Annotated in this window: 46 protein-coding genes, 2 tRNA genes, 1 pseudogene and 1 riboswitch (1 of these 50 running past the window's edge); of the genes and pseudogenes, 7 read left to right on the forward strand and 42 right to left on the reverse strand. The window is 42.3% G+C overall.

Annotated features, from left to right (window positions below; translation table 11 throughout):
• Nucleotides 1-133 precede the first annotated feature (133 nt).
• The 17 genes and pseudogenes from DW959_RS13115 to DW959_RS13195 form a co-directional block, all read right to left on the reverse strand.
• Nucleotides 134-222: transfer RNA gene (locus DW959_RS13115), tRNA-Ser, on the reverse strand.
• Nucleotides 223-269: 47 nt separating this feature from the next.
• Nucleotides 270-355, reverse strand: a tRNA-Ser gene (locus tag DW959_RS13120).
• 123 nt (nucleotides 356-478) lie between these two features.
• Nucleotides 479-1,180 (reverse strand): 2-C-methyl-D-erythritol 4-phosphate cytidylyltransferase, encoded by a 702-nt coding sequence (ispD, locus tag DW959_RS13125; RefSeq protein ID WP_021943131.1) that lies wholly within the window; start codon nucleotides 1,178-1,180, stop codon nucleotides 479-481.
• 127 nt (nucleotides 1,181-1,307) lie between these two features.
• Nucleotides 1,308-2,339 (reverse strand): tRNA (adenosine(37)-N6)-threonylcarbamoyltransferase complex transferase subunit TsaD, encoded by a 1,032-nt coding sequence (tsaD, locus tag DW959_RS13130; protein ID WP_117808589.1) that lies wholly within the window; start codon nucleotides 2,337-2,339, stop codon nucleotides 1,308-1,310.
• A 30-nt stretch (nucleotides 2,340-2,369) separates the two neighbouring features.
• A complete protein-coding gene (locus tag DW959_RS13135) occupies nucleotides 2,370-3,278 on the reverse strand; it encodes a ribonuclease Z (RefSeq protein WP_021943129.1) in 909 nt (302 codons plus the stop codon).
• Between the two features lie 94 nt (nucleotides 3,279-3,372).
• On the reverse strand, nucleotides 3,373-3,591 hold the full coding sequence (locus DW959_RS13140; protein WP_021943128.1) for a hypothetical protein: 219 nt from the start codon (nucleotides 3,589-3,591) through the stop codon (nucleotides 3,373-3,375).
• Between the two features lie 108 nt (nucleotides 3,592-3,699).
• Nucleotides 3,700-4,203: a ribosomal protein S18-alanine N-acetyltransferase gene (gene rimI, locus DW959_RS13145; RefSeq protein WP_118616373.1), complete on the reverse strand. Its 504-nt coding sequence runs from the start codon at nucleotides 4,201-4,203 to the stop codon at nucleotides 3,700-3,702.
• Nucleotides 4,196-4,906 carry a tRNA (adenosine(37)-N6)-threonylcarbamoyltransferase complex dimerization subunit type 1 TsaB gene (gene tsaB / locus DW959_RS13150; protein ID WP_021943126.1) on the reverse strand — a complete coding sequence of 237 codons (711 nt, stop codon included), beginning with the start codon at nucleotides 4,904-4,906 and terminating at the stop codon, nucleotides 4,196-4,198. Before tsaB ends, rimI begins: the two co-directional genes overlap by 8 nt.
• Nucleotides 4,907-4,910: 4 nt before the next feature.
• Nucleotides 4,911-5,342, reverse strand: a complete 432-nt coding sequence (tsaE, locus tag DW959_RS13155) for a tRNA (adenosine(37)-N6)-threonylcarbamoyltransferase complex ATPase subunit type 1 TsaE (protein WP_021943125.1) — start codon at nucleotides 5,340-5,342, stop codon at nucleotides 4,911-4,913.
• Nucleotides 5,339-5,818, reverse strand: coding sequence for a dCMP deaminase family protein (locus tag DW959_RS13160; RefSeq protein ID WP_021943124.1), 480 nt, complete (start codon nucleotides 5,816-5,818; stop codon nucleotides 5,339-5,341). Before DW959_RS13160 ends, tsaE begins: the two co-directional genes overlap by 4 nt.
• Before the next feature lie 99 nt (nucleotides 5,819-5,917).
• Nucleotides 5,918-7,132, reverse strand: coding sequence for a homoserine dehydrogenase (locus DW959_RS13165; RefSeq protein WP_021943123.1), 1,215 nt, complete (start codon nucleotides 7,130-7,132; stop codon nucleotides 5,918-5,920).
• Nucleotides 7,133-7,168: 36 nt separating this feature from the next.
• Nucleotides 7,169-8,282 (reverse strand): peptide chain release factor 2 gene (prfB, locus tag DW959_RS13170; protein ID WP_117822541.1). Its coding sequence is split into 2 segments (ribosomal slippage): nucleotides 7,169-8,206 and nucleotides 8,208-8,282, totalling 1,113 coding nucleotides; the frame shifts between segments, so codons are not numbered across the junction.
• Between the two features lie 45 nt (nucleotides 8,283-8,327).
• Nucleotides 8,328-10,900 (reverse strand): annotated as a pseudogene (secA, locus tag DW959_RS13175) (preprotein translocase subunit SecA).
• Between the two features lie 286 nt (nucleotides 10,901-11,186).
• A complete protein-coding gene (raiA, locus tag DW959_RS13180) occupies nucleotides 11,187-11,714 on the reverse strand; it encodes a ribosome-associated translation inhibitor RaiA (protein ID WP_021943120.1) in 528 nt (175 codons plus the stop codon).
• Between the two features lie 311 nt (nucleotides 11,715-12,025).
• Nucleotides 12,026-13,408 carry a C40 family peptidase gene (locus DW959_RS13185; RefSeq protein WP_021943119.1) on the reverse strand — a complete coding sequence of 461 codons (1,383 nt, stop codon included), beginning with the start codon at nucleotides 13,406-13,408 and terminating at the stop codon, nucleotides 12,026-12,028.
• Between the two features lie 174 nt (nucleotides 13,409-13,582).
• Entirely contained in the window at nucleotides 13,583-15,319 is a 1,737-nt protein-coding gene (gene pyk, locus DW959_RS13190; protein ID WP_021943118.1) for a pyruvate kinase, read from the reverse strand.
• Between the two features lie 41 nt (nucleotides 15,320-15,360).
• Nucleotides 15,361-16,269 carry a hypothetical protein gene (locus DW959_RS13195; RefSeq protein ID WP_021943117.1) on the reverse strand — a complete coding sequence of 303 codons (909 nt, stop codon included), beginning with the start codon at nucleotides 16,267-16,269 and terminating at the stop codon, nucleotides 15,361-15,363.
• 224 nt (nucleotides 16,270-16,493) lie between these two features.
• Here DW959_RS13195 and DW959_RS13200 point away from each other — a divergent pair, with 224 nt between their 5' ends.
• Nucleotides 16,494-19,091: a GH25 family lysozyme gene (locus DW959_RS13200; protein WP_118616375.1), complete on the forward strand. Its 2,598-nt coding sequence runs from the start codon at nucleotides 16,494-16,496 to the stop codon at nucleotides 19,089-19,091.
• A gap of 69 nt (nucleotides 19,092-19,160) precedes the next feature.
• Here the strand turns inward: DW959_RS13200 and DW959_RS13205 are convergent, their stop codons facing one another.
• The 4 genes from DW959_RS13205 to bioB form a co-directional block, all read right to left on the reverse strand.
• Nucleotides 19,161-19,877 carry a response regulator transcription factor gene (locus DW959_RS13205; RefSeq protein ID WP_021943115.1) on the reverse strand — a complete coding sequence of 239 codons (717 nt, stop codon included), beginning with the start codon at nucleotides 19,875-19,877 and terminating at the stop codon, nucleotides 19,161-19,163.
• A 21-nt stretch (nucleotides 19,878-19,898) separates the two neighbouring features.
• On the reverse strand, nucleotides 19,899-20,417 hold the full coding sequence (locus DW959_RS13210; RefSeq protein ID WP_021943114.1) for a hypothetical protein: 519 nt from the start codon (nucleotides 20,415-20,417) through the stop codon (nucleotides 19,899-19,901).
• A 19-nt stretch (nucleotides 20,418-20,436) separates the two neighbouring features.
• The gene (locus tag DW959_RS13215) at nucleotides 20,437-21,012 is read right to left on the reverse strand and encodes a hypothetical protein (protein WP_021943113.1); all 576 of its coding nucleotides are present in this window, start codon (nucleotides 21,010-21,012) and stop codon (nucleotides 20,437-20,439) included.
• A gap of 157 nt (nucleotides 21,013-21,169) precedes the next feature.
• Complete coding sequence (gene bioB, locus DW959_RS13220) at nucleotides 21,170-22,165, reverse strand: biotin synthase BioB (RefSeq protein ID WP_118484719.1); 996 nt, start codon at nucleotides 22,163-22,165, stop codon at nucleotides 21,170-21,172.
• A 539-nt stretch (nucleotides 22,166-22,704) separates the two neighbouring features.
• On the opposite strand from bioB, the gene DW959_RS13225 reads away from it, so the two are divergent.
• From DW959_RS13225 to DW959_RS13235, 3 genes are read left to right on the forward strand one after another with little or no spacing between them, the layout of a single operon-like run.
• Nucleotides 22,705-23,358: a response regulator transcription factor gene (locus tag DW959_RS13225; protein ID WP_117784708.1), complete on the forward strand. Its 654-nt coding sequence runs from the start codon at nucleotides 22,705-22,707 to the stop codon at nucleotides 23,356-23,358.
• Between the two features lie 12 nt (nucleotides 23,359-23,370).
• A complete protein-coding gene (locus DW959_RS13230) occupies nucleotides 23,371-24,792 on the forward strand; it encodes a HAMP domain-containing sensor histidine kinase (RefSeq protein ID WP_117808582.1) in 1,422 nt (473 codons plus the stop codon).
• Nucleotides 24,785-25,846 (forward strand): hypothetical protein, encoded by a 1,062-nt coding sequence (locus tag DW959_RS13235; RefSeq protein ID WP_021944213.1) that lies wholly within the window; start codon nucleotides 24,785-24,787, stop codon nucleotides 25,844-25,846. The genes DW959_RS13230 and DW959_RS13235 overlap by 8 nt, the downstream gene beginning before the upstream one ends.
• Nucleotides 25,847-26,183: 337 nt before the next feature.
• Here the strand turns inward: DW959_RS13235 and DW959_RS13240 are convergent, their stop codons facing one another.
• The 3 genes from DW959_RS13240 to DW959_RS13250 all read right to left on the reverse strand — a co-directional run bounded on the left by DW959_RS13240 (nucleotide 26,184) and on the right by DW959_RS13250 (nucleotide 33,506).
• A complete protein-coding gene (locus DW959_RS13240; RefSeq protein WP_117808581.1) occupies nucleotides 26,184-26,537 on the reverse strand; it encodes a hypothetical protein in 354 nt (117 codons plus the stop codon).
• Nucleotides 26,538-26,700: 163 nt separating this feature from the next.
• Nucleotides 26,701-28,038 carry an Ig-like domain-containing protein gene (locus tag DW959_RS13245; RefSeq protein ID WP_118484723.1) on the reverse strand — a complete coding sequence of 446 codons (1,338 nt, stop codon included), beginning with the start codon at nucleotides 28,036-28,038 and terminating at the stop codon, nucleotides 26,701-26,703.
• Between the two features lie 110 nt (nucleotides 28,039-28,148).
• Entirely contained in the window at nucleotides 28,149-33,506 is a 5,358-nt protein-coding gene (locus DW959_RS13250; protein ID WP_118484724.1) for a DUF4430 domain-containing protein, read from the reverse strand.
• Between the two features lie 76 nt (nucleotides 33,507-33,582).
• A riboswitch (cobalamin riboswitch) is annotated at nucleotides 33,583-33,730 on the reverse strand.
• Between the two features lie 110 nt (nucleotides 33,731-33,840).
• Here DW959_RS13250 and DW959_RS13255 point away from each other — a divergent pair.
• Nucleotides 33,841-34,647, forward strand: coding sequence for an N-acetylmuramoyl-L-alanine amidase (locus DW959_RS13255; RefSeq protein ID WP_021944216.1), 807 nt, complete (start codon nucleotides 33,841-33,843; stop codon nucleotides 34,645-34,647).
• 582 nt (nucleotides 34,648-35,229) lie between these two features.
• A complete protein-coding gene (locus DW959_RS13265) occupies nucleotides 35,230-36,087 on the forward strand; it encodes an adaptor protein MecA (RefSeq protein ID WP_117784703.1) in 858 nt (285 codons plus the stop codon).
• A 100-nt stretch (nucleotides 36,088-36,187) separates the two neighbouring features.
• Here the strand turns inward: DW959_RS13265 and DW959_RS13270 are convergent, their stop codons facing one another.
• Complete coding sequence (locus DW959_RS13270; protein ID WP_021944218.1) at nucleotides 36,188-36,409, reverse strand: DUF1858 domain-containing protein; 222 nt, start codon at nucleotides 36,407-36,409, stop codon at nucleotides 36,188-36,190.
• A gap of 249 nt (nucleotides 36,410-36,658) precedes the next feature.
• Here DW959_RS13270 and DW959_RS13275 point away from each other — a divergent pair, with 249 nt between their 5' ends.
• Nucleotides 36,659-36,829, forward strand: coding sequence for a 4Fe-4S binding protein (locus tag DW959_RS13275; RefSeq protein ID WP_004852414.1), 171 nt, complete (start codon nucleotides 36,659-36,661; stop codon nucleotides 36,827-36,829).
• A gap of 125 nt (nucleotides 36,830-36,954) precedes the next feature.
• Here DW959_RS13275 and DW959_RS13280 read toward each other — a convergent pair whose 3' ends face one another.
• The 17 genes from DW959_RS13280 to DW959_RS13355 all read right to left on the reverse strand — a co-directional run.
• Nucleotides 36,955-39,627 carry a hypothetical protein gene (locus tag DW959_RS13280; protein WP_118616377.1) on the reverse strand — a complete coding sequence of 891 codons (2,673 nt, stop codon included), beginning with the start codon at nucleotides 39,625-39,627 and terminating at the stop codon, nucleotides 36,955-36,957.
• Nucleotides 39,624-39,872 carry a hypothetical protein gene (locus tag DW959_RS14755; RefSeq protein ID WP_243023408.1) on the reverse strand — a complete coding sequence of 83 codons (249 nt, stop codon included), beginning with the start codon at nucleotides 39,870-39,872 and terminating at the stop codon, nucleotides 39,624-39,626. Before DW959_RS14755 ends, DW959_RS13280 begins: the two co-directional genes overlap by 4 nt.
• A complete protein-coding gene (locus tag DW959_RS14760) occupies nucleotides 39,842-40,123 on the reverse strand; it encodes a hypothetical protein (protein ID WP_243023409.1) in 282 nt (93 codons plus the stop codon). Before DW959_RS14760 ends, DW959_RS14755 begins: the two co-directional genes overlap by 31 nt.
• Nucleotides 40,124-40,212: 89 nt before the next feature.
• On the reverse strand, nucleotides 40,213-41,286 hold the full coding sequence (locus DW959_RS13290) for a 6-phosphofructokinase (protein ID WP_118616379.1): 1,074 nt from the start codon (nucleotides 41,284-41,286) through the stop codon (nucleotides 40,213-40,215).
• Between the two features lie 50 nt (nucleotides 41,287-41,336).
• On the reverse strand, nucleotides 41,337-41,933 hold the full coding sequence (gene recR, locus DW959_RS13295; protein WP_021944222.1) for a recombination mediator RecR: 597 nt from the start codon (nucleotides 41,931-41,933) through the stop codon (nucleotides 41,337-41,339).
• On the reverse strand, nucleotides 41,933-42,283 hold the full coding sequence (locus DW959_RS13300) for a YbaB/EbfC family nucleoid-associated protein (protein WP_008400312.1): 351 nt from the start codon (nucleotides 42,281-42,283) through the stop codon (nucleotides 41,933-41,935). The genes recR and DW959_RS13300 overlap by 1 nt, the downstream gene beginning before the upstream one ends.
• Before the next feature lie 40 nt (nucleotides 42,284-42,323).
• A complete protein-coding gene (gene dnaX / locus DW959_RS13305; RefSeq protein WP_118616381.1) occupies nucleotides 42,324-44,063 on the reverse strand; it encodes a DNA polymerase III subunit gamma/tau in 1,740 nt (579 codons plus the stop codon).
• 245 nt (nucleotides 44,064-44,308) lie between these two features.
• The gene (locus DW959_RS14245) at nucleotides 44,309-48,907 is read right to left on the reverse strand and encodes a prealbumin-like fold domain-containing protein (protein WP_182430086.1); all 4,599 of its coding nucleotides are present in this window, start codon (nucleotides 48,905-48,907) and stop codon (nucleotides 44,309-44,311) included.
• A 41-nt stretch (nucleotides 48,908-48,948) separates the two neighbouring features.
• Nucleotides 48,949-50,322 carry a DUF6382 domain-containing protein gene (locus tag DW959_RS13315; protein ID WP_117808575.1) on the reverse strand — a complete coding sequence of 458 codons (1,374 nt, stop codon included), beginning with the start codon at nucleotides 50,320-50,322 and terminating at the stop codon, nucleotides 48,949-48,951.
• On the reverse strand, nucleotides 50,306-50,779 hold the full coding sequence (locus tag DW959_RS13320) for a hypothetical protein (RefSeq protein WP_117808574.1): 474 nt from the start codon (nucleotides 50,777-50,779) through the stop codon (nucleotides 50,306-50,308). The genes DW959_RS13315 and DW959_RS13320 overlap by 17 nt, the downstream gene beginning before the upstream one ends.
• Nucleotides 50,780-50,818: 39 nt before the next feature.
• The gene (locus tag DW959_RS13325; protein WP_118484732.1) at nucleotides 50,819-51,571 is read right to left on the reverse strand and encodes a TadE family protein; all 753 of its coding nucleotides are present in this window, start codon (nucleotides 51,569-51,571) and stop codon (nucleotides 50,819-50,821) included.
• A gap of 253 nt (nucleotides 51,572-51,824) precedes the next feature.
• Complete coding sequence (locus DW959_RS13330) at nucleotides 51,825-53,213, reverse strand: DUF5702 domain-containing protein (RefSeq protein ID WP_021943397.1); 1,389 nt, start codon at nucleotides 53,211-53,213, stop codon at nucleotides 51,825-51,827.
• A gap of 18 nt (nucleotides 53,214-53,231) precedes the next feature.
• Complete coding sequence (locus DW959_RS13335; protein ID WP_117784748.1) at nucleotides 53,232-53,402, reverse strand: Flp1 family type IVb pilin; 171 nt, start codon at nucleotides 53,400-53,402, stop codon at nucleotides 53,232-53,234.
• Nucleotides 53,403-53,459: 57 nt separating this feature from the next.
• Complete coding sequence (locus DW959_RS13340; RefSeq protein ID WP_021943395.1) at nucleotides 53,460-54,776, reverse strand: type II secretion system F family protein; 1,317 nt, start codon at nucleotides 54,774-54,776, stop codon at nucleotides 53,460-53,462.
• A gap of 3 nt (nucleotides 54,777-54,779) precedes the next feature.
• Complete coding sequence (locus DW959_RS13345; RefSeq protein ID WP_118616383.1) at nucleotides 54,780-55,523, reverse strand: type II secretion system F family protein; 744 nt, start codon at nucleotides 55,521-55,523, stop codon at nucleotides 54,780-54,782.
• A gap of 18 nt (nucleotides 55,524-55,541) precedes the next feature.
• Nucleotides 55,542-56,702: a CpaF family protein gene (locus DW959_RS13350; protein ID WP_117808571.1), complete on the reverse strand. Its 1,161-nt coding sequence runs from the start codon at nucleotides 56,700-56,702 to the stop codon at nucleotides 55,542-55,544.
• Between the two features lie 50 nt (nucleotides 56,703-56,752).
• A protein-coding gene (locus DW959_RS13355) for a hypothetical protein (protein WP_117808570.1) crosses the window boundary here: on the reverse strand, nucleotides 56,753-57,671 show its 3' portion. It continues 41 nt past the right edge of the window; only the last 919 of its 960 coding nucleotides appear in the window; its start codon lies off the right edge, out of view; its stop codon occupies nucleotides 56,753-56,755.

Here is a 57,671-nt window from a genome sequence, read left to right on the forward strand (position 1 = left end):
CTTTACTGTTCTTGGTTTGTATCAGACTTGCGTCTGTTACGTTCTTTTTGAAATTCTTTATTTGGAATTTCAGGGTTGTCATGTTGTTAATTTTTCAAGGTTCTTTGTTTTCGCCTGTACCAGTAAAACTTAACGGAGAAGGAGGGATTTGAACCCTCGCGCCGCTATTAACGGCCTACTCCCTTTCCAGGGGAGCCCCTTCAACCGCTTGGGTACTTCTCCTAGTATCAAGCGCTTGAACTTTCCATCTTTGTTTATTGAAAAGTCAGCGGAGAGAGAGGGATTCGAACCCTCGCGCCCTTTCGGACAAACGGTTTTCAAGACCGCCTCGTTATGACCACTTCGATATCTCTCCATCCAGTTGTTTAAGTCTCCTTTTGACCGGCGACTTGTATATATTAGCACTTCTGTTTTTCTATGTCAACACATTTTTTCAAATTATTTCATTTTTTTGTGACTGGTATTTTCAAGTACTTCTTTACCCCTGTTTTTGCAGAAATTCCTGTCCAATACGCATATCTTCCGGTGTCGTAATCTTTATATTTGTATAGCTGCCCTCAATCACTTTCACCTGTATCTTACCGTATTCTTCGACCACCATCGTATCATCCGTCACTGCTATTGCTGCCCCATCTGCCCGTTTCTTCATCATCTTCTGATAACACTTCATCAGACATTTATAATCAAAGCTCTGTGGGGTCTGGATCTGCCACAGGTACTCTCTTGCAGGAGTCGCCATTCCAATCCGATTTTCATTTACGATCTTTATCGTATCCTTTACAGGCATCCCCACCGTACACGCTTTGTAATCTGCCAGTGTCTGGATCGATCTAACGACCATATCCTGTGTCACAAATGGTCTTGCGCCGTCATGGATCATGACATAATCGGTCTCCGGACATGCACACAAACCATTATATACAGAATCATACCGATTTTCACCGCCCTCTACTACAGATACAACCTTTGTAAAATGATATTTCTCTATGATCTCATGCCTGCAATATTCCACACTGTTTTTTCCTGTTACAAGAATGATGGAATCCACAGGACTTTCTTCAAAAGCTTTTAATGCATAATAAATTACAGGATAGCCTCCAAGCTCCATGAACTGTTTTTCAATTTTACTGTGCATTCGGCTGCCTTTTCCTGCCGCAAGTATGATCGCCGTTGTCTTCATGTTTTCTCTTCTATCCTTTTATCTTTTTTGCCTCTAATATTTGTTTCATATTGTATTCTTTCACCATATATTTACAAACACTCACAAAGCAGCAGAGCAATCTGCATTCACTTCTTACTGTATCCTTCTACCGCTCGCCTAATTTCAGATTTGGAACTGCATTCAGATCCAGCCCGTGTCTGGTACCTTTTATGAATTCATAATAACCAGCCGCTCCGATCATGGCTGCATTATCGGTGCAAAGGATCGGTGCCGGATAATATAACTGAATTCCTGCTTTTTCGCAGGCCGCTTTCATCGATGCACGAAGTGCTGAGTTGGATGCAACACCGCCTGCCAGCGCAACTTTATCCATGCCATATTTCCTGGCTGCATAGATGGTATGTTCTGTCAGTACATCCGTTACCGCTTTCTGGAAGGATGCCGCTACATCTGCGCGGTTGATCTCCTCATTCTTCATTTCCTTCTGATTGATATAATTTAAAACTGCAGACTTCAGACCACTGAAGCTAAAATCATATGCAGAATCGGAAATCTTTGCTCTAGGGAATTCAATTGCATCCGGATTTCCCTCTTTTGCAAGCTTATCTACCTTCGGTCCACCCGGGTATCCAAGTCCGATAGCTCTTGCTACTTTGTCAAATGCTTCACCTGCCGCATCATCTCTGGTCACACCAAGGATCTCAAACTGCCCGTAGTCTGTCACCTTTACCAGATGGGTATGCCCGCCGGATACAACCAGACACATAAATGGCGGTTCCAATGTCTTATCTTCTATAAAATTAGCAGCAATATGTCCCTCTATATGATGAACGCCTACCAATGGGATATTCTTTGCATAGCTGATCGCCTTTGCTGCTCCTACTCCAACCAGCAAAGCTCCTACTAAGCCCGGCCCATATGTAACTGCGATCGCATCTATATCATCCAGAGTACAGTCTGCTTCTTTCAGTGCAGCCCTTATTACCTGATTCACTTTCTCGATGTGTTTTCTTGACGCTATCTCAGGAACAACGCCGCCATACAGTGTGTGAATGTCAATCTGTGAATATATGATATTTGATAATACTTCCCTACCGTTTACGACGACAGCCGCTGAAGTCTCATCACAAGATGATTCAATTGCCAGAATCTTTATATCTTTTTTCTCCATTTTCATCTTCCTCTTTTTCCTGTTTTACCGTCTGTATCAGTCTGCAAATTTTAACGTTGTCTCCATCCGGTCTTTTCCTGCAACCGCAGCCGGGAATATTTTTCTTACTTCATCCATGTACTGCATCGGCTTGATCAGGGACGGACTATAATGTGTCAGCCACATCTGTTTTACTTCTGCCTCTTTCGCAATCTCCGCCGCCTCATACATTGTCATATGCTTATGGGAAACTGCCTTTTCGTATTTGTCCGGTTCACCATACATTCCTTCGCAGATAAACAAGTCTGAGCCTGCCGCATGTTTTGTAATAAGTGGTGTCGGACGAGTATCTGTACAATATGTGACCTTAAGCCCTTTCCGATCCGGTCCCATAACCATATCCGGTGTATAGAGCCTGCCGTCCAGTTCTATCGTCATGCCCTTCTGCAATGTATTCCAGATCTGCATCGGAACCTCCTGTGCACGTGCACGTTCCACATCGAATTTACCAGCACGGTCAAGCTCAAATGAATATCCATAACAGGTAACATTATGATTTACCCGGTACGCATTTGCACGTAAGCCACACACTTCAAATTCTTCTTCTTCCTCTGTCAGTTCTTTAAACTGTATCTCAAATGGAAGCTCCGGTGCGATCACGCGCAGAGAGTTCACTACCCGTTCCAACCGTTTTGGTCCAACCATCAGAACCGGATCCTTTCGTTCTGCATTTCCGATTGTCAGGAGTAGCCCAGGCAATCCGCTGATATGATCTGCATGAAAATGTGTGAACAGGATCACATCGATCGGTTTGAAGCTCCATCCCTGCTGTTTGACTGCTACCTGCGTTCCTTCACCACAATCAACTAATATAGAGCTGCCATTGTATCGTATCATCATGGATGTCAACGCTCTGTACGGAAGTGGCATCATTCCGCCTGTACCAAGCAAACATACATCTAACATATTCTATCCTCCAACTTCTGTTTCCACTCTGTCTGTAAACCATTTCTCCTGTAAGGAAAAAAGAGTCATTTTATATTCAAATGACTCTCTGGTTCTACATATATTCTGCCGTTTCGTCTCTCTGTACCGGTACTGCAAAGCTGTCTGCCAGCCGGTCATAACAATCTTCGCATATACAGATCCTGTGGGTTTCTCCATCTTTCTTTGAGAAGTATCCCCACTTTTTTGAAATTATAATTGCATCTTCCATCAAAATGTCATTTCTGACTGACAATTCTTTCCCACACATATTGCAACGTATTACATCCATCATAATTTCCTCCTGATCTTCCGGTTTCCCGGCGATCTCTGTATCTTTTCTATTGTCGATTATAATAGAAAAAATGCATCTTTTGTAGTGGGAATTCCTGTCATCTATGTATTATGAATGTGAACACTTCAGTTCCATGATAACAGCATCTTCTGTTGGTTTTTTATAATAATCTTTCCTTCTGGAAATCTCATCGAAGCCTAGTGATTCATACATTGATATTGCTGCGTCATTAGACTCACGAACCTCCAAGAAGATCTTTTCTCCATTGTCTTCTACACACATGTGGATCATTTCTTTCATCAGTCTGTGTCCGATTCCACATTTCCTGTAATCTTTATCAACAGCAATCCGAAGCAGTTCACAATCCTCACACGGTGCAGTAAAGATACAATAACCAACCACCTTGTCATCCTTCGTTGTGTCAACTGCTGTAAGCACGGTATCATACGTTCCATACATGGATGTCGCAACCATCTGCTCATTCCAGGAACTCATAAATACTTTTTCTCCCAGAGAAACAATATCAAGCAACTGTTCCTCATCGCCTTCTCTTATCTCAATGTTGTCTAAATAGGGCCCCGCCGCCCCGCCATCACTGACGCTATTACTCATTTCTTTCACCTTTCTCTTTTCTTTCTCTTTCTGCCTGAGACATTCTCAGATATTCAGGAGCAAAATCATCTCCATTTATATATTGTTCATGCGCATACCGGTAAGCGCCGGCATATGCGACTGATCCAGCCTTCTGTTTGTTCAGATGTGCCGGTGCCAGACGTGCATGCTTCATCTTTGACAGGATCTGAGATCCATACACCTGTATGCCATCACCTGTAAACTGCACTTCTTCATCTTTTTCAAGAAGCAGATCGATCAACTCATTTACATCCATCGGTATCTGATCCATCTCTGTAACCAGATTACCTGCTTCGTCAAATCTGTACAATCCAGTATAGACCTGATTTCTTCTGGCATCCATGATCGGACAGATCAGCCTGTCACTTCCCCAGAAATTGTATGCAAGTCCTTCCAGTGTCGGAACAGGCACAACCGGCTTATCAAGTGCAAGCGACAGTCCTTTTACCGTTGCTGCTCCGATACGCAGTCCGGTAAATGACCCCGGACCTGCTGCGATCGCGATCGCATCTACTGCATCAAGCTCAATACCTGCTGCGTTTACAACCTCGTCCAGCATCGGAAGCAAGGTCTGTGAATGTGTCTTTTTGTTATTTACTGTAAATTCTGCAACCAGATTGTCATTCTCTAATAAGGCAACGGATGCAACCAGCCCTGAGCTGTCCAGAGCGAGGATCTTCATATCTTTAAACCTCTTCTATCGTTATCTTTCTATAATCTGTCCCTTTTTCAAGGTCTTTTTCAATCGTTATCTTCTGATAATGATCCGGAAGGATCTCTTCGATCAGATTTGCCCATTCGATCAGGCATACTCCATCACCGTATACCATCTCATTGTAGCCGATTTCTTCCATCTCATCCACATCTCCGATCCGATAGACATCAAAATGATATAACGGAAGCCGTCCGTTATCATATTCTTTCACGATCGTAAATGTAGGGCTGTTCACAATATCATCGACTCCAAGACCTTTGGCAAATCCCTGTGAAAATATCGTCTTTCCTACGCCCAGATCTCCAAAGAAACAGAAAACCTGTCCCGGAACCGCCTGTTCGCCAAGCTCCCGTCCGATCCTGTATGTGTCTTCTCTGCTGTTGCTTTCTTTTACAATCATCATAAATCTATCGTTATCTTCTTTCCTTTTACTTCATATGGCCGATAAGTAACTCCTGCCATATCAAACATTCTCTTGGATGCCATCGTGCTGTCGGTACTGGCATATTTATCCGACAGATAGATCACCTCTTTTATCCCACACTGAATGATTGCTTTCGCACATTCATTGCAAGGGAATAAGGTCGAATAAAGTCTTGCGTCCTTTAAGCTACCGCCTCTGTAATTCAGGATGGCATTCAATTCTGCATGACACACAAAGAAATATTTATTGTTCAAAGGATCACCGATTTTTCCCCATGGCATGATATCGTCTTCACATCCGGCAGGCATACCATTATACCCTTCCGACAGAATACGATTATTATCGTCTACAATACATGCACCAACCTGAGTGGAAGGATCTTTGCTTCTCTCTGCTGACAACAGTGCAATACCCATAAAATACTGATCCCAGCTAATGTAGTCGGCTCTTTTCATCGGTGTCCTCCTTTTCTTTTCATCTGATCATCCGGTTATTTCCATATAGTGATAACCCGTTTTTACATCGGCCATCTTATGGTTATACAACTTTTTTCTCTAAAATGCTACTCTGATTATGCTGAAAATTTTATCAATTTTAGCTGTAATATCAGCAAAACTGCCCTCAGTCATGGACGAAGTGATAAATGCAAGCTCTCCGTCCACACCTTCTGCTGTTACATATGTCACATCACCAAACAGCTTCTGGATCTCATCTTTTGTGATCGCATCTGCACTTACCCGTATGAAGAAACGATTAACCGCATCTCTGAAATCACCGATCGGAAGTGCTTCTGCATCCCAACTTGCCATAATATTCTTACCCATATGTTTTACTTCGTCTACAACATCGGATACAACGGCGGATGCTGTTGGAAGCTTTCCGGCTCCTCTTCCATAGAACATGATATCATCTACAACATTTCCATGTACAAATATGCCATTGAATACATCATGGATACCGGATAATGGATGGTTCTCGTCCAGCATCATAGGTGCAACGAAGGAGTATAAGGTATCTCCTTCCTTTTTAGTCGTACCTACTAATTTGATCGATACACCAAGTGCATCTGCATATTTGAAATCTTCTGTTGAGATCTTTGTGATTCCTTCTGTATGGATCTTAGTGTAATCCAGATGCTTTCCATATACGATAGAAGTCAGGATAGCGATCTTTCTACACGCATCTCCACCTTCTACGTCTGCTTCCGGATTTCTTTCTGCATATCCCAGATCCTGTGCCTGCTTCAGCACTTCATCATAAGATGCACCTTCCTGATCCATCTTGGTCAGGATATAATTTGTTGTTCCGTTTAAGATACCTGTGATCTCTGTTACTTCATCTGCTGTGATAGAGGTATTTAATGGACGGATGATCGGAATACCACCGCCAACAGATGCCTCAAATAAGAAATTCACATTGTTCTCTTTTGCGATCGCAAGTAATTCCGGTCCGTGAGAAGCTACCAGTTCCTTATTGGATGTTGCTACACTCTTGCCTGCTGCAAGGCACTGTTTTACAAATGTATAGGCAGGATTGATTCCTCCCATTACTTCAACAACAACCTTTACTTCATCATCGTTTAAGATGTCATTGAAGTCATGTGTCAGTATCTGCTGTACAGGATCTCCCGGGAAATCTCTCAGATCAAGAACATACTTGATGTTAATCTCTTCTCCCGCTCTCTTATTAATGATCTCGTGATTTGTATTGATTACTTCAACCACGCCTGAACCAACTGTACCATAACCTAATACTGCTATATTTACCATGTGGGTGTCTCTCCTTTTTGCATTCTTTTTTGTATATTACGACTCACTCCGGCTGCACCATTTTAAATATGCATTCATAAATCCGTCGAGTTCTCCATCTAAAACTGCGGCAACATTTCCGCTTTCTTCACCTGTCCGGTGATCCTTCACCATCGTATACGGCTGCATAACATAAGACCGGATCTGGCTTCCAAATCCATTCTCCAGTATCTCACCCCGAATATCCGAAATCTTATCCAAATTCTCCTGTTTCTTGATCAGATACAGCTTAGACTTCAGCATCTGCATAGCCTTATCCTTATTCATATGCTGTGAACGCTCATTCTGGCATTGTACTACGATACCGGTCGGAATGTGCGTGATACGAACCGCCGATGATGTCTTATTGATGTGCTGTCCACCGGCTCCGCTCGATCTGTAAGTATCGATCCGGAGATCATCTTCATTGATATCCACTTCCAGGTCTTCCTCTATCTCCGGTATCACATCGCAGGAAGCAAATGAAGTCTGTCGCTTGCCTGCTGCATTGAACGGTGAAATACGAACCAGACGATGTACTCCTTTTTCTGATTTCAGATATCCATAAGCATTCTGTCCACTGATCTGTATCGTAACCGACTTAATGCCAGCCTCATCACCCTCCAGATAGTCAAGCACTTCCACCTTAAAACCGTGCTTTTCCGCCCATCTGGTATACATTCTGTATAACATCGATGTCCAGTCACAGGACTCTGTCCCGCCGGCTCCTGCATGAAGCGTCATAACGGCATCGTAACCATCAAACTCATCCGACAGTAGAAGACTGATCCTGTAATTTTCGAATTCCTTCTGAAATGCTGTCAGCATCTCACCGATTTCCTCTATCATAGAGGAATCGCCCTCTTCTTCCGCCATCTGAATCAGGGTTTCAATATCTGAAAAATCCTGTTCCAGCTTCTGATATTCCTCCAGCGAATCCTGCAGCTCCTTTAACTGTCTGGAAACGCTGGTTGACTTTGCTACATCATCCCAGAAGCCCGGCTGTTCCATCTCATATTGTAATTTTCCTATGCTGTCTTTTCTGCCAGCGATGTCAAAGTGAATCCCTTACTTCCATTAATGGTTGTCTGTACTGATTCAATGTGAACTTAAACTGGTCTGTCTCTATCATTAATTTCTCACCTACTTTATCGGTTGCAGCTGCAACACATTATTTCTATTCGTTCCGTCCGCAGCAGTTCTTATATTTCTTACCGCTGCCGCATGGACACAAATCATTTCTTCCGATTTTTTTTGCTTTCTTTACAGGTCCTCTGGATACAGTATCATCCTTGTTTGTTCCTGTAACCTTATTTACTTCCTCTCGTTCAACCTTCTGTTCAACCTTAACACGGAGAAGCAGTTTTACTGTATCCTCCTGAATTGCTCTTGTCATCTCATTGAACATGTCATAACCGGCAAACTTGTATTCTACAACAGGATCTCTCTGGCCCAGTGACTGAAGCCCGATACCCTGCTTTAACTGTTCCATATCATCGATATGGTCAGTCCATTTTCTATCAATTACCTTCAGAAGGATAATACGCTCGATCTCACGCATATCTTCCGGACTTGGGAATTCTTTTTCTTTCTCATGGTAGAGTTCCACAGCCTCATTATACAGTCTCTCTTTGAGTTCTTCTGTGTCACCCTTTTTGATCTCATGCTCAGTAAGTGCGATTGGTTCTGTAAATGGAATGATCTCACGGATCATATTGTCAAGCTCTACAATATTCCACTCTTCCGGTGCAACTTCTGATGAGCATACAGTATCTACACATGCATTGATATCATCCTTGAGCATCTTCAGGATAACTTCATGCATATCTTCACCGTCTAAGACTCTCCGGCGCTCCTTATACATGATCTCTCTCTGTTCATTATTTACACGGTCATACTCTAACAGATTCTTTCTGATCGCGAAGTTGTTGCTTTCGATCTTCTTCTGGGCCTTCTCTACGAAGTTCGAGATTGTCTTATGCTGGATCTCTTCGCCCTCCGGGATCTTCAATGTATCATAAAGGCTCATAACTCTCTCAGAACCAAACAATCTCATCAGATCATCTTCTAGAGACAGGTAGAACTTGGATTCACCCGGATCTCCCTGACGACCGGAACGTCCACGAAGCTGATTATCGATTCGTCTGGACTCATGACGTTCTGTACCAATGATACGAAGTCCGCCAAGTTCAGCAACGCCCTCGCCAAGCTTAATATCCGTACCACGACCAGCCATGTTCGTTGCGATCGTAACTGCATTCTTCTGACCTGCTTCTGCAACGATCTCTGCCTCAAGCTCATGGAACTTTGCATTTAATACCTTATGTGGAATTTTTTTCTTGCTGAGCATGTGGCTGAGTTCCTCAGATGCATCAATATTGATCGTACCAACCAGAACAGGCTGTCCTTTTCTGTAACTCTCATTGATCTGCTCAACAATAGCGTTTAATTTCTCTTTCTTTGTCTTGAAGATAGAATCCGGGTGGTCAATTCTCTGTACCGGAAGGTTGGTTGGGATCTCTACAACATCCATACCATAGATCTCTCTGAATTCTTCTTCCTCTGTACTTGCTGTACCTGTCATACCTGCTTTCTTCTCAAACATATTAAAGAAGTTCTGGAATGTGATCGTAGCAAGTGTCTTGGACTCTCTCTTAACCTTTACATTTTCCTTTGCTTCGATCGCCTGATGCAGTCCGTCTGAGAAACGACGGCCCGGCATGATACGTCCTGTAAATTCATCAACGATCAGAACCTCGTCATCCTTTACAACATAATCACGGTCACGGAACATCAGGTTATGTGCACGAAGTGCAAGAATTATGTTATGCTGGATCTCGATATTCTCAGGATCGGACAGGTTCTCGATATGGAAGAACTGCTCTACTTCCTTCACACCGTTTGCTGTCAGCATAACGTATTTGTCTTTTTCATTTACAAGAAAATCTCCGTCTTCCTCAATTGCTGTATTCATCAGCATATCCATCTTGGAGATCTCGCCATCACCTTCACCACGCTTCATACGTCTTGCAAGGTAATCGCACATCTTATAAAGCTCTGTCGATTTGCCGCTCTGTCCTGAAATGATCAGAGGTGTTCTCGCCTCATCGATCAATACAGAGTCGACCTCGTCGATTACACAATAATGAAGTCCTCTTAACACAAGCTTTTCTTTATAGATAACCATGTTATCTCTTAAGTAATCGAAACCGAGTTCGTTATTTGTTACATAAGTAATGTCACATGCATATGCGTCACGTCTTTCATCATTTGTAGATGAATTCAAAATAATACCAACTGTAAGTCCAAGGAACTCATGAACCTTACCCATCCATTCAGCATCACGCTTTGCCAGATAATCGTTGACTGTTACGACCTGAACACCTTTGCCTTCCAGTGCGTTTAAGTATACAGGAAGTGTAGACACAAGGGTCTTACCTTCACCGGTTCTCATCTCGGCGATACGTCCTGATGTAATACAACGCCACCGATCAACTGTACTCTATAATGCTTGATGCCAAGCACTCTGTATGCAGCCTCTCTTACAACTGCAAATGCTTCTACCAGCAGATCATCAAGCGTTTCCCCATTTGCAAGTCTCTCTTTGAATTCTGCTGTCTTTGCTCTTAATTCCTCATCGGACAATGCCTGCATGTCAGAATCAAGTGCTTCTATCTTGTCCACAATAGGAGCGATCTTCTTCAGTTCTTTCTCACTATGTGTGCCAAATACTTTTTCAAATAATCCCATTCTATTATTCTCCTAACTGTTTTCTTGGTTTCATATCCAAATCTTATTACTCAGGGTACATAATACCATCATATGAAATTTATATCAAGAATGAATCTGAAAAGCTTTGGTAAAGCATTTATGAAATAATGATGAATAATCAACATTCATTCTTTAAATCTGACCACAAAAAAGAGCCGCCAGCGTTAATTGTCTGGCGACCCTTCTTTTTATCCGAAAATCTCAGGCAGACATTCTTCAGACTATAGCTTCTGAAAATATCTGTCCCTGCTCAGCAGGTACGAGATTAAAATTCTGGTTCGATCAATCCGTATGTATTACCCTTTCTCTTGTAGACAACATTTACTTCTTCTGTCTCTGCATTTCTAAATACATAGAAGTTATGTCCAAGCAGATCCATCTGGATGCATGCATCGTCCGGATACATAGGCTTTACTGCAAATCTCTTGCTTCTAACGATCTTAATCTCGTCATCTTCATCTGTTTCTTCTTCTACAAATGAATTCTGGAGATATGCTGCATTCTGCTCCTTGTCGATCAATTTCTTCTTATGCTTGTTCACCTGTCTCTCGATTACTTCTAGCACAAGATCGATCGATACATACATATCATCACTTACCTGTTCTGCACGAATGATATGTCCTTTCATAGGGATCGTAACTTCTATCTTCTGTCTGTCTTTCTCTACACTAAATGTAACCTGTGCAACAGCATCTTCTGCGAAATATTTCTCAAGCTTGGACAGCTTGTCATATACTGCATTCTTTAAACCTTCAGTAACATCGATGTTTTTTCCACTAATTATGTAATTCATGTTGCCCAACTCCTTCTTTTTCGGGTGTCCCCGAATTGATAGTCTTATTATAACATAAACCACCATTTTTTCAAGTCATTTTAAACAAAAGGGAACCGTTTACTTTTCATTTTTTAGTCAAATTAACAATTAATTTATATAATTTATGAAAACTACACAAATGCATATGTATCTTTTTTCTATCTCCCATATTTCCTTAATTTACAGTCTTGTATTCATCGAATGCAAAAAAAGAAAGCCGATACATACCGGGAGAAACAAGAACCTGTTCACTCACCATGTACCGGCTTTTCTTCTATTCTGTTTATCCTTTATTGTCCAAGCAGTCTGACTGCCTTGATCGGAGTTCTGTAATTATATACAGATGTCTTGATTCCTGTTGCTTCTGTACTTGCATGTACGATCATGCCGCCACCTGTATAGATTCCAACATGTCCGATATCTCCGTCTGTTCCGTAGAATAACAGATCACCCGGTTCCAGCTCTGAAAGACTTACTTCTGTTCCGTAATAAGACTGAGCAGTTGCGGAATGTGGAAGTGAAATTCCAAAGTGTGCATATACGGATAATGTAAATCCTGAACAGTCAGCACCATTTGTAAGGCTTGTACCGCCATATACATAAGGATTGCCAACAAACTGTAATGCATAATTTGCAAGGTCTACACCAGTTGAACCGCTGGATGGCACCGGATCCTCAGAAGGTGCTTCTGTAGGAGCTTCCGTAGGAGCCTCAGTTGGTGCTTCCGTAGGGGCTTCTGTTGGTGTCTCAGTTGGTGCTTCTGTAGGAGTCTCAGTCGAAGCTTCCGTAGGGGCTTCTGTTGCCTGCTGCTCTTCCTCCTGCTGCTTCTGCTGTTCTTCCTGTTGTCTTCTCAATTCTTCCTCTTCTGCTGCTCTTGCAGCTTCAGCCTCTTCTACCGAGATAGCCTTTACTGTATTATATGAAATTTCAACATAATCCGAACTTACATAACCGGCAGTCTCATCATCAACCTTTACTTCTGTCCAGCCATCTGCCTGACCGATTACTGAATATGATTCTCCACCAGGGATCATTGTAAGACATTCACTGTCTGCATCTGCCTCGGCACGTACATTCAAGGTTTCTGTTGTAACAGTTGCCAACTTGCTGCAATGTTCTTCTGCATAAGCACCTGCATCGTCACCATATACAAGGAAATCGTTCTTTATGTATCCTTCACAGCTACCGGATGCAACCTTTGTCCACGTATCACCTTTTTCCTTTACAAGGGCAATACCATTTGCTCCAAGTGTTCCGACCAGTTCACCGTCTACACTTGCTGTAGCACGGATATTAACCTCATCCGTTACAGTTGTAAGACACTTTCCTTCAAACTGTGGATACTTACAGGTTTCCTCTGCCGCTCCCGTTTCCTCTGTCGCAGCTTCTGTTGTTTTTTCTTCTTTCTTGGTACTCTTTTTTGATGTCTTCTTTGTCTCAGTCTTTGCTGTTTCTGTCTTAACTGTTTCAGAAGAAGCATCCGTCGGTGTACTTCCATCTCCGGCTGAAGCCGTTTCAAGCTGAACAGATTCTACATATCTGTCAAGCGCTGATGAGAGTCCGATCGTTGAATCATCATATATGTTATTTGCTTTGATCACGCCAAATGCCGTTGTAGCTGCCAGACTGACTGTTACTACCGCAACGGATATCTTTCTGGTTCCTTTGGACATCTTATTACCTCCCTGACATGGAAATGCCATGTCATCAAACATTTGTTACGAAATTGTTACATTTCTGGTTCATTATAACAACAATTCAAATGCTTGTCAACATGGCATTCCCGTGTTTTTGCTTGTTTTTCAGCGTTTTTTTAAAAATTAAGATTTATTACATTTGTTACAAACTTAAGAAACAACTACTCCATCTTTGGCTTTTACTGTAACGATGGCACCTGTTTTTAATATCTGGGTCGCATTCTTTGCTCCGATGATAACCGGAACATCACGGCTGAGGCCTACGATCGCAGCATGTGAATTTTTCCCATCCTTTTCACACACGATCGCAGATGCAGTCTTTAACTGTTCCATGATATTATTGCTGGTCTCTTTCATTACAATAATATCTCCCGGATTGTAATTTTTCTGAAGATCTTCTTCTGTTTCTGCTACACATAAAGGAGCACATACCGACTTCTCGTTTACAGAAGTACCTTTTACAAGGATATGTCCAACAACATGTACCTTGATCAGGTTGGTTGTTCCGGCAACACCAAGTGGAACGCCGGCAGTGATAACAACGATCTCTCCATCCTTGATGTAATGATTTCTCTTCGCAGCTTCTACAGAATGCTCAAACAGATCATCCGTATTATTCTCCTCTGCAATCAGAAGCGGCTGAACGCCCCATGACAGATTTAACTGACGACATACCTTTTCAACCGGTGAACATCCGATGATCGGACATTTCGGTCTGTATTTAGAAATCATGCGGGCTGTTTTTCCTGATTTTGTTACGGTTACGATCGCTGCTGCGCCAAGATCGATTGCTGTTGTACAGGTTGCATGGGAGATTGCGCTGGTGATATCCGGATTCTGGATATTTCCTCTCTCATAAAAACGTTTTGTATAATCAATATCTTCTTCTGCACGTTCTGCGATCTTAATCATAGTATGGAGTGCTTCTACCGGATACTTGCCTGCGGCTGTCTCACCGGAAAGCATGATCGCGCTGGTTCCATCATAGATTGCATTTGCAACGTCTGTTGCCTCTGCTCTTGTCGGTCTTGGGTTCTTGATCATGGAATCAAGCATCTGGGTTGCTGTTACAACCTGCTTGTCTGCATTGTAAACCTTCTTGATGATCATTTTCTGGATTACAGGAACATCCTCTAACGGAATCTCTACACCCATATCGCCACGTGCTACCATGATACCATCTGATACACGGATGATCTCGTCGATATTTTCCACACCCTGCATATTCTCGATCTTGGAAATAATATTTATATTATCACAGCCATGCTCATCTAAAATCTTACGGATCTCCAATACATCATCTGCCGTTCTTACAAAGGACGCTGCAATAAAATCAAAGTCATTCTCAATACCAAATATGATATCTGCACGATCCTGCTCACTGATGTATGGCATGGACAGATTTACGCGTGGTACATTTACGCCCTTGCGATTGGATACCGGACCGCCATTTACTACACGACAGACGATCTTATTCTCGGATACCTGCTCTACCGTCATCTCGATCAGACCGTCATCGATCAGTATCGTATTCCCCGGTTTTACATCATTTACAAGATTCTTATATGTGATTGAAACCATCTTCTCATCACCTTCAACCTCATCGGTTGTAAATGTAAATGTCTGCCCCGGCTTCAGTTCAATCTTTCCATTTTTGAAATCTTTTACACGGATCTCCGGTCCCTTTGTATCCAGCAGTGTTGCAACCGGAAGGTTCAGCTCTGTTCTGAACTTCATGATACGTTCCATGTTGCGTTTATGCTGTGCATGATCTCCATGTGAAAAGTTGAATCGGGCAACATTCATTCCCTCGATCATAAGCTTTCTCAAAATATCATCATCATCTGTTGATGGCCCTAATGTACATATAATTTTAGTTTTACGCATAATACCTCCTAATTTGTTGTTTTTATACTAAGAAACTATTATCAGTCTCCATAATACTCTTCATCCGGCACATGATCTTCCTGTTCTCCCGCTTTTGTTTCCGGTTTCTCCGGTATCCGTAGGATCTCATCTGCATATAATTTGACTGCTGCGATCAGATAGACAAATGTTATGATCACACACAGAATATACATAAATACAAACTGTCCCTTTAATACAAATCCTGCGATCAGGATCGCCGCTATAAACCACGGAGTTCTGATAAGTGTGGACGCCTTTACGATATCCGAAAAACCGATCTCATCACTGATACCAAATACATGCTTGAGTGCATTTATGATAAATCCCCATATCAGGGTTCCGACATAGTAGACAAATATCAGCAATACCGCCAGCACAAGTGTAATCCCAATCAATAACGGAGTATCATATTTTCTTGTCAGATTTAATAATGTATCCTTATCATATACATCCCGCTTCTCGATCGAACGCAGGTGCGAATAAACACTGTTCCAACTGATCCTGGTCGGTGAATCATCGCTGTACAGCAGAATCTCCTGATTGCTGACCACTACCATTGTCTTATAATGTCCAACCTCAAGAAGTTCATCGATCTCATCTGATTCCGTATCGTAATCCGTAGAATCGATTCTGATATATGCTTCTCCCGGACGTTTTAATTCATACTGCTTCTTACAATAAAATCCGTCTTCACTTACACTGAAATATGCAATTCTGTCATCGATCGCATCTGCCAGGCGGTTATATCCGATTCTCTTGCTGACCGGCATATAAAATACTAACGTCGGAAGAATCACGCATACAAGGATCACCAACAAATGGATGGAAAACCATGTTGCACTTTTTCCTGTCTTAATATATTCTGCCGGGCGGACCAGTCCTTTTAACATACCGCCTAATGCCCCAAAAAATCTTGTTTTTTTCTCCATATGATGTTCCTTTCATTTTTTATTACCGTGTTGATTATAACACGTCATCGACTGACTTGGCACTACAAAAATGCTTTTTTTGTGCAAATTTCTGGTAAAGATTTTATCTGATCTTTTACCTGTTTTTTTCATAGTTCTTAAATTTCCCCAGATTATTGACATTTATATGTAAAAAAAATATTATAAATTAGTTAAGGATAAATAAAAATTGGAGGTTGCTTATCGTGAAAAAACTTATTACCACGGTATTGTGCAGTGCTGTCGCCGGTCTCACGATCTTCAGCGCACCTAAGATCGCCGGTCAGACCTATGCGCAGTCACAATATGCGTACACAACAGTTTCTACCCAGTCATCCAACATTTCATATGCTGACGAGATTGATGAAATGGTAGAAACAGGAACATTTGACAGTTCTTCATTAACAAAGGAACAGATTGCCCTTATCAATAAAAAATACGGAGAAGATCCACAGGCAATTCAGGAGCTTCAGAAAAAATCTGACAGCATCAAGAATCCTTCTCTGGCTTCCATTGATACCAGCATCTATGCCCATGATGCACAGTTCAAGGGCTATGACATTATAAATGGTATTGATATCTCCCGCTGGCAGGGCAATATCGACTGGAAGAAGGTCAAGGCAGACGGAATTAATTTTGCTCTGATCCGTGTCGCACTCCGTACCACAGAATCCGGTGTGCTGGAAGCAGACGCATTATATAAGAAAAACATCGAAGGTGCTCTCGCCGCAGGACTGGATGTCGGCGTATATGTCTATTCCCAGGCGATCACAACGGCCGAAGCAAGAGCAGAGGCCAACTACACCATGAAGCTGATCAAAGGCTATAACATAAAGCTTCCGGTTGTTATGGACTACGAATACTACATCAATCATTCCGGCAGACTTGCACGGGCAAACTTAAGTCCTGCTGCCGCAACTACGATCTGTACTGCTTTCTGTGAAGAGGTAGAGAAGAATAATTACACCGCTATGGTCTATGCAAATAAATCTTTACTCACAGATGATGTATATGCAGATGTACTGGCAAAACGGTTCCCGATCTGGCTCGCCCAATATCCGGGATGGGATTCTGCAACCAACAGTGTGCATGCATCTTACGAAGGTAAATATTCCTACTGGCAGTACACATCTTCCGGCTCTGTAGCCGGCATCAGCGGTAATGTTGATATGAATTTCCGGTACATCAAAAAACCGGAAGCCGTTAAGAATCTGCATATCACTTCAACTTCCATGCAGAAGGCATCCTTGAAATGGAATAAAGTACCGTATGTATATGGTTATAAGATCTATCGTCTTGACAAGAGCACAAATACATATAAGCATGTCGGAACGACAGTCGGTGCAAGCAATACTTCATTTACAGACAAGGGTCTGGAGGTAGAAACCTTATACAGTTACAAGGTACTTGCGTTCTACGGAACAAATTCCGGTGCTTACAACGGCGGAGAGTCCAATATCGTTCATGCCGCTACACAGGAAAAGAATATTGATAAGGTATCAATCGCCAAACGGGCAAAGGATTCTCTTACTTTAGAATGGACTCCGCAGACCGAAGTTTCCGGCTACCACATCGTACGTTTCAATCCGGCAACCGGTAAATACAAAACCGTTGCTTATGTAAAAGGAGCCAAAAACAATACTTACACAGATACCAAGCTGGCAAGCGGAACAACTTACACTTATAAAGTGCGTGCTTACTTTGAAGAAGGCAGCCGCCGCGCATTTTTCAAATACTCCTCTTCCATAAACGGAAACACCCGTCCCGGACAGGCCACAGGTGTAACTGCTTCCTCTACAAAGAATACCGTAACCGTTAAATGGAATGGTCAGATAAATGTTGCCGGCTATATCGTTTACCGTTTAAATGACAATGGTAAATGGGTACGCGTTAAAACGATCACAAATAAAAACACAACCTCATATACAGATAAAAAATTAAGTGGCAATACCATTTACAAATACTGTGTTGTTGCTTACTACAAGAAATCCGGCAACAATGTCCGTACAGATCGTTCCAAAACAGTATCTATTATGACAAAACCAGCAAATGCCAGAAGCGTGTCCGTTATCCCATCCAAGAATAACTCTGTAAGTATTTCCTGGAAATCTTCTAAGAATATTTCAGGTTATCTTGTTTATATGAAAAACGGAACCACAGGTTCTTCCTGGAAACGGATTGCAAAATTATCTTCCGATAAGACTTCCTGGACACAGAAGGGACTGTCCGCAAACGGAACCTATAAATTCAAGGTTAAAACCTATTACCGCGGAAACGGTGCTACTTCGATCAGTGATGCAGCTACGATAACCGTTAAGATCCCACCGAAAAAGGTAACAGGAGTAGCTGTAAACAGCTACGGTTCCAAGCAGTTAATGACATGGAAGGCTCAGACAGATGCAGATGGGTATTATATCTATCGTTATACAAATAAAACAAAGAAGTATACAAAGCTAAAAACGATCACCAACTCCGCCGCTTCTTCCTATATTATCAATGAAGCCGGATCATCCAAATACAGCTATTGCATCGTTGCCTACAACAAGTCAAATGGAAAGGCTTACAAGGGAACCAGATCTGCACTTACCGCTAGCAAGAAAGGCAGCCAGAAGATGCAGGTTATATGCAGTGTCTTAAATGTAAGAAAAGGTCCCGGAACCGGATATGATATTATTCAGACAGTTTCTTATGGAACAGAGCTTACACTCAAAGGCTTATATCAGGACTGGTATCAGATTTCCTTCACAAAGGACGGCAGAACCTACAACGGCTATGTTTCAGCCGCTTATGTAAAATTGAAATAAGCAATAACCATATATAAAACGGCAGGAATGCATTCCAAGCACTCCTGCCGTTTATTTCTATTACTGTTTTTACTTATTTGCTGAGTCCGGAACAAACATATAACCAATCCCCCGGACAGTACGGATATATACCGAATCCTCTTCCAGCTTATCTCTCAACCGTTTGATATATACCGACAAGGTATTATCATCCACAAATGACTCATCGACATCCCACAACCGTTCGATCAACTGTCTCCGTGTCATAACCTGATTCTCATGAAGCGTCAGTTCCCGAAGCAAACGAAATTCACTTGGTGTACTGTCGATATTCCGTTCATTCCGGTAGATCTTATACTGTTTATTATCTAGTCTGGTGTGTCCGAAAATGAAATCTTCTCCTGCTTCATTTTCCAAATCTGTTTTTTTGATATTGTTATACCGCTGTCTTCTCAGGATCACAGAGATCCGTGTCAGCAGTTCCTTTACCCGATATGGTTTTGCTATATAATCATCTGCACCAAGCTCCAGTCCCTGTACCAGATTCACTTCATCTGATACTGCTGTAAGAAATATGACCGGAACATAATTATCTGCCTCACGGATCTCTCTGCAGAAATCATAACCATTTCCATCCGGCAGCATAACATCAAGCAGCACCAGATCGATATCCGGCTGCAGACACTTTCTCGCAGTCTTAAGATCCGAAGCATGCACCACTTCATAATGCTCTGTCTTTAATGTATATTCCGTCCCCATTGCCAAAGCAAAATCATCCTCAACTAACAGGATCTTCTCATTTGCCATTTCTCACACCCCTGTTCTATTTTATTCACGATCCAGTGCAAAGAAACACACCGCACTGACCAGACTGATAATGATACCTGCCAGAAACAGATAGAAGCCCAGCCGGTATCCTGCAAAGCCTTTATAGCCATTTTCCTGCATACTGCGTGTTGTTTCTTCCATAATCCCATGAATCGCCCGAATCGTCTTACTGTGTGTCAGCAGGAATAATTCAATACCGGAAAGAACAGCCGGTATAAAAAACATCAGATTGAAGATGTCCCAGGTATCCCGGTCTCCACGCAGATAGATCACAACCAGTACAATTCCCGCTATCCCGGTAAGGATTGCCAGATAAGGCAATATCCGGACAAACAGATTGATATCTCCCATCGCCTGATAACGGTCTGCAAGCTTTTTCAGATTTAAAAGCGGAAACCATTCCTTTACATCCTGATAATCCTTCATGGTAAACTGGTATCCCAGGAATGGGAAACATCCGGATATCAGGATCATAACCATCCCAGCCAGATACGTCAGGCTGAATTTATTTACCTTCATACACCCTCCATGCCAGCAATTATTTGATACGGAACGTCGCTTTTACATAACCATCTGCGAACAGCACATGATCTCTTCCGTCAAATGCCCACTTTAACTCTTCTTCTGCATAAGATGGCTCTACAAATTTAACATCAATTCTGGATACGTCCTCTGATTTTACAGCCGCTGTACGAAGAAGCAACATACCCTGAACAACCGGATGATCGGTCAGATGAATCTTATTCTGATCACCTGTCTCCTTGCTGAAGCTGTAAACCTCTTCTTTTGAAAATGTGTGGAACTCCTCTGCATTATCATATGATGCAGCCTCTACGCGCTTCAATTCCTTCTCTTTATCGGATGGCTTTACAAGTGTCACGGTAAATTTCTCTACCGGTGTCTCTACGCCATCCACATAACCGAGGATCGGAAGGATGTACATAAATGCATTCTCCTTTACAGCCCCGAATTCATAGCGGATACTGTCTGCCTGTCCAGCCTGTTCCTTCTCTGCCATATATGAGATCTTGCCGATAAATGCTCCCTGATATGTCGATGCATCCATCTCCGTCATCTTTGTTCCTATCGCCATCATTCTGTCATAAATATTCATATTGTACCTCTTTCTTTCTATAATTATTAAAATCGCCTGATTTTCAATTAAATATATCTAAATAATTTTCCTGATCACATTTAAACCTGATTCTATGTTCCAATCATATTCATAATATATGTTTCTCTCAGAAAATTCAACAACCGGTAATTTCATTTTAAAAGTCCATGCGGGTGCCGGGCTCTGGTGCTCCAATCTCGTAGCCCTGTTCACGGATCATCTGCAGGTCAGTTTCAAATGTGATTCCGGTCGTTGTCAGAAAGTCACCGCTGATCACGGCATTTGCCCCGGCACGAAGAGCTGCCTTGCCATTATCCGGCAAATAGGCTCTGCCTGCCGCCAGACGGATAAAGGTATCCGGAAGGATAAAACGAAAAACAGCCACCGTCCGGAGGAACTCCTCCTGCTTCATCGGCTCCTGATGTTCAAAATACGTTCCCGGAATCGGATTCAGCATATTGATCGGAACCGAGTCCACATCCAGCTCTCTTAACGAAAATGCCAGGTCGATCCGATCCGAAAGCGTCTCTCCCAGTCCGATCAGTCCACCACTGCATACTTTCATCCCAGCAGCTTTAGCTGCACGGATACTCTTTCTCTTATCATCTGATGTATGCGTCGTGCACAAGGTCTTAAAGAACGCATCCGATGCTTCCATGTTATTATGAACCATTGTCATACCAGCTTCATGAAGCTTTATGAAATCCTCCTCATCCAGCATACCAAGAGATGCACAGACATGGATATCTGCTGTCTTCCTGATATCCTCCACATTCTGAACTGCCAGTGCTACCTCCCGTTTCGACAGCCGCCGTCCAACAGATACAAGCCCGTACCGGTAAGAACCACGGCTCTTATCCTGAACCGCTATATCGGTCAGGATCTGCTCACCCAGTACACATTCCGCCGGGACCTTCTCCTTTGCTCTGGTTGACTGTGCGCAGTACAGACAGTCCTCACCGCACTGTCCAACCTTAACAGCCGCCACAGAACAGACATCGCAGACATTTCCACAGAAATGCAGTCGGATCCGGTCTGCCGCTTCAGAAAGTTCTGACAGATCTACATCGATAAGCCGCTCTGCTTCCTCCCTGCTGATACGATATCCATCCATTATCTTATGTTCCAATCTCTGAAGTTCATCCTTTGTCATAATTCATCATTGTCCTTTATTAAGAAATATTGCCCTTTTCTATAAAACACATAGCGTATTCGTTTTTCATCCAATTCCTTATTAATATACCATCTAAACAACATCTTGTGAACTACCCAATGTTCCGCATTGCCACGCCCGGCTTGTCCTCGCACCTACCCACTACCGGCTATGTATTACCCAACTTCGCGCCTGCCTACTACCAGCTGGATTCTTTGCATATAAACATAAAGCAATATTTTCGTTATGAACTTGTACCTTGCCAGCGAATGCGGGTGCATGTTTGAGCCGAAGGCGAGTTTGCGCAGGAGCATGAGCAAATAAGGCAGGTACAATTCATAGAAAATATGCGAGTTTATATGCAAAGAATCCAGCCGGAAGGGGCAGACATGAAGCGGGGCAATACACAACCGGGAGGAGCCGGGCGAAACCTTAAATCTCTTTTTTTCGGCATTATTCTCTTTCAAGTTTTTGTAAAATATAGTAGAATTACAGGGTATGGGGTCATTGGAAGGCGAACCCCTTTGGAGGTTATATCTATGATTAATATACTAGTAGTTGAAGACGAAAAACCTATTGCAAACCTGATCAAAATGAGTCTGACAAAGGCAGGCTATTCCTGTACCTGTATTTATGACGGACTTGCTGCCGCAGACATACTGGAAGAAACCCCTTTTGATCTGGTTCTGCTCGACATCATGCTTCCGGGTGCATCCGGCTATGATGTTCTTGAATATATCAAACCATTAAAAATACCGGTTATCTTTATTACAGCAAAAAACTCCCTGAACGACCGTGTCATGGGTCTGAAGATGGGAGCCGAGGATTATATTGTAAAACCATTTGAGATCGTTGAGCTTCTTGCAAGGATTGAAGTTGTTCTCCGGAGATATAATAAGCTGAATACAACGATCACCGTCCGCGATCTTGTTATTGATACAGTTGCGATGAGCGTCACAAAAAATGGAAAAGAGATTCCACTGACGAACAAAGAATATGAGCTGTTATTGTTATTTGCACAAAATCCGGGAGTTGCGCTCTATCGTGAAACGATATATGAGCGTATCTGGGGTGGTGACTATCCTTGTGACAGCCGGACGGTTGCTCTTCATGTCCAGCGTATGCGAAAAAAACTCGGACTGGAAGACTGCTTAAAGACCATCAACAAGATCGGATACCGTCTGGAGATTTAAAAAGGAGTTTCTATGAAATTTAAGCATAAACTTGTATTATGTATGGTTGCACTTCTGGGACTGTCCTTCGGTCTCGGAGGAACCATGCTGATCCACCGATCATTCAAAACCTCGTTATCTTCCACCATCGACAGTGACCTGCAAAATTATGAGAGTATTCAGAGTACTCTGCTGATTGCTGTTGATACAAATTCTGTATCATCTTATATCGACATGTCTAATATCATTAACCAGCTTTCAGCTCAGGGAAACTCCAACCGTAAGAATATCATTCTTCGAAATTCGGATATGGAAGTCGTAAGCATCATGAATTCATCCTTTACATATAAAGAAATGAAACCATCGGATGAAAATACCTGTAATTCGATCATTTGGAGAGAAAATAATAACTACTATCTGCAATTATGCAGTTCCATGGATATCAATACAGAAAATCTGGACATCTCACAGATGGACATTGTCTATGACATCACTTCCGTGTATGCTGCTCGTGCGCAGGAACAGAATACATTCCGTCTGCTGTTGATCGCGATCTTCGTTGTCGGAAGTATCACATCCATGATCGCAGCCAGCCTGCTTACAAAGCCGTTGGAAAAATTATCATCACTTGCGCAGCATATCTCCCACGGTGATTACTCTGCCCGTCTGCACATCCACTCCGGCGATGAGATTGAGGCACTCGCAAATGATTTCAACAACATGGCAGATACTATCGAAGATAACATCTCAGAACTTCATTTCTCTATGGAAAAACAGGAACAGTTTATGGGAAGCTTCGCACATGAATTAAAGACCCCAATGACTTCGATCATCGGTTATGCCGATCTTCTGCGAAGCCAGAATATGAGTGAAGACGAAACAAATGAAGCAGCCAACTATATCTTCTCAGAAGGAAAACGTCTGGAGAGCTTATCTTTAAAATTACTGGATCTTCTGGTTGTAAAAAATCAGGAAACCATATTAACACCGACCGATCCTTCCCTCGCGATCCAGAATGTGATCAATGTTATGAAGCCGGAGCTGGCAAAGGAACATATAACATTAAAGTCAAGCTGCCGAAAGGGCTGCTGTATGATGGACATCGACCTCTTTCAGTCTCTGATCATCAATATCATTGATAACGCCAGAAAAGCGATCGACGACAATGGTCTTATCCATGTAGCCGGAACTGTAAGGGATGATAATTATGTAATCATTATCAAAGATAACGGACGGGGAATGCCACCGGAAGAAATCACACGAATCAGTGAAGCTTTCTACCGAATCGACAAATCCAGATCCCGTGCGCAGGGCGGAGCCGGACTCGGACTTGCTATTTGCAGCAAGATTGCAGAGATCCATCAGGCTAAGATCAAATACAAGAGTGCCGTCGGACGCGGTACGGTTGTCACTATTACATTACCAAATATAAAGGAGGCGGCACATCATGAGTAACGAAGAAAATAAAGAATCTGTCATTGCTTCCTATGAACTGACCGCTGCCCATAAGGAAGACGATGATATCTCTGAATCAGAAGTAAATGATATGATAAATGAGAGTGAAGAAGGTACTGTTCCCTCTGTCGAACATACCGGAAAAGCACGCGGTATTCTTCATTTCCTATACAAGAATCTTCTCTGGTTTATAATATGCATTGCAATTTTTGTGATCTGTATCATTGCCTCGAATCTGTATTTTCGTATTCAGGACAGGAAAACATTGAATTCCGTATCCAGCCACGAGATCAGTCCGAACAATCTCGATGTAACAAATAAACTGACACTGCTTGAGAAGATCAACATCATAAACGGAGAATGTTATTACACCGATCTGAACTTTGATTATACGGACAAACATTCCTACAGTGAGATCCATGATGTAACCGTAAATGAACTGACATCGTATTTCTCTGATTATTTCTCCTGTGATTTCACTGTAAATGGTATCTATGAGATGTATATATCCAAATATCTTGCAACGTCAGACGAAAATTCTTACCGCAGTTTTACGATATGGGTGGTTAATATCTACTATTTTGGATTTGAAATGAATTGTTTTCTGGATTATGACACGAACAAACTGATTACATTTACAATGAATCTGGACCCTAATTCTAACACTTTCTACAATAAAGAAAGTCTGGTAGAACTGGAATATTACAATGATTATATACTTCCACTGTATAACTTTTTAGGAAGCCATGTCGGTAATTCAACTACGTTCAGTGACACTTGTTTTGACACTCTATACGATATATTAGTCTCTTATTATGAGCTCAGCTTTGAGAAAGGATCCGGAAACGGTGCAGGTATGACTCCAACAGAGATACCGGATTCTGATCTGCAGTTATTTGAAAAGCTGACAGGAACACCTCTGACCGCTCATACCTATTATACTTACACTACTGAGATTAGTATGGAATTAGAAGCCGATACAACAGAAGAATACAACTTTTATATGAAAAACGGATTGTTCTTCTACCAGATGAATCGATATTTTTATAATTAACAGATGCTTAATACTTCTTTAGAAGAAATATGCAGAATAGATGCATTTTTTTGCAAATTATGATGCATCCATCCTTTATAGTAACATCATCAAGACAAGGGATGGTGCTTATGAAGTATTCAAGCAGAGAACAGAACAGGATTGAGCGCAGCACATTTTTTAAGACAGAGAGGTCTTTTACACGCTGCAATTATCTCAAAGTTAAGTTTGGTATCTTTGCCACATGTTGTTTTATTTTGTTTGTTGCCATTTTGCTCAAAGGTACCATCCTGTGATTTCTTGAGCCCCCTCATATTTCAGACTAGCTCCAGATGCGTTTCCCGGCATCTGGAGTTTTTCATTGTTTCTTATCATCTGTCTGCTCTTTTAATCTGCCCTGACGTTCCAGCTTATACTGTGTCTGCCGCCTTTTCGCAGCAATCCGTTTCTGCAGCTTTGCTGCCTCCCGTTCCGCCGAACGATCCGGCAGTATTCCACACGCTTCAAGTGCTCTTGGCCAGGGTCCAAAATAGGATTTTACCGCGGCTACCTCCTCCACCGTGAAGTCTGATTTTTTCGGATAGCGTTCCAGTTGTTTATATGTAGCACGCAGCATTTCCATACAGTTTTCTTTTGTCAGATCGTTTTCTGCCATAATCAGCTTTCCTCTTTCCTGTATTTTCCTACAGCTATATGCTGTATCTGTCTTCATAGATTATCTTCTATACCATACAATGTTTCCCGGTATATTGCAAATACCGGCTGCCATCCGTTCGTTTTACAACGCTTCCGGATAGTAGCCGGTATTCCTTTTACTGACAGATCAATGTTTATCCGTAATACATATCACCTTACGGCTTCATGTATCTTTTTTATTATTTTGTCTTTACAGACGTCTTACCACTGTAAACACTGTAGAACTTCTTTCCATTGATCTTCTTATATGCTCTTACCTTGACATAATATTTCTTACCCTTTTTCAGGTTCTTGATCACAGCACTTGACTTCTTGCTGCTTACATATGTACTCTTTGCATTCTTGAATGCTTTATTTGTTGCATATGTGATCTGGTAACCACTTGCACCTGATACCTTCTTGTAAGAAACCTTGATTGCCTTGGTCTTATATGCAGCAGCCTTCTTTACAGTCGGTGTTGCAGGTACAACAATCAAGGTGATCGTTCCTGTACTCTTCTTGTAATTTGCTGTTGCTGCGGCTGTTACTTTGATCTGTACCTTACCTGGCTTCTTTGCGGTAACAAAGCCGGTCTTCTTATTTACAGTTGCGATCTTCTTATTAGAAGATGTATAAGTAACCTTGCCCTTTGCAGAAGCCTTCATCTTCACATACTTACTGTATGCATATACTGTCTGCTTCTGGATCGTCTGTGATGCTTTCTTGATCACAAATGTGCTTTCTACTTTACCGGTATAGTTGCCCTTACCGGTAATAACTACCTTTGCGATTCCTGCATTCTTGTTATTTGAATATGCTACAGAATAATCATCGGTTGATAATGCCTTGCCGGATACTGTAACCTTTACAGCCGGTTTCTGTGCCTTACCTGTATATGTAACACTTGGAACTGTTACAACAGTGTTTTTGGCAGTCAGTGTAACCTTCTGATCCGGAGTCTCTGTAGTTGGCTCTTCTGTACTTGGTTTCTCTGTTGTCGGTTCTTCTGTAGTTGAATCAGAAGAATCTTCTGTTGTCTTATCAGGATCTTCTGTATCCGCCTTTTTCTTAACAGTCAGACGAACTACTGTTTCTGCAGCTTCGTAATTTGCTGTTCCGGCAGTCTTGATCGTAATATCTGTAAATCCTGCTGCCTTTACTGTTACAAGACCTGTATCATCGATCTCTGCAACTGCAGGTGCCGATGAAACGAATGTCAATGTACCATGACCATCGGCTGCAAGAACAAACGGATCTGTACCTTCTGTTACCTCTATGCTCTTAGATGCAACCTGGATTTCCTGTTTTGCCTTCACAATTTCAAATGTAACTGTCCGTGAACCTGCATATCTTCCATCGATTCCACGAATCGTTGCTGTAGCCTTTCCGACAGATACACGCTGTCCTGAAACCGTATAATCAACATCCTTTACAAGCTGATATGTGCCATCTGTGATTGTAAGTTCCGGTACGATCACCTTTCCGGTATATTCTACAGAAGCAACCGGAGCAATTGTTGCCTTGCTCAGATCTCCCATAACTGTAACCTTAAAGGAAGCTGTAGCTGCCAGATAATTGTCACTCTCCGGTGCTGTAATTGTAATAACTGCTGTTCCGATACCATTGATCTGAAGCTTGCCATCTTCTGTTACTGATACAACAGCTTCTTTATCAGATGATAATACAGGAGTTGTCTTTGCTCCTGCTGCAACTTCGATATCTGCCTTCTGTCCGTATACGACCTTCCGGTCTTCCGGTACATTTGTGATCTGCTGTTCTGCTTTCTTGATCTCGAGGTTGTCTGAACCTGTCCGGAGAATTCGCCCTTACCTGTTACCGTACAGGTAGCTGTTCCGGCATTCTGCGCATTTTCAAATACGACATCATAGTTTTCTTCTGTTATCAGATTACCGTTTACATATACCTTTACTTCCGGTTTTAATTCTTCTCCGGTATAAACTGCATCTGCAACTACTACCTTTGTATTTGCATCTGTCAATGCCTTTTCTGTCTCTGCTGTCGCAGTGATCTTGTACCATGCAGTTCTTCCTGCTCCGGATGTTACATGACACAGCACTCCATCTGTCAGATCCATAACATTGGAAAGTCCATCAACTGTTACATAATGTGAATCTGCCTCTGTCTTGTAGCTGACTGGCAGAGCTGTAAGGTCTGTGTCCTTGAATAAATCTACGTTTACAATAAATGGATCATTCTCTGTACCGGTTCCGGCAAGTTCTTCTCCATTCATCCTATAAGTAATGATCTGATTCCACTGAGCATCGTATGTAGATGATACCTCAAAGTTCATCTGACTACTTCCAATTATAAGCTCTTTCAATGTTGGAAGACCTGAATATGCAGATGCAACATCGCCACCTGTAAGCTGATAGTGGAATTCTAATACATCTCCATCCTGGATCGTTGTAGCTGATAAGCCCATATTGGAGAAATCATCTTTGTTGTATGAGAACATCCATCCTGACATCGTATATTCAGCCTGAACTGTCAGTCCATTGATGGATTCCATATATGGTCCATATCCTGTATCTGCCAGAACATATGGAATGTTGTTCTCCTTTAACGCCTTCTCAACAGCATCCACTGCAGTCGCTGCATCAACTTCTACGTCATCAAGGATCACACCATTTTCAGATGCACCCTTAATTCCCGCTGCTGTTGCTGTATAGTCATATACACCGACTTTAACATGCTTCTGATCAGCAACCGCTGCCTGTAACTCTTTATAAAGATCTACAAATGTCTGATCTTCTGCTGATAACGGAACATTTGCAAGCACATTGATAACTGGAGCTATACGATCCAGCGTATCCTTATCAGCTTTCTTTGAAACTGTTTCTGCTGTCAGCTTCTTTACTGCTGCTATATCAGCAGGAGATACATATACTGCCTGATCCTCTGTAAATGTGCTGCTTGCTTCATCTGCACATGAATAAACCGAATCAGATAATGTCATATATGCTGACTGTCCTGTAAATATTGTCTGTTCCTTTGTCTGGCTGGTGCTCAGAATTTCTCCGCCACTATAACAACCTGACATCTCTACACCTGCGTTGTTTGCTGCCTTGCCTTTAAAGCATCCGGCAATTCCACCTACATTTGTCTGACCTGATACTGAACCGGCATTATAGCAGTCAATGATCTTACCGGCAGGTGCTTTTGAACTGGCTTCATTATGAATACCAAGAATACCACCTACGTTATTCTTTGCTATAACCGTTCCATAATTTGAGGAATTCTTGATTGTAACATTTCTATTTGTCATTGCACCAAGAATACCACCTGCGCAACTGCCATTTTTAGCAGTGATCGTGCCGTAATAGCTACAGTTGTCAATCACATTTGTACTGGTATCTGAATTTGCTCCGCAATATCCAACGATACCACCTGCATAAACATAATTTGAAGTTCCTGTAAATGTGATATTAACCTTTGAAACACAATTTGAGATCAATACATTTTTTCCTGCATTTTCCTTAAGCATACCTGCAATTCCGCCGGCATGTGTTGCTGTGCTTGCAGAAATATTTCCTTCTACTGTCAGATTCTTGATCTGACCTGTTACTGATCCGAATAAACCTGCATCCTGAACATTGTCCACATACAGATTCTTGACTGTATGCCCCTGTCCATCAAATGTTCCTGCATAACCATAACTTGAACTATTCGGTTTGACAGGGATCCACTTATATCCTGCAAGATCGATATCTGCAGTCAGAACCGCATTGATCGTGTATTTTGTCTTTACTTCATTTGCGAACCAGTAAAGTTCTGCTCCGGTTCCAATCTGGTATACACCATCTGACTGTTTCGGTTCAGTCATAGTCTGTCCATCCCACGCCTGAGCATCGGCAGGTGTCAGACGGATCGTCTTTGTAATACTGTCTGTATCCTCCGGAATCTCAATCGTTCCTGTCTTATATATATAACCTGATGCACAAATGACATATGAATATGTTTTTCCTACAAATCCCTTGAAAACTCCATCCGTTACTTTTGTTTCTTTCTTATCTTCATCTAAGATCTGAATTGTATAATCTGTAACCGGTTTTTTCGTCTGACTGTCTGTTATATTCAATGTTACCGGTACGAAATCAGAAGCTACAAGCTTGAATTCTACATCCGGAAGATTACACATATAAGCGGTATGACGGCTGGCTGCCATCTGTACCGGTACACCTGTGTCATGGCGAACTGCCCGATGAGAACCGTATGGTGAACCATAAGCACTCCATCCACCTATTCCGTTTTTCAGACATCCTGTCAGACGGAATGTATCACCTGCAAAATAAGTCGGGATCGTAACCGTAATCGTCTGTGAAGCCGGTGTTGATGCAAACATATACTGGTTTAGTTTTCCAACATATTCTGTTCCTGTTGTGTCAAAAAAGCAGATTGCTGCATCCATATTATACACACCTGCTAATTTACTGGCAGGATTGTATAAGCCATTATAAGAACGCTTACCGTCTTCACTTCTTTCTCCATAGCTGATCTCAATGGAATCACCCGCTGTCAATTCATCTGCGGTTATTTCATTTCCATCTGCATCTTTATATTTGTATGATACTGCAACTTCTTTTGCACGTATCACCTGATAAGTACTGACACCATTCTTTGTAACTTTAACAATATTTGGTCCTTCTGTAAGCCCTGCGACTGTATAACTGCCATCTGAATTTCTTGTGATGTTCTTTGCAGAAAATCCGCCGTATGTCAGCTTATTGTCTATGATCTCCGGACGAAGGACAGATACGGATACTCCACTCTCCGGTGTAAATGTATACTCAGCTCCGTCTGTTCCTGCCTCATAATAAAGAACATCCAACTGTGCATCCAGTCTGTCGCCAGTTACTTTTTCCTCTTTTTTATTTTTACCTTCATTTATGGTCATGTTGGTCTGAATAGCTGTGCCATCCTTATCAACAGTAACCACTACAACACCGGTGTTTTCAGGCCATATTGCACTAAACTTGGTATACTTCGTATATCCCTGCATATTAATCTGTGCATCGTAGGTCACAAGCAGAATTGCTGTTCCTTCGGATTTCGCCTGAATCTCCGCTATTTCTGAATGTGCTCCCGGTGTAACTGTGATCACATCATTTGATGGATTTCCATTCTCATCAATAACCGTGTAATGATAATCCGGTTCTGCACTCTTAGCATTCGAAGTACCTTCGATCGCCTGCCAATTACGGAAACATTCCAGACTGTATGTCTCACCCTTCTTCATAGAAAGGTATCCATGTTCATCTGATGTAAGATAAATATCTGCTACATCATACTTATTCTGAGACATATCATGATATATAGTATCCGGATTAAAAGAGTCATCCCCGATATACATATCCGCCTTACTAACCATATAATCTGCATCTTTATTGGTAGAGAACCAATCCCAGTAGGTAACACCACCGGCACCTGTCACACGATAGTAATATGTAATACCAGCTCCGACCGTAAATTCATATGTCTCATATCCCGGCTCTTTGGCTTCTATCTTTGTTCCCGGTTCATCTTTATAAATATAATATGTAGACAATGTTCCCAGTCTAAGCTCTGCTCCTTCCGGGAATGTCACACTTACTTTTCTGGCTTCCGGTGCACTGATCGAATACCCATATGAACTGTTTGCTGTAAGTGTTTTTGAAACTGTCTTTTCTATATAATTCTGTGCATGGTCTCCCTCAGGTGTTACAGTTACAGATACCATATCCGCATAATAAAAAGGCACTGCATACTGAGCTGCTTTCTGACTTGTTTCCGCCTGCATCAAACCAAGTGTAGCATGACGATCAACATTATCTGGAGATACTACCTTTACATTAAAAGTAAAATCTTCTCCTTCTTGCCAAAATTTTCCACTGCTGGCATCCTTATTTGTACATGCAATACCTGACAGACTATATACTGCATATGACTGCTCTGCTTCATCGGTTACGATCAGATCAATTGAACCCATATCAACTTTATTAATACCACTCATTTTATATGTTGATAAGCGATAAGTACCTTCTGCAAGCTTCACTGTGTATACATAATTACTATCCGGATCTCCAGCCGCCACTGTATTTCCATCTGCATCTGTAAGTGTCATATATGGAACACTGCTGTTCATCTTGATCGATACCTGTTTTTCTCCTAATGCTTTGATCTTCTTTACAGCAGCTGCCACATCATCTGCTGATGCATCCAGATCTGCCATAACTGCCTGAAGTTCCGCATTTAATGAGGCATCCTTTGCGATCTCTTCTTCATTCTCTGCATAAAGTGTATATAACTCTGTCTTGTCTTGGGTTACATAATATGCTTCATAGCCTTCAAATCCACATCCAATATCTGCTCCATAACCGGCAAGTGTAAACTGCCAACGGAGAACATTGGTATTTGCTCCGGTTCCCTGATCTACAAGATATGCGCCTGCGCTTGTATTGCAAGGCACATTATCAACTGTGATCATCCAGCCGGACCATGATGTGTAATCATGTTCTGCAAGGTCTGTACCTGTCTTCTCCTCCAGTTCCAGATCATTTCCATTGTTACGTGTCTTATATGCATCCAAGAGTGCTGTTGGAACTTTTACAGTTCCTTTATCAATGCCTTTGATATTTGCCAGATAAAAGTTGCTGTCATTATAGGCACTTGATCCTGCAGGCTCTGTCTGAAGTCCTGCTTTCTTGAAAAATGCATAAGTTGCCTGTGAAACGGTCAATTTAGACAGATCAATGTCTATCCCTTCCTGTTTCCAGACATTTCCAATCTCTTCATAAGACATACGAGTCGGTGTGATATAAAATCCCTGTCCGATCGTAAAGCCCTCAAGAGACAGCACAACATATTTTGTGCTATAATCGGTCGTACTTTCATCTTCTTCCGCTGCCGCAACATTCTGAATACCATAACCTGCATTTACTGCAAATGGCACGAATAAAACTGCGCACGCAAATAAAAACGAAAGCACCAGTGTCCTGATTCGTTTCATTCGTTTCGATTCCTTTCTTCTATTGTATATTTTTTATAAGCTGGGAATTAAATCTTGCTTTTCCCTCGCCCAAAAGCTGTATGTAGAATAAATCTGCGGGTATTCTGACTGAAAGACCATCTTATGATCTTAACACAGTAATGGCGGTTGCACCGGATTCTCACCGAATTTCCCCCTGATCGGACATTTAAAGACACGTCCGAGCAGATCCAATATAGAACATACATAGTTTATCTTATAGCCTTGTATGCGGAATGTCAACAAAATCCACAGGCATTGACCGGAATGTTTCTGCATATTTATAGAAAGAAGAATTCTGACAGGTGATCCTTTTATGAAACCTGAACTCCGGTCTCTTATTCCAAAACTAAATCGTTATCTTCTTCTACTCCTTGTATTTATCTGCTCTCTTTCTGTATTTTTGCTATTGTATCCAATATCGTCAAAATCACCTCAGTCCGATCTGGATAATAAAGCCACGCTGCCGGGTGTCAGAGATTCAGAGTCTGATCCAAATGACGAAACACAAAGTGACACCACAGAAACTGCATTTTCCGGCTATATTATCACACTCGATGCCGGACATGGCGGATACGATCCTGGGAAAATAGGAATTAACGATTCAAAGGAGAAGGACATTAATCTTCAGATTGCTTCTTATCTGCAAGAGATTCTGGATTCTCTCGGTTTTGAAGTCTATATGACCAGAACGGATGACTCCTCACTGAATACAGAAACTGCCGAAAGCTTAAAGACATCCGATCTGAATCATCGGATTGAGATTGTGGCATCCCATAACTCCGACTTTTTTATCAGTATCCATCAGAACAGCTTTTCTGATTCTTCCGTACATGGAGCTCAGGTTTTTTACTATGCGAATTCTTCAGACGGTGAACAGCTTGCAAAATCAATCCAGGCCTCGATCCATGCGATCCTCGATTCTGATAATGAGCGTCCGGTCAAAGGTAATCTGGACTATCTTATTCTGAAAAAAAGCCCCTGTCCTGCTGTTATCGTTGAATGTGGCTTTTTAAGTAATCCGGATGAATGCAGCAGTTTAAATACTCCAGACTATCAAAAACAGGTTGCCGCTGCGATCGCAGATGGGCTTGTTAATCATATCCAGGCGGGCACAGAATAGGCAGGGGGCTGTAACCCCTGCCACTGTTATTTTGTGCATGAATGTAACGGTTCTTTTTTATCGATACATTTTTTCATTTTATTCCCATTTGCTTTTTTACATATTCGTGCTGTGATGTGTCAATATTAATCTTATATACAAACCAATGGCACAAATACACCATTGTTTTCGTGTTTCTTTTCATATCTATATGTAATAAGCAATATCTGTCTGCCAGAAACGGAATTATGCAGACCGGAATCTGTCTGCAGCGAACCGATGAAGGGTTCATAAGATGTCTGCTCTTATATTACATTATATTTGTACGCCTGCCAATCACTTTATGAAAAATTAATCTTTTCTGATATTTTCTGTCCTATTCTGCTCATTTTCACATTCTGATCCATATATACATAATTTATACTGTGGAATTATTTTTTATTCATATTCGACAGGATTTTATAAATTATTTTTGAATTTTTCACATTATATCCTATTTACTTGTCAGTTAAATATGGTAAACTATAGGTGCGTTTTAATACACAATTGTATGACTTATTTTCTACCCTTCATGGGTATTCTATCAGAAATGGGGTGATTCTATTGAAGATTGAACGCTTAAGTGAAAATCAGATCAGATGTACTTTGAATAAAGCAGATTTAGCAGACAAACAATTAAAGATTTCCGAGCTGGCTTATGGATCTCCAAAAGCAAAAGAACTGTTTCGTGAGATGATGCAGCAGGCATCAAACGAACTCGGATTTGAGGTTGATGATATACCACTGATGATCGAAGCTATACCGATTTCATCAGATTGTCTTATTTTAATTGTCACAAAGGTAGAAGATCCGGAAGAATTGGATACACGTTTTTCCAGATTTACCAGAAATAATGACGATGACGACACCGATTATGACGATGATATGGATGATGAATACGAAGATGAGGACTATCCCCCATCTGATGATAATGTAATATCCGGTCATATCGATATCGGTATAAATGGCGATGAATCCCAGATTCCGGAGGCAATTTTTAATGCTCTGGAAGGTTTTGTAAATAATCTGACAGGTCTTGCAGGTAAGAATATCGAGATTTCAACCGATATTCCATCCAGCGCAAAAGCACCTGTAAAACAGACACAACAGGAAGAGGATGCTCCACAGACTTTAACGAGACTGCTTGTATTCGACTCGTTAAATACCGTTATCAACGCATCCAAACAGGTTGCAAGTTTTTACTTCAGCAGCAACACACTCTATAAGAATCCGGTTAATAAACGTTTTTATCTGTTATTTACAAATGATAAGAATACTATTCCCGAATTCAACCGGGTATGTTACATTCTTGGAGAATACGGCACAGCACAGAAAATAACAGATGCCATGCCATATCATTTCAAAGAGCATTTTAAAACGATCATTGAAGAGGAAGCAGTTCAGACTCTGTCTGCTCTGTAATTTTTAAGAAAACTGATTTGACAAAACAAATACGGCGGATCCTTTTTTTCATTGGATTCCGCCGTATTTTTCGTCTGGCCAGATACATATTCTATATGAATTATGCCTGTGCCTGTTCTTCTTTCTTTGCAAGGTAGTCATTGATCTCAAGTTCAAGCTCTACCGGATCCAGACCATGAACGGCTGCTGCTTCCTCAAGAGTTTCACCTGCTGCTGCAAGACATCCGATACAATGCATACCTGCTGCCATAAGAATTGCTGCATTTCCTGCATCTACTGCTAAAATATCATTTATAAGCATATCTTTACTGATCTTTGCCATGTGTATATTTCCTCCTGTTTCCTATAATCTTTCTTAATCTGATATGACATTTTTCGATTTTAAAAATATCTTCACCATTATAGTATACACATTTTTAAATGTCTATCCCTTTATAGGAAAAGATAGGCAGACTCAAGTTAGCAGGAACTAATTTTTTACAAATCATCTCAATTCACTTGATATAAGAAACTTTTTGATTTAAAATAGGTAACGAGATGTGATTATTATTACTAAAAGGAGGACAATCATATGGCATTCGTAATTGGTGATTCATGTATCGGTTGTGGTTCATGTGCAGGTTCATGCCCTGTTGGAGCTATTAGCGATAACGGTGGTGTTTTCGTTATTGATGGTTCACAGTGTATTTCATGTGGTGCATGTGCAGGTTCATGTCCTGTTGGAACAATTTCAGAGGAGTAATCCACACAGAACGTTGTTATCATAATATAGAAAAGCTGCCGGAATCGGCAGCTTTTCTTTTTGTCTTATACAGAAAAACAATGATGTCCTCCGACGGATCTGTTTTTCTGTATATCTTTTTATTTCTACTCCTGAACATAGGAATACAGTTCATTATTTCCCTGACTCATGGCAGCTTCATATTCTTTTCTTGATACCCGGACTTCTGTATCCAGTACCGGATCATAATAACGAACCGCTTCACTGTTATAGCTTACGACCATTACATATCTTCCATCATTGATACGACTGATAACCGGAATACCATTACTGATATATCCAAATACCAGATCCAGCGAGATTCCTGAAATATCTGCTCCCGGATATTTTCCAAGCTCTGTCAGCACCTGTACCGGATCTGTACCGGATGCTTTCATATCTTCATATGTGAGATCAGTCACACCCTCATAGATCAGTGTCATATATACACAATCCCACAAGGATGCATCCACACTGCCGGAGCTTTGGTGATAGATTGACGATGCGATCGTATTATAAGCCTGCATCTCCGACTGCCTGTATACGATTTCTCCATCCTTGGAAACAACAATACCTGCGATCTGCGTTGCCCGGTTGATTGCATCTCCTGCCTTTTCATAGATTCCGGTCAGTCCCAGATTATCATATACCATATAGCCTGCATATTCATCTTCTACCGTGATCAGCATATCTGATGAACGATCTCCCACCGTGTTCTTTGTGATATTCAGATACGGAATATAGGTCAGATATATGTTTGACGGTACTGTAAAATACAGCTTCGCAATTCCTGATGTTGTTTTTGTCGTGATATCAACTCGTTTTACATCGTCGCTTTCTTTATAGGTGATAAAGTCATCCTCTGCCAACCGGAATCTGTCTGTTTTCTTGGATCCTTTGGTCATATAGATCAGATCATCCTCTACGCTGATATCTATGATATAATTGTCGTCCTTCTGATATTCTTTGATCTGGTTTCCATTTTCATCCACGATAAATAATTTGTATGATGGGATCCGGCTGTATACCTTTTCACTCAGATTCTTTTTTGCAAAGGAATCTTTATCTATAGAAATATCACTGTCAGCCGTATTACAGATCCCATATATCAGATCCCGGTTCTTAAATCCATAGCAGACCAGACTCTTTCCTGCTCCCGCATCCAGCGTATAGGTCTGTCCGGTTGCAAAATTAACCAGCGTCAATGTCGCATTATCGGCTGCCTGATCCGATGAATCATATGCCATTACCTGCATATCATCGGATACATATACATGATCGAGCGATACATGATCTACATAATAGGATAACTGTTTTGCTTCCACGTTAATGCAGTTCACCTTGTTGCCAAGCATAAAATAAAAGTTTGTTCCATCATAATAGGTCAGTCTGGACACTTCATCTTTCATGGCTGCATATGGTTCATTACATTCTGCAAATACCAGCTCCGTAACCTCCTGCTCTGCTGCATCGTAAGAACACAGACTGATTCCCAGCTTTCCTTCATGAGCACCACGGTTCATATAGCCATATACTGCAAATATCATATTGCCATCATCGTCCATGGAGATCATATTGATACCATAATTGTTGTATGTGTTTCTGACATTTTCCACATCATCCATCCAGAATCCAAATACCATGGAGATCTGATTTTCTGAATAATTATACAGCCAGAGCTGTCCGTTTCTGACAAAACCGATTTTCTTATTATCTGAGCTGTAACGATAATCCAGCTTTTCGTCAAGAACAACCCCGATCTCATACACATTATTTTTATTATCGACACCTGTCCGGTTGAAATACTCGTCGATATAACGATCAAAGTTCATAACGGATATTGTGCCTGCGTTATCTGCCTCCCCGGTATCCTCTGATGCTTCAGCATCCTCTGCTCCGGTGGCTGTTTCTGTATCGTCTTCTGTCTCTGGCTCTTTATAGCTGACACGATAATATTCCCTGACCGAATAATAATCTGACTCGCCATCGGTGTTTTCTGCCATGGTCACATAATCCAGTTCAATTACTGCATAATTGACATCAATTTCCTTGATCTGTGGAATAATCGAAGTTATCCGAACCGGATTCACTCCACTCCAAACAAGCTCTTTGTAGCTGCTTGTCAGATTCAGATGTCCCATAGAAAGGCTGTCATCATCCTGTCCTTTATATGCCTGCATGTATGGATAGATGAAGGAGCCTTCTTCATTTGCCTCGTAGTCAAATGTCGAAGCATTGAACTGTTCCACAAAGTCCAGAAGCTCGGACGCATGATAATTGTCATTTACAACGATACGGGTATAGTAACGTACGGTCTGTCCATCCGCTCCATCTAATTTGAATACCAACATGTATTCCGTATCCGGCTTGATATCCATACGGATATCAATATCAAATATCCGGTATCCATTCTCCTCTGTATCGGATGTCAGATCCCCGTTCTCAATCAGAGAATCGCTTGAGATCGACCGCAGCTCATAGCTGTAGGTCTTTGCATAACCATTTTTGTCATCTACTGCAAACGTTACTTTTTTGTCATCTGTCACCGGAGTAATACAGTCACGAAGCATCGTTGTATCGACTACGGTTGTATAGCCATGAAGGCAGTTGATATATCTGCCCTCATAGTCTACATATACTAAAGGCAAGGTGGCATTTTCCATCTCCATTGCCAGATTCTTATACTGTCTATTCTGAAATTTATCAACTAAAAAAATAGTAATCACAAAGAAAACTGCCATTACTATTATTCTTATAACAAGTGTTCCTATTTTCTTCACAGGTAAAATCGTCTCCTACATCTTCTGTAGCGTTCCCGTCTACAGTAAAATTCATTACAGATCAATGTTTCTATCAGATTCCGCATCATGCAGTTACCACAGCCTTTTCCTTTTGGAACATACGGTGGTTCAGATGGCGCAGCCTCCATATCCAGATGAATATCTACATATGGATCCGGAAGCTCTGCATAGACATCCCGTGCGATCTTACGGATCACCTCCGGATCCGGATATTCCGCAAACATCGGCTTCCTGCATATTCTAATTTATCACATTCTTCTTCCACCATTGCACTGATACGCCGTACCCGTTCCGGATACATTTCCTTCAGATAGGCCCAGTCCTTTTCTGCTCTTGACTGTTCCTCATTTGGATCATCCGGCAACAAAAGTCCCGACATGCTCCGTGTCAGATTATACACATTTCCATTTTTTATCAATCCACGGATATTCGTATCCTTTCTGTCATATGGAATGTATTTAAATTCGTTCTGCATATAAATCTCCCTGCCTGCATTCTTATTCCTATATAGTATATATGCAGACAGAGAGATTATGTTACTGCCATTTCTTATTCGAACTGAAATTAATCACCAAATGAGATACCTAATGTCTTTGCTGCAAGAACGGTATCATCGTCCGGAGATACATATTTGAGTTTTCCTGCTGACTCTGATAACGGAATCGCAGTTACTTTATTATCCTTAAATACAACGAGTTTTCCAAAATCCTTTGCTTTGATCAGCTCGGCTGCCTTTGCCCCGAATCTGGATGAGATCACTCTATCATATGGACATGGGCTTCCGCCTCGCTGTGTATGGCCAGGAATCGCAATGCGGATATCCTGTGTTGTGAACTCCTTGAGCTTGTCCGCCATCTCATATGCAACAGATGGATATGGAGAATTTGCAATTGCTTCTTTTCTCTTCTTCTTTGGAAGCTCTGCAACCTCTTTGGAGATTGCTCCTTCTGCTACTGCAACAATCGTAAATCCTTTATTATTCTTTGTTCTCTTGTCGATTGCCTCGTATACCTTCTTGATATCATACGGAATCTCAGGGATCAGGATAACATCTGCTCCACCTGCAATACCGGCATGTAATGTGATCCAGCCAACCTTATGACCCATAATCTCTACGATAAAGATACGGTTATGGGATGCTGCTGTTGTATGGATACAGTCAATCGTCTGTGTTGCCACATCTACCGCACTCTGGAAACCAAATGTCATATCGGTTCCCCAAAGATCATTATCGATCGTCTTTGGAAGACCAATTACATTTAAGCCCTCTTCACTTAACAGATTTGCTGTCTTCTGGGAACCATTTCCTCCTAATACACATAAACAGTCCAGTTTGAGTTTCTTATATGTGTCCTTCATGGATTTCACCTTATCAAGACCATCCTCTGTAGGCTCACCCATAAGCTTAAATGGCTGTCTGGAACTTCCAAGAATCGTTCCCCCCTTTGTCATAATGCCTGAGAAGTCATCCGGCATCATGTTGATATACTGTGCTCTCATCAAGCCCTTATATCCATTCAGGAAACCATAGATCTCTACTTCATCAAATAACTCGTACAATCCTTTTGCTACACCACGCATGGTTGCATTCAGTGCCTGACAATCGCCACCACTGGTAAGTAATCCAACTCGCAACATTCCTAAACACCTCTTTCTTCTTTTTTATGTAAAATACTATTTAATTGTCCCTATAAATATACGCGTCCTTCCAATGCCCGGAGCAGTGTCACTTCATCAATACATTCCAGATCTCCGCCAACCGGTACACCGCTTGCGATCCTACTGACCTTGATCCCTGCCGGTTTGACCAGCTTTGATATATACATCGCCGTTGCTTCTCCCTCCGGACCGGAGCCTGTTGCAATGATCAGCTCATCCACATCCCCCTGCAACCGCTTCATCAGTTCTGCGATCTTGATATCCGCAGGTCCGATTCCGAGTGCCGGATTGATCACTCCATGAAGAACATGATATACACCATCGTACTGATTCGTCCGCTCATATGCTGCAAGATCTCTCGGTGTTTCTACCACCATGATCACCTTATGATTCCGATTTGCAGATCTGCAGATCGGACAAAGATCACTGTCTGTGATCGTATAACAGTTATTGCAGTATCGAATCTTCTTCTTTGCATTTACGATTGAATCGGCAAGTGCCTGTGCTCGTTCTTCCGGCATACTGATGATATAAAATGCCAGCCTTTGTGCTGTCTTTGCTCCGATACCGGGAAGTCTGCCAAGCTCTTCGATCAGACGGTTTACTTCTCCACCATATATATCCATTAGAACGGTAAGCCTCCAAGACCCATACCGCCGGAGATCTTATTCATATTCTCCTGATAATCTTCATCCTGCATACGGAATGCTTCATTTACTGCAGAAATGATCAGATCCTCTAATGTCTCGATATCATCCGGATCAACAACCTCCGGATCCAGCTTGATCTCCATCAGTTCTTTCTTACCGGAAACCTTTGCTGTTACAACGCCGCCACCAACGGAAGATTCATAGATCTTATCCTCCAGCTCCTTGGTTGTTGTCTCCATCTGCTTCTGCATTCTCTGTGCCTGCTTCATTAAGTTGTTCATATTGCCAGGCATCATACCCATGTTATAGCCGCCTCTTTTAGCCATCTTATATATCCTCCTTGATTCTTAGCTCTTTTTTATATTTTTATTCATACTGAATAGCAAAATTAATCTTCGACAGGTCATTCGCCTCGATCTCCTGTGCCGCTTCGCTGTTCTTCGACACGACCTTCAGTTCGATCTTCACCTGTCTGCCGGTCACCTGTTCGATGTGCTCTCGCAATGCCGCCATCCGCTCTTTTCCTTCAAAATAAGCGATTGCCTGCTTGTTCTCTTCATTCTGGACATATGCCAGATACAGACCATCTCTGGCTTCGTTCATATTGATCCTTGCTTTTTCCAGAAACTTCTTCGTAATATTCTGATATCCTTCCATAATGATATCCCATTGTTCTACGAATTCTTTTAATTCATTGTAATTTGCTTCCGGAAGTTCTTTTTTCAGTTGCTCGGACAGCTTCTTCGATGCCGCTTCTATCTCTGCATCTCCCATCGCAGGTGCATTTCCTATCTGCATTCCTTCCTGCTTCAGTCTTGCACAGATCTGATCCAGCAGTTCCTGTGATACTGCTCCGGCTCCCTGCACTGCCTCGCCTGCCAATGCTGTAACGCCTGCCGATGCCGAGCTTCCTTCACCGTTATTATTCCCGCTAACCACCGATCCGGCGGCTCCATTCTCTAACTTCTGTTCCAAAACTCTGACCCGGTCAAGAAGCGCGCTGTAATCGGTTTCCATCTCAGGCTTGCATAATTTGATCACTGCAAGTTCTAAAACAATACGCTTCTGTACTGCATATTTGATATTTGCAGAGGTATCCGAAAATATATTGATATACCGGATAAGTGCATCTGTTTCGAGCTGTGCAGCAAGCTGTCTTAACCGTTCCAGATTCTCCGCCGACATATCAAGCTTCTGATCAGCCTCCGGTGAAACCTTCACCAACAATACATTTCGAAGGAACCATGTAAATTCTGATACAAATCTGGACAATTCCCGTCCCTGCCATACTACCTCATCCACCAGATCGATGGCACCGACAACATCCAGCCGAATCACACAATCTAACAATCTGGCAAATACATCGATATCAACTGCTCCGATCGTATCCAGTACATTTTCATAAGTAAGCTCCTTGCCAATGTTGAATGCGATACACTGATCCAGAATACTGAGTGCATCACGCATTGATCCATCTGCAGCCTTGGCAACGTAATCAATTGCTTTTTTCTCTGCCGCAATCTGTTCTCTTCCAAGCAGCTCCATCAGACGGTCACTGATTGTTTCCACCGAGATCCGCCGGAACTCGTATTTCTGACACCTGGAAGATATTGTGATCGGAATCTTATGGGATTCTGTTGTTGCAAGTATAAAAATGACATAAGACGGTGGTTCCTCCAATGTCTTTAACAGAGCATTAAACGCTCCCTGTGTCAGCATATGAACCTCATCTATAATGTATACCTTATATTTTCCTTCTGATGGTGAATACTGTACTTCCTCCCGGATCTGACGGATATTATCCACACCATTGTTTGATGCTGCATCAATCTCGATCACATTCATAGATGATCCATCTGCGATCGCACGACATGCCGCACATTCATTGCATGGGCTTCCGTTTACCGGATGCTCACAGTTTACTGCTTTTGCAAACAACTTTGCTATCGATGTCTTTCCGGTTCCTCTTGTTCCGCAGAAGAGAAATGCATGTCCGATCCTGTTATTTATAATCTGATTCTTTAGTGTTGTTACAACATGATCCTGGCCTTTTACTTCTTCAAAAGTATCCGGTCTCCATTTACGATATAATGCCATATAAGACATGACGGTTTCCTCCAAAATACAACTAAAGATATTATATCCGAAATGGTGATTGATAGCAATTATTAGTTTTTGTCCTCTTTTAAATAATATATCCATAATAGCGCACTTATTTACTTTACAGGGCAGCCTTTTCTATATAGTAAAAATGCCGGACGCCTCTGTTTCAGGCATCCGGCATTGGAGATGAACATGAAGTTCACGAACGAGCCATATTATATAATTTTAAAAGTACCGTTTTCATTCTGTCAATGTTCCCTGTTTCCCGGTCTATCTTTTCCATGTTTTCCCTGCCGTCTTTTTATGATCACAAGAATTACTGCGCCAAGCATTGCTCCAAACCCGATATATGAAAACAGGATCACTCCTGACGAGTCACCGGTTCTGACCGGTGGTTTCTTCCTGTCCCCGGTGTCCGGTTCGGTCGTCAGCTCTGTTGTAGTTTCTGTTGTGATCTCCGTCGTCTGTTCAGTCGTCAGTTCGGTTGTAGACTCGGTTGTGGTTTCCGTTGTGTCCTCGGTCGTAATCTCGGTTGTCTCCCCAGTTGTGGTTTCTGTTGTCAATTCGGTCGTGATCTCCGTCGTCTGTTCGGTTGTAGACTCGGTTGTGGTTTCCGTTGTGTCCCCGGTCGTAGCTTCGGTTGTTGTCTCCGTTGTGTCCCCGGTCGTGGTTTCGGTTGTCGTCTGTTCTGTTGTATCTTCCGAAGACTGATTTTCATATGTACCAAGCTCCCGGATTGTCTCTGCATTATCAATGTCCACGATCTGACGCTGCATTATTACAAATCCCCGGTTACCTTTACAAGGCAGCTCCTCGATCATGTAAGTTCCCGGCAGCAACGCTCCCAGATCCGCTTTTTCTGTTTCTGAAGCTTCTCTTATGGATGTGTTTTCTTCGCTTTTTGTAGCTCCGTCTGCCATAATATCTTCATCGAAAACTTCCCTCTGTGTACTCTCATCTCCACAAAACCAGATCCCGGCTGTCATATCATATTCCTTCCATGCACTTTCTTCCTGCGTCTGGTTGTATTCATAGATAACATCATTGATATTGAATTTACCACTTTCCTTGCGTCCGGCCGAATCAAAACGTCCATTTGCTCCGGTTACCGCAATATGGCTCTCAACAGGATTTCCTGCTTCATCCAGCAACGAAATACGAAATACGATTCCCTGCATGGATTCTCTGGTTCCTGCATTGATCTTGTCAAATGCAATATCCACCCGTTCTGCCTGCTCGTACACCTTTATCAGTTCCGCTTCTATGACATTCCCACTCTCCACAGAAAAAGTCTGCAGCTCTTTATTCGGATTTCCTGCATCCAGATGAAGTACAATTTCATTTCCGGTAATTTGCTGTTTCTCTCCTGTCAGTCCGGTTACTTCGATATACCCCTGTCCATGTCCCGGCAGCATATACCCCTTTGGTGGCTGGTATTCTGTTATGACCACGGTTCCAGCCGGAAGAATTACTGCACCTGTCTTTTTATCCGTAAATAGAGGATCACTCTGTCCGGTAAGATAAGCTGCATCCAGCTTTGCCTCATAACTTCCGGTCTGCTCGTTATATACTGTCTTAATATACCAGGTTCGGTATGCAGCAGATGCTGCCAATTCTGTTTTTTGCAGGAGTCCCTTATAATACCGCACCTGAAAGACTGCATCCGCAAGAGATGCTCCATATTTTACAGTTCCGGTTCCATTCTCTCTGTCATATTTTGTTAGTGACAGTTTTCCCTGATATACCATTTCTTTCTCTGCAAGCTGCATGGTTGCATTAATCTTGTTTTCCACCGTATCCGGGGATATACAAATATAATGCACATCCGCATCCAGTTTGTAATTTTTTGGAGCACGCTTTTCCTTTACTGCATACCAGCCAAATGGCAATCCGGTAAAACAATGCTTACTCTTATCTGCCTGAATGGAAACGACCTCTCCTGATATCATTCGGAATGCATTTCCGGTTCCGCAGGAATTCCTAATCTCCGGTATTCCGATCACGGTATTTGCCGCATTCATTTTTTCTGTCGTAAATATGCCAACCTGATTTTCTTCTTTATATGGAGCATTCTTTCCTGACACCATATAAACACTATATTCTGCATGTAATAACGAATATGCTGTATTTTCATCCGTCCATTCTTCACCGGCGCTCTTCTTTTCCAGATACAGTTCTCCGGTATTTGGCTGATCTGTAACTTCGATCACATGCTCGATCTCTTTTTTTCCTGTTTCTCTTCCGCCACTGGACAGACATTCTTTTTTTACCGGATCTGTATTCAGCCTGTAATAGCGGTTTGTTTTTGTTTCCTTTGCATAATAGCTTCCACATGGTAGTCCGGAGATCGTATCTGTCCCTTTTTTCTTAAGCGAAACGATCGTTTTATTTCCTCCGGTCGGAATAAATTTCGTGTTTATATCTGTAACAATTCCCGTTCCATCCTTTTGCACTGTAAATGTACCTACATAGAGATTTCCGGTTCCCGGCCTTCCATTCTTGTCCGCCATGTATACCTGATACTGAATATCGGCAAATGTATATCCACCCATATCGGAAATTTCTTTCATCGCACTGCTTTTATGAAGCTGAATTCCGATCGTAATCGGCGATTCCAGTACATCGATCTGCTGCTTGGGATATTTCTCCAAATTTTCTGAAACTCCGATTCCACCATCCTCCTTATCCAGATAGATCCACTTCTGATAGTAGGAAGCCGCTTTTTTATCCTCTTTATTTACAATATAACCTCCGGCATAGGAATATTCATTTCCATTCCACCCTTTCTTTTTCCCTGTTTCCGCAATGTAATACCAGCAACCAACCGGAACTCCGCGCACTTCATATATCCGGTTATCAGAACCATATACCGGATAATATCCTGCATCCGAATTATATTTTGTAACAATTCCTTTTCCGGATGCATCGGTTGTAAAGGTGCAGACATAAGCATCGGTTGATGTATCATTCTTTTTCCCAACCTTATACACATTATATCTGGCTCCCTGCAGACTATATGCATTCGTTTTGCCATCTGCTCCTGTAAGTTCCGGAGAGTCACTGGTTTTTTGAAGACTAAGCCCGCCCCGGACATTCTGAATGACAAACTCATATTCCAGCTGATTATCTGTAATTTCATAATAATGGTCTATCGCGGGCAGATATCCTCTTGCCAGTGCCAGTTCAGCATCCTCATGCAGCATATAATAGCCCGGTGGCAGATTGTAGATATTCCGGCATGTGGATCCATCTATATCCTCTCCGGCATAATTACTTTTTGCTCCATAAAATCTGCCTTTTTCCGTAATATAAGTTGGCACACCTTTTCCTTTGGAATTAACCGTATATGTTCCGATCTTTACCGTTTTCTCCTCTGACAGATCTGCAAATGGTTCGTCCAGTTTATAAAGGTAAAATTTTATTCCTTTCAGATTACTCATGGAACCATCACCAAGCTTTGTCAGATGCAGTTTTCCGGTTTTTAATTCACTTCCCCAGTTAATCACCATCTCCATTGCATATTCATAAAGCACACCTGCAAAGCAGGTCTGAATCTCTTTGTTATCCGGACAGACAGCATAAGCTGTAAACCCATCCCGTTCGGCAAAGGTCTTTGAAAGTCTGCTCACACCCTTCTTATCCGTACCGGCAGTAAAGAAATATCTGTTTCCTGTCTTTAATACAGCTTCTTCTCCTGACCGGTATCCTTTCCAGTCCGTATCTGCAATCGAACCTTTCCAGTCCGTACATACCCACAGTTTAATATCTGTATCCGGCACTATGATACGAAACGCATTCTGACCTCCTGTGACCGTACGCATCTTCGTTCTTTTTGCATATACTCCATCCGGAGACACAGCGCTTAACAAACTCTCTTCTTCCATGTGTATGGTATACCGGTATTTCCATCGCGTCTCCGGCTGCCCCGGTGATATATCAATCTGCTCTGTCTTTGGAGTTTCTGTTCCGATCCGGATCTCTGCCTGTGCTCTCGTATATGGAACTTCTCCGCTCATGCTTTTTCCATGATGCCGGATAGCATTCAGATTATCCTGTAATGCGCTTTGAGACTGCCTGTTCTTATATCCCTGATACAATGCTTTCCGGATATCGGCTGTTAACAGTCCGCTGCCTGCATGTATATAACCATCTGTCGTATCATCACTGTATACAGTTGCTGCTGTTCCCTGCAAATGCTTTCCATCCGAAACATATTCTCCATACCACGGAACATCCAGCTCCTTATCTCCGCAATATACGGAAAACAGCTTCTCACAATCCGTAATACTATGATACCTGAAGATCCGGAAATCTCTGCAGGTATCTCCCGCTTTTGTTCTTCCCAGTCTGTATCCAACGACAAATTCTGAATATAACATCGGAAAGGACATTACCATCGCCAATGCATCTATATTAAATATATACGACTTTTTCTCTTTCTTTATTTCTACTTTCATATCCGGAGTATATACATCTCTCGATATAGCATCTGAGATCGTAGCGATCTGTTTTGCCTGATCTTCATATGATAATGCTATATCCTGCGTGGTCATCGCATCTGCATCTTCCGAGGTTGCTCTGTCGGTATCTTCTGCAGCCACCCCATCTACAGCTTTCGCAGCCACCCCATCTGCATCTTCCACAGTTGCTCTGTCTGCATCCTCCGGAGTTGCCCTGTCTGCATCCGTATCCGTTGCTGTCGCATTCTTTTCAAACAACTGCGTTACCGCCTGCTCCGCATCTCCTCCCATGGATGCTGTCTGAAGGATCGCATGGAATGGCAGATTTATCAGCAGAAGAATTCCCACCAGTACGATCAGTAAAATTTTATTTCCGTATTGTTTCATATATTTCTGTCAGCTTCCCAGAAAAAGCTGTTTCCTCCTTCCTATATTTGAGCCCGCAGCTCATATTCTATATTCCCAAATGAAATAATATCTCCGGGCAATACCACTGCCGGATAGTCCACTCGCAGTGGATAACCATTTACATATGTCCCATTTGTCGAACCCATATCCTCCAGTACATATTTATGATCGACATATCGGATCCTGCTATGAACCCGACTCACAGACTTATCGGAAATACAAAAATCTGCCATATCCCCACGTCCAATCAATCTTGGAAGTGTATCCAGACAGATCACCGGATTCGATGTAGCTTCCGCTTGCCCTCCAACCGGAACTAACATGCATACCGGATCGGTTGCCGGAAGTATGGTTGTCTCCTGTTGTGTATCACCGGCTGTGGGTTGTCCATTTCCATCCGCTGCTGCCGGAAATATAGTTATATCCTGTTCCTGTATACAAGGTTCAACAACCTCCTCTTCTTTTTCAGTCTGATCTGTTAAGAACAGCTCCATCCAGACAAATAATTCCACTGCCAGTAAGATGCATACACCGAATAAAGGTTTCATATGTTGGATCCGTCCATTTGCCCGGTACTGCATCCATCCATAGCTGATCCCAAACAACGCCGTTGCAAGCATACAGGCAATAACGACCGTCTTATACACGATCGTCCGAACCGATGTCTTATCATCGTCAATGTCACTCTGTACTATCGTCCTGTTCCGGTTCGATTTCTTCCATTTATTCCGGTTTGGTTCTTTTCTCAAAAATGCAGCCAGTCCTGCTGCCTCTTCCTCTTCCTCAGTTTTGCCCGTTTCTTCCGTTCTATATATATCTGTATTTCCCGTACCATCTGTATCGCCGCTTTCTTCCGTGCGGAATTCTGTAAAAAAATCTACCAGCTTTTCAAGATCATAATTTGCATCCATGATCTTCTGATACAGATCATATACCCGGTCACTGCCCGCCCGGTCTGCATGATCCATCCTGCATATCATCTGATCTAACAGCCTCCGCATCTGCTCCCGGACCCCACTCTGATATCCCGGAAGATAGATAAAACCAAAGCATTTCTGCGCTATATCATAAAAGATACAATCTTCCACCAGGATCAGATTATTAACGGACAGCAAATATCTGCCAAGCTGGTGAAATACCATAACCAGTTCCTGAAACAGTTGTAATATAAGCACCGGAGTTATCGTGATCGTCTGCTCTATTACTGCAAATTCTGTCAGTCCGTTAACCTCATAACAAGGAATCGCATCTCCATCTATGAACATCACGTTAAATGGAAGAACATATGGGATGAAGTTGTTCTGAAGCATTTTGGTTTCATAGGAGACCTGATAATCGGTGTCGGTAAGCATCAGATATACATTTATCCCATCAGTGTCATAATGTTTTTCCATACAACTGCCACCTCCTGAGATTATTGCTGATATCCCGGATTTCTTTCTCAATCTTTACTTTTCTCTGTGTTGCCTTTTTATCTGTCAGCAGTCCAATTCCCGGGTGCAGCTCTTCATATTTGATAACTGCATCTATGGTTCCTGTTATACCGGAAAGTAACGCATTTCCAGAAGGACGAAAGCGCACGCTTGTTTCCAGTTCATCCAGATGCTGCATGGATGGCCTGACCATCTGATCTAACGCCTGATTCAATGTATCCTCTGCGCTGTTTCCACTTCCAGACATATATCGTTCCCGATTACAGACCACATGATATGCCTCGCCGGTTGCAATTCCGTTATTCAACTGCACAATCATCATATTGATAACAACAAATATAACAGTGATCACGATTGGCATAATAATGCACATTTCGATCACGATCGTTCCACGATCATCCTTTTTCCCAGAATTCATATCTTTCACCTTTCCTGTTCCTGCACCCTTACAAGAATTTCATCCGTTACCACAGTTGCTGCATGGTGGTATGTTTCCAACATTCTTTTGTTTGACACGCATAACCGTTCGTTTTAATCCAGAACAGGAAACAGAGAGATGGTATCGGTCTCCCGTCTCCGTTATATATACCGTTCCATCCGTCGTCCTGCCCTCCGCACACCGCTCACAAGGAGACAGATTCTGATACCTATCAGAAAGCTCTCCATCCGGAATCTGCCGGATCGTAAGTTTTATATGATAACAGGTTCTGCTGGTATGATAGACCTCTCCGGTCTCCGTGATATAAACGTATCTATTTTCTTCTGTCTCATTATTTTCTAATTGCATACCGATAAATGCACGCTGCCGGATCTGTTCCTGAACCTTCCAAGTCAGTTCTCCAAAAAATGGGACATTGATCTGCAGTTTATATCGCAGCTTAAGATCAATGCAGCCATCTGCTTCACTGTAAGCTGATCTTGTAACCAGAATCCCTCCGGTTCCACCCACAATACAGGAAGCATCCACCGGGGATATATCCAGATAATGCTGCAGTCTTTCTTTTGCTGTCAGAACATTGACACCGTTCCCCGGTAAATCCACTGTTTTTTCATCCTGTACATATGAATACGCATATTGATATTCCGCCAGGCACTGCGCAGTGTCCTGCATGGCATCATAGACGATCAACCGTGTCTGCAACAGATTTCCCATCCAGAAAAACACAACTGCTGCCATGATAAAAAGCGGCAGGATCAGGGCTGCCTCCACCGTGCACTACCCTCCTGCCTGTTCCATATACAAAATATCCTCTGAAAGAAAGGAATGGTCTTATACACTCTCTTACCATACTGTCTGCTCAAATGTTTTCTGTTCAGGTCTTGGAGAGACGGAGAAATTCTTTTGATTTTATTATTTTTGGAAATGGAATATGCCACCGCATGGATAATAGACTGCAGCCAAAATATATAATAAGAGAGCATATAACACCATCCTTTCCATCTGATATTTCTATGTTTTATATTTAATAAACTGCACTGACCGAAGTTGCATACGACCGTTTCCCTTTTGTAATATCAATATCGATCGTAAATGCATCCACACAGTTTGTAATAAGAAATCCATCCTGGACAAGTGCAGTATTTAATTGGATCAGATCACACATCCGATAGTACATTCTGTTATTCTTCTCTGCTAATAACAGCATCAGAAACGCTTCATAATCCAGTCCTTTTTCTGTCTGACCGGATGCCGGCTCTACACTGGTGAGATTCCCTATATGCGCAAGATCCAGCTTCCAGTCTGCTGCCTTCTTGATCAGGGGAATCTTTCCTCCCGCCAACAATGTCCGTATCTCAAGTATCGTTTCTCCATAGGAAAAACAGGCTGCAAGCAGATATTTTGCTGCTCCATATGTAATGCCCGGTACAAGTGCAAGTGTCGCTGCCATACTGCTTATTTCCGCCATTTTCTCTGCATCCGATAACAGTACCGCCATATTAACCGGAAGTCTGTGAAGTATGATCTGGTTTACAACACAGGTCAGATTATCATAGTCATTGTCCTTCCCTGCGATCAGATATTCCACTTCACACTGGAATACGCAGTTATCCAGCTCCGCGTCCGTAACATTTTTAAAGCACTCCATCGCGTAAAGAATCCCATTGATATCCGTGCCTAATTCCGATTTTCCTGTCCCACGAACCTTTCCAAGCTCTGCTTCCAACCGGTCAATATCCGAAAAAGAAGTGTCCATGCTCTCCTGAACATTTTCCTTTCCACATGCAGTCGATGGTACATCCTGCATGGATACTTTCGTTTGTGATACAGATTTTCCGGATGGAAGAACGAGCTGTAGCAATCCGATCCCAAGCTCCTGTTCCAACAGTTTTCTGGGATCCTCTCCCTGCCAGTTACCTTCCTGTTCTGTTTCCTCGCTCTTTCCATTCCGTATCTCCTCTGCTACCTCTTCAGCATCCGCATTGTCATATGCCAGATCTTCACTTATCGTTTCCAGTGCCTTTGTTTCCAAATACAGCGTCATATATTCCTCTATCTGTTTTTTTAAGTCATAGCAATCATCAGCAACCACCGTTCTCACATCTGTCAGGCAGGCATCCTCTACAGCAAATCCATAGCCGGAGAGTGTATAGTCCATATAATCAGATACCCGTTCCTCCAGCATTCCTTCACCATAACCCATATAGCTTTTATCCAGTAATAACAAGTGATACCGATCAAATATCCGGGACTGGTACTCTGCCTGTATATGGAGGGATGCACCACGGGCAGCTTCTGCCACCCGTGCCCTGTTCATGTAGATTCCTGTAATCTCAACTGCTGCCAGAAATAATCCCAGCAGGCTGACCAGCACCAGACTTAAAAATACTGTAATCTGTCCGTTATTTTTCAAATCTGCAGAGTCTCCTTACTAATAAATCTTCTTCGCACTCTTACCGATCGAGGTCCAGATCTTGTTCACAAGACTTGTAATCTTCTCCTGAAAGATAAGTACCATGGCGATCAATACAACTGTGATCAAAAGGATCTCTACAACTCCCATTCCACTTTCATCTAATAAAAAATTCTTCACATTTCTCATACTCTTTATTGTCAGCAATGACTATTCCACTGCCGTTTCCTCCTTCTTTTTGTTCTTTTAAAATCCCAGCAATGCCGGGGCTATCACTATGATCATTACAATTCCTAACTGAAGAATCATCGGAAATAAAAGCTTTGTTCCCGCCTCTTCTCCTTTTCGTTTTGCCAGCTCCTTTTTTAACTGCAATGCAGCAGCCTCCTCTTCTGCCAGCAGATTCAGGATATCCCTTGTCCCTTTTTTGATATTCTGTGACAAAAGAGTAAATATCTTCTGATAAACCGGAAGGCCCAGCCGGTTGCTCAGCCGGTAATAGCCTTCTGTTTCCGGAATTCCCGACTGTATCTCATTCAATGTATAATTCAGCTCCTCTGCCAGAACCGGGCTGTCACTTTGCACCACAGCTCTACTCAGAGACCCCTTCACCGTTAATCCGGCTCCCATATAAAGGCTCATCAGATCCACAAAAGATGGGTACGCCATAAGCAACTCCTCATTTCTCTTTTTCTCCTTCGTCCGTATATCCGAATATTCTTTATAGACGAGCAAAATACTGAATATCCCTCCAAGAACAAATACCAGTACCGGAAGCCGCATCGTACCGGTATGCTGCAGATGATATCCCGCAACTGTCTCCGGAAGAACCAATGATGAAGTATCTGACTTACGCTGTAGCATATCTAACGCCTCCTGAATCGTCTCTATTGCCTTTTCCGTCTCATTCTTTTCCCTGCCTGCAACCTTTACAGGATAGTTTCTGGATGCCGAAAAATCTTCATAAGACAGAGTTGCCACCAGATTTACAAGAACCGGTTCATCCAGCCGATGATCAATGATCTCGCCTCGGTAATCAACAATATCGCTTTCATCTTCAATCTCCCATGAAACCCGGAGTCCCAGTTCATCAACAGAATCGATCAGCTCCAGATCCTCCGTAATATGATCTGCATTCTCGTTTGTTCCCAAATATACGGAATCAATGTAAGCAAATCCTTTATCAAAAGCCTCTTCAATGCTCTCTGCATCATAGGTCAACGGAAGCACATCCACAGATATCATCTGCTTTTCACCATTGATCTCTGTTTCCAACTGCGTGACTGTTTCATCTCCACCGTAGGATTCCCTGTTCAATACAATCGAAGTCTTTGTCCGGTTCATATATACTGCCAGACCAACGGATAAGACCAATGTTCCAAAAAATACCAGCAGACTGTTCGACAGGATTCGGATACAATATTCCTCACATAACCGAGTCAGTTCATCCTCCGGTACAACATGGATCTTTCGCATCCGTTCCCGGATCGTTCTCATATTCAAAAACCTATGTATCTTCCGGTACAGAAAGCTGCCAACCGGTCTTTTTAATTCTCTCATCATCCATCACACTCCAATATTGATCAGTTTTCTGCTCCAGAAATATGAAATGATTCCTGCCAGCAGACATAATGTCATCACGATCCGACCTGCCACTCCTTCATATAAAATACAGATATAACTCTGGTTCACCATACGAAGATATCCAATGATCAGAAAAGGAATGACCAGCATGATCCTCTGTTCATACCGTTTTGCTGCGATCATAGTCGCAATCTCCATTTCCACTTCTACCTTTCGGGCAATTCCAGCCGCAGTCGTTTTCATGATCTGTACCATATTGCCGCCTGTCCTTTTTGCCACAGCAACCAGTTGGGAAAAATTATGGATCTCGCGGATACCGGAGCGTTCTCCAAAATCCGCAAGAACATCTTCTATGTTCTTATGTAAGCGGATCTCATGCATGATCAATACAAGCTCCCGGACGATCAGCGCATCTTTTCCGTATGTCCGTGTCAGCTCCTCATGTGCTGCTATAAAAGCATTCTCAAATGAATATCCGATGCTGAGACTGGCGGCAAGTGCCTGCACCATATCCTTAAACTGAAGATATAATTCCTGCTGCCTCCTCTTCCTTTTGTATTCTTCAAACAGCCTTCGCACATATACACCCGTGGGCAGCATCAGAATCAGCGGAAGAAATGAATCATAAAATATAATGCATACCACTGCTGCCGCAACCAGATATCCCATTCCAAAAACAATGTTTTCCATCAAAGATAACCGGTATCGTGTATAATCTGTTTTCACATCCTGGCCCCTCCTTTCCTATTCCAGCCCTGCTCGTTTCAATTTCTCCTTGTTCTGCAAAGCTGCCTTCTTTTTCAAATATCCCTGAACGGTTTTCCTGCCTTTCTCTGCCTGTTCTTCAAATTCATAAAGTGACGTCAACTGAACCTGTCCATTCTCTATTCCTGTTACTTCACAGATCTCTGTTACCTTTCTGGATCCATCCCGGAGTCTTCCCAGATGAATGATAATATCCACAGCCGAAGCGATCTGCCGCCTAACAGCTTCCATCGGAAGTTCTATTCCCATCAGCACCATAGATTCCAGCCTTGTGATCATGTCATATGCTGAGTTTGCATGGCCGGTCGAAAGACTTCCATCATGCCCGGTATTCATTGCTGTCAGCATATCGATCGCTGCCGAATCCCGGACTTCACCTACGATCACCCGGTCCGGCCGCATACGAAGACTTGCCTTGATCAAATCCCGTATCGTGATCGCATTTTCGCCTTCCACATTGGAATTTCTGGTTTCCATCCGTACCAGATTCTCCACATCACGCAGCTGCAGTTCTGCCGAATCCTCGATCGTGATGATCCGTTCGGTCTTTGGTATATAATCCGACAGCGCATTCAGGAATGTCGTCTTTCCTGCTCCCGTTCCTCCTGATACAAATATGTTGTATCTTGCCTTTACCAGCAGCTTCAGGAATCCGGCAGTTTCCTCATCTAAAGCCCCAAGTTCAATCAGCCTTTCCATCGTCATTTTCTCTTTTGGGAACTTACGGATCGTCATGGTCGGTCCATCAAGGGCGACCGGTGGCAGCACCACATTCACTCTGGAACCATCCGGCAGTCTGGCATCTACGATCGGGACTGCTTCGTTCACTAAGCGGTTACATCCGGCTACGATCTGCTGAATAATCGATGCCAGACGATCTTCGCTCTCAAAGCTCTGGGAAAAGGACTGAATACGTCCATCTTTCTCTACAAAGATCTGATCGTACCCATTGATCATGATCTCCGTTATGCTGTCATCCTCTAACAAATCTGATAACACATCCATCCGTCTGACCGCATTGAACAATTCCTTTCTCAACCGAATCCGTCCTTCCAGACTGACATATCCGATATCCGGATGTTCCAGAAGCGATCGGTCGATCAGTTCCAGAACCTTCTCATCTATGATCTCCTGAGACATATCCAGTTCTTCCAGAACGTGCTCTTTTAATTTCTTTCTGTCCTCTGGGCTTATATCCCCACCAGCCTTCCCGCCAATTGCATCATCTCCGCACTGTCATATGCATGATCCGGTACAACGACCTGCTGCATCCGCATGACTACCTTCTGTAATTCCTGTTTCTCCAACAATCTTTGAAATGCCGCAACCTTTTCTTCTGCATACCCGCCATCCAGAACCGGAACAAATACATGATCGAACTCACCAAGTATCGTAATATCTCCAAGCACGCTGCCATCAATATCAAATACGATCGTTGTGTATCGTCCATATGCAATCAGCTTCTTTATGAACCAGCTCACATCCGACCGGTTCAGTTCTCTGATATCCAGATATACTTCCGGTGACGCGATCATGCTAATCCCTCCTTCCACAACCACACTTTTATCCAGATATTCAAAAATCTGCCCTGATTGTATTCGGATCAAATATGCAAGCTCAGACATACCACAAGTCTTATCCGTTACTGTCTCCGAAGTTTCCTGCTTCCTTTCTCCATATGCTTCCATCCCGATATACAGCCCACCACGTACCTCGTCCATCAGGCAGATGCTTTTTGCCAGTCTGGTCTTACCCGACCTGCCGATTGGGGAGATAACTGCATAAGTCGCAAATAACTCCCATTTTCCTTCTGCCTCCTCCGCTTTTATGATCCTCAACACCCGCTTCAGTATTTCTTCCACACTCAGATACCGGTAAATTGCTTCTTTCTCCGTCTTATCCGGTGCCTGCTCCGCCAGCTTGATCGTACAAATATTTTTTCCTTCCGGAAGTCCTACGATCACAGGCATCATGCTTTCTTCATACAACAGCGCATCTAATGTGTGCTCCTTCAGATAATTTTCCAATCGTTCTTCTGTCGAAAATGCCATTGCGAAGAATGGATTTCTTTTATCTGCATTAATGTAATTCATCAACCCGATCACATAG

This window comes from Clostridium sp. AM46-21, assembly GCF_003480025.1.
Classification (GTDB): Bacteria; Bacillota; Clostridia; order Lachnospirales; family Lachnospiraceae; genus Coprococcus; species Coprococcus ammoniilyticus.

What these genes read in the sequence shown, in the direction of transcription:
- ispD (WP_021943131.1), bottom strand. Translation starts at nt 1,180, where the DNA reads ATGAAGACAACGGCGATCATACTTGCGGCAGGAAAAGGCAGCCGAATG.
- tsaD (WP_117808589.1), bottom strand. Translation starts at nt 2,339, where the DNA reads ATGAAAATGGAGAAAAAAGATATAAAGATTCTGGCAATTGAATCATCT.
- DW959_RS13135 (WP_021943129.1), bottom strand. Translation starts at nt 3,278, where the DNA reads ATGTTAGATGTATGTTTGCTTGGTACAGGCGGAATGATGCCACTTCCG.
- DW959_RS13140 (WP_021943128.1), bottom strand. Translation starts at nt 3,591, where the DNA reads ATGATGGATGTAATACGTTGCAATATGTGTGGGAAAGAATTGTCAGTC.
- rimI (WP_118616373.1), bottom strand. Translation starts at nt 4,203, where the DNA reads ATGAGTAATAGCGTCAGTGATGGCGGGGCGGCGGGGCCCTATTTAGAC.
- tsaB (WP_021943126.1), bottom strand. Translation starts at nt 4,906, where the DNA reads ATGAAGATCCTCGCTCTGGACAGCTCAGGGCTGGTTGCATCCGTTGCC.
- tsaE (WP_021943125.1), bottom strand. Translation starts at nt 5,342, where the DNA reads ATGATGATTGTAAAAGAAAGCAACAGCAGAGAAGACACATACAGGATC.
- DW959_RS13160 (WP_021943124.1), bottom strand. Translation starts at nt 5,818, where the DNA reads ATGAAAAGAGCCGACTACATTAGCTGGGATCAGTATTTTATGGGTATT.
- DW959_RS13165 (WP_021943123.1), bottom strand. Translation starts at nt 7,132, where the DNA reads ATGGTAAATATAGCAGTATTAGGTTATGGTACAGTTGGTTCAGGCGTG.
- raiA (WP_021943120.1), bottom strand. Translation starts at nt 11,714, where the DNA reads ATGAATTACATAATTAGTGGAAAAAACATCGATGTTACTGAAGGTTTA.
- DW959_RS13185 (WP_021943119.1), bottom strand. Translation starts at nt 13,408, where the DNA reads ATGTCCAAAGGAACCAGAAAGATATCCGTTGCGGTAGTAACAGTCAGT.
- pyk (WP_021943118.1), bottom strand. Translation starts at nt 15,319, where the DNA reads ATGCGTAAAACTAAAATTATATGTACATTAGGGCCATCAACAGATGAT.
- DW959_RS13195 (WP_021943117.1), bottom strand. Translation starts at nt 16,269, where the DNA reads ATGGAGAAAAAAACAAGATTTTTTGGGGCATTAGGCGGTATGTTAAAA.
- DW959_RS13205 (WP_021943115.1), bottom strand. Translation starts at nt 19,877, where the DNA reads ATGGCAAATGAGAAGATCCTGTTAGTTGAGGATGATTTTGCTTTGGCA.
- DW959_RS13210 (WP_021943114.1), bottom strand. Translation starts at nt 20,417, where the DNA reads ATGAAGGTAAATAAATTCAGCCTGACGTATCTGGCTGGGATGGTTATG.
- DW959_RS13215 (WP_021943113.1), bottom strand. Translation starts at nt 21,012, where the DNA reads ATGAATATTTATGACAGAATGATGGCGATAGGAACAAAGATGACGGAG.
- bioB (WP_118484719.1), bottom strand. Translation starts at nt 22,165, where the DNA reads ATGACAAAGGATGAACTTCAGAGATTGGAACATAAGATAATGGATGGA.
- DW959_RS13225 (WP_117784708.1), top strand. Translation starts at nt 22,705, where the DNA reads ATGATTAATATACTAGTAGTTGAAGACGAAAAACCTATTGCAAACCTG.
- DW959_RS13230 (WP_117808582.1), top strand. Translation starts at nt 23,371, where the DNA reads ATGAAATTTAAGCATAAACTTGTATTATGTATGGTTGCACTTCTGGGA.
- DW959_RS13235 (WP_021944213.1), top strand. Translation starts at nt 24,785, where the DNA reads ATGAGTAACGAAGAAAATAAAGAATCTGTCATTGCTTCCTATGAACTG.
- DW959_RS13240 (WP_117808581.1), bottom strand. Translation starts at nt 26,537, where the DNA reads ATGAAGACAGATACAGCATATAGCTGTAGGAAAATACAGGAAAGAGGA.
- DW959_RS13245 (WP_118484723.1), bottom strand. Translation starts at nt 28,038, where the DNA reads ATGGGAGATCTGAGCAAGGCAACAATTGCTCCGGTTGCTTCTGTAGAA.
- DW959_RS13250 (WP_118484724.1), bottom strand. Translation starts at nt 33,506, where the DNA reads ATGAAACGAATCAGGACACTGGTGCTTTCGTTTTTATTTGCGTGCGCA.
- DW959_RS13255 (WP_021944216.1), top strand. Translation starts at nt 33,841, where the DNA reads ATGAAACCTGAACTCCGGTCTCTTATTCCAAAACTAAATCGTTATCTT.
- DW959_RS13270 (WP_021944218.1), bottom strand. Translation starts at nt 36,409, where the DNA reads ATGGCAAAGATCAGTAAAGATATGCTTATAAATGATATTTTAGCAGTA.
- DW959_RS13275 (WP_004852414.1), top strand. Translation starts at nt 36,659, where the DNA reads ATGGCATTCGTAATTGGTGATTCATGTATCGGTTGTGGTTCATGTGCA.
- DW959_RS14755 (WP_243023408.1), bottom strand. Translation starts at nt 39,872, where the DNA reads ATGTTTGCGGAATATCCGGATCCGGAGGTGATCCGTAAGATCGCACGG.
- DW959_RS14760 (WP_243023409.1), bottom strand. Translation starts at nt 40,123, where the DNA reads ATGCAGAACGAATTTAAATACATTCCATATGACAGAAAGGATACGAAT.
- DW959_RS13290 (WP_118616379.1), bottom strand. Translation starts at nt 41,286, where the DNA reads ATGTTGCGAGTTGGATTACTTACCAGTGGTGGCGATTGTCAGGCACTG.
- recR (WP_021944222.1), bottom strand. Translation starts at nt 41,933, where the DNA reads ATGGATATATATGGTGGAGAAGTAAACCGTCTGATCGAAGAGCTTGGC.
- DW959_RS13300 (WP_008400312.1), bottom strand. Translation starts at nt 42,283, where the DNA reads ATGGCTAAAAGAGGCGGCTATAACATGGGTATGATGCCTGGCAATATG.
- dnaX (WP_118616381.1), bottom strand. Translation starts at nt 44,063, where the DNA reads ATGTCTTATATGGCATTATATCGTAAATGGAGACCGGATACTTTTGAA.
- DW959_RS14245 (WP_182430086.1), bottom strand. Translation starts at nt 48,907, where the DNA reads ATGAAACAATACGGAAATAAAATTTTACTGATCGTACTGGTGGGAATT.
- DW959_RS13315 (WP_117808575.1), bottom strand. Translation starts at nt 50,322, where the DNA reads ATGGAAAAACATTATGACACTGATGGGATAAATGTATATCTGATGCTT.
- DW959_RS13320 (WP_117808574.1), bottom strand. Translation starts at nt 50,779, where the DNA reads ATGAATTCTGGGAAAAAGGATGATCGTGGAACGATCGTGATCGAAATG.
- DW959_RS13335 (WP_117784748.1), bottom strand. Translation starts at nt 53,402, where the DNA reads ATGAGAAATGTGAAGAATTTTTTATTAGATGAAAGTGGAATGGGAGTT.
- DW959_RS13340 (WP_021943395.1), bottom strand. Translation starts at nt 54,776, where the DNA reads ATGATGAGAGAATTAAAAAGACCGGTTGGCAGCTTTCTGTACCGGAAG.
- DW959_RS13350 (WP_117808571.1), bottom strand. Translation starts at nt 56,702, where the DNA reads ATGTCTCAGGAGATCATAGATGAGAAGGTTCTGGAACTGATCGACCGA.